The organism is Leifsonia sp. NPDC014704, from assembly GCF_043083605.1.
GTDB lineage: Bacteria > Actinomycetota > Actinomycetes > Actinomycetales > Microbacteriaceae > Leifsonia.
In genome coordinates, this window is sequence record NZ_JBIBYW010000004.1 from 1 (window position 1) to 55,555 (window position 55,555).

Genomic DNA, 55,555 nt, shown 5'->3' on the forward strand with positions numbered 1-55,555 from the left:
TGTGGAAAGTGTGAGGGTCAAGCGCCATTCGGCGGCGTTGCCGCCGTCGGTGGTGGTGACCTTCTGCACGTATCCGTCGCGTGCGAGCCGCTGGAGGGCGTCTGCGGCCGTGGTGCGGCCGAGCCCGACCATCAGGGCGAGGTCACGGATGGAGGCCGCTACGACCCGTTTTCCGGTCTGCAGGGTGAGGTAGGCCAGGGCGGTCAGGATGGAGCGCTCGGAGAGCGCGGCTTCTGTCCGTCCCCAGCGGCCGGGGGCGACGCGGAATCGCGTCAGGAGGTCGTCGACGTCTCGCACGATGGCGTCGAGCTCTGTTAGGTCGCGGGGCTCGCGTGCGGCCGGGAGCGGCCGTTGTACAGCCGCGTACTGCTGGGCCTTGGCCCATTGCCGTTCGAGCCGTTCGCGCGCCTCGGCGGGCGAACGGCGCCGGCGCGTGCCGCGGCCGGTGTTCTTGGTGCGATAGTGCTCCATCCCGGGGGCGGTCTTGGCGGCGTGCTCGACGTCGGCCTCGGACCACCCGGCGTTAGCGGCTGCCAGGAGGCACATGAACCCGGTCCAGGACGGGTTGCTGCCGCCGTCGATCGTGGCCATGTGGGCGGCGCCGGCGGCGGTGAGCTGCCGGTGCGCGCGGTGTGAGCGGTCGACGGGGCCGGATGGTGCGCTCTCAGCGGCTCTAAGAGCGGGTTTCCGCTCGTCGAGGACCGCTGCGAGGGCGAGAAGTTCGTCAGGAACGATCCTGCTGGCCGTAAGCGCGTCGAGGCTGCCTCGGATGATGGTCGACGAGGAGCCGTCGCGGTGGGGTGAAAGCGGCGGCCGGGCGGCGCCCTCGCGCACGTTCAGGAGCATGCCGTGGTCGAGGGTGCGATAGTTCGCGCGGGCGGCGCGGGCGAGTGACGCCACGACGCCGGCCGGAGCGCCGCCCGGTACGGCGATCCAGATGTGGCGGCCCCCGGTGCCGGAGGACTGACACAGCACATAGGCGATGGAGAGTTCGTCGAGGATAACGGCGAGGGCGTCGGCTTCGTCCACGGCGCGCTCCATGAGCTCGGCGTCGACGCCGTGCTTGTCCTTGCCGTCGAAGTCGAAACAGAGCAGCCGGAACAGGCCAGCATCGTCGGCCAGGCGGATGCACCACGGCGTTGCGGGTGCGCTCGGTCCGACGCGGTAGAAGCTGGGATAGCTGTTCTCGTCGAGGCGGCCGTAGGCGTCTCGCTTCATCACGCGCACGCGATCGCGCGGGCTGATTCGGCGGGTCAGCTCCCAAGCTGCATCAACATCGCCAGCAGACTGGCGCACGTTGAAGCCGGCCAAATCGTCGTATTTGGGACTATTTGTGCCTATCATGGTCTCACCTCCAGGTCCTGGATCTGGGCGTAACAAATCCCCCGGTCCTTCCGGGTCTTCTGAACATCACCTTGCGTCTGGTCCCTGGCCAAAGTTCTCAGACGCAAAGGCATCGGCTTTGGCCCGCCATCTCGATGGCGGGCCACCTTTGTTTAACCGGTTGCTATGGGGCGGCTCCTGAGGAGATAGGCGCGCTGGTTGCGCGGCCGTGAACCTCTGCGGGATGACAGAGGGAGTCTGGGGGCGACCGTGGAGGAGAGCCCGGAAAGGGGCGCGAGCGACAGGTGCCGACACGCCGAAGTGACACCACAATGTGTCGCCGTCGAGGCATGAGGGGTTACCATGTCGTCACTCCTAGTTCTTCCCGGTTCTAGGTAAAACAAAGCCCCGGGCTTGTCCCGGATCTTTCAAACAGCCCCTCATCGTCCCGGTCGCCAAACTAGTCAGATGAGCGGCATCAAGCTTCGGCCCGTCACCTAGGTGGCGGGCCATTTGATTTAAGCGGCTGGGATAGGCAGCTCCAGTCGCGTTCGATCGGCTTGAACAGGCGCCAGCTCCGGCATGCCCGCTTCGCGGGCAAGGATCGACGCGATGTAATCTCCGACGTACTGATAGCCGGCCGCGGCGGCCTGCTCTTCGATCTTTTCGCCGACGGGGACTGCAACTCGGGACATAAGAGCCTTGCGCTGTCCCTTGCTTGGACGACCGCCGGTAGCAGTGCGCTTGTTCATGTGCCGATTCAATCCAGTTTCTGTAACTGAAACAGTGAGGCGCGCCGGTATGGCGCGATCCGAAGTTGACATGTCGGGTCATTGGTAGTTGCGCTCCCGCAGCGATGCAGGGCCTGCTTCGACGTCGTGTGGAGACTTGACGCCGCAGAAGGTGCAGTAGTTGTTGCGGAGGGACTGCGGCTTGCTGCAGTGCCGGCAGGGAGAGTCTCCGATGATGCGCTGTGCGCTCTCGGGAGCGTCGTCGACGGTGCCGTCCGGGTTGAGGATCTGCACGAAGGCGTCGGGGTGGATGCCGAGTTGGTAGGTGCCGTCGACGTCGGCGACGGTCAGCCTCACGGGGCGGCCCACCTGCCGGCCGATCGCCGCGCAGCGGGCGATGATGCCGGCCCGCATGCGGGCGGTGTCGGCTGCGATCAGGGCGCGAGGTTCCGCTGATCGTGAGTTCACCGGATGCGTCGGCGCGCACGATCGCGCTCAGACGGGGTTGGGCGGGGATGAAGGTCGGCATCAGTAGTTCCTGTGGCAGGTGTCGTTGCAGAGGGACATGCCGAAGAGTTCGTAGAACTTCTCGGGGTCGACCCAGCCGGGCACGGCCGGGTCGAGGGGGAGTGTGGCGACTTGCGGGTTGATGTTGCCTACGACGTTGATGCGGAGGTCGAGGTGGCATCCGGTGGCCGGTGCTTCATCGCCCACGAGGGAGATCTCCTGGCCGGTTTGCACGGTGTCTCCGACTTTCACGAGTCGGTCGGACTGGTGGCTGTGCAGGTAGGAGATTGTGTAGCCGTCCGGGCTCTTGATCGAAAGGTAGAGGCGGTCGGAGAGAACGACGGTGCCGGGCTGGATTGCGTAGATGGGTTTGCCGCACGGGTTCGGCCAGTTCTGCAGGTCATCGGCTGGGTGGTAGCTGCTTGCCCCTTCGGTGGGCGAGTTGCGCGGGCCGAACTTGTCGGTCATGTTGAACGGCATATCCAGCGGCATTCCGAGGGCGCCGCTGCCGCATCCGGTGGCCGGGGCGGCGGTGACGCCGCTGAGTGCGGCGGCGACCTGTCCGGCGGCGTCCCAGTATTTGGCGTAGTAGTACGGGTCGGCGTTGACCTGCACCTTGTGCGCGGCGATGGTGGGCTCGAGCGTCTCCCAGTTGGGGACGTTCTTCAAGCGCTCGAAGAAGAGCGTCGCGGATTTGAAGGGGTCCATCCGGTCTGCGAGGCTGCCCCAGCTGTCGCGCTGCTGAAACAGACCGCGCGAGTCGGGTCCGGCCTGGTCGCCGTAGTTGAGCACCCGGAGGCCGGATTCGCCCATCGCGGTCATGACGCCGATCTGCTGGGCTTGGGCGCTGAGCCCGAGGGCTTCGGCGGCGTTCATGATGTAGGCGGCGTTCACGAGCTGATCGTGGCCGTAGCCGGCGACTGCGGCGGACGGGACCGTGTTCTCGTCGACCTTGACGCCGGCACCGGTGGGCCCGCACGCGGCTGCGGCGGCGTTGCTGCCGCCGAGGAGCAGGATGAAGCCGAACAGGAGTCCGACGAAGAGAACGGGGACGAGCAGTAACGCGAGCACCCCCTTGCCGCCTTGCTGCATGTGCCTACCTCCCCGGTGGCGTGATTCTGTCGACGAGCCAGGGGTCGGTCGGTGCCTTCCGGGTGAGCGAGACCGCGTAGGTACCGATATCGGTCGGGACGGTCACGACCAGCGCATAGAGGGTGGCTCCGTCGACGGCCGTCCCGCTGCCCGTGACGCGGTGGACCGGGACGTTCGATGGGTCGGTGCCCTCGTACGCGGCTGCGCCCTGCTGGGTCAGCATCGGGTACAGGGCGTTAATCCATGTCGTCGCGTCCAGCTGCGGCCGCGCGAAGGCCGTCATGAACTTCTCTGCAAGCTTCACGGCCGCCGCCTGGCTGCTGGAGTCGGCTGCAGCGGGAGTTGGGGCGTTCAGCCCGTCATCGAGCCCATCGGTGGGCGTCGAGCGCGGGGTCTTGGTCGTCCCATCGGGAAAGGTCGCGACCGGCGTTGAGACCGGTGACAGTTGCGGTGCACACCCGGTCAGCACGAGAGCCGCGAGGGCGACGCCGACAACGCCGGCGGCGCGCCTCACAGGCCCTCCGCTACTGCGGCCGCAGCGGCGAGCCACGCGCGGCGCGTGATCGGGTTGAGGGCGTCGTAACGGATCTTGCCGCTGTGTAGGGCCTCATCGAACGGGATGGTGACCACTCGGCGCGCGATCGCCGCGAAGCCGTTCGCGATCTGCTGCGCGTCGCCCTTGTCGGCGCTCTTCTCCGACTGGGAGACGATGACAACGGCGTTGTCGGCCAGGGCTGCGGAGCGTTCGTCCCGCTGTGCCAGACCGTCGAGCAGGAGCGCGCCGGCTTCCGCGTGCTCTCCGAGCGCCGTGGTGGCGATGACGAGCTGGTCGCTGCGGTCGATCATCTGCTGCCACCGCTCGGCGGATTCGTCGTTGCCGGAGTCGATGAAGATCAGCCGGAAGTATTTGCTGGCGACCTGGTGGAGCGCGTCGAACTCGACGCGGCTGATCCGCTGGTCAGCGGAGAGCGCCTGCGGGTTGGAGCGCAGTACGTCGTACTTGTCGCCGGTCTGGTGGTGCACGAAATGTGCCAGGTCCGATGACTGTGCTGCGGGGGAGAGCAGCCGCTCGGTTTGCGGGAGGAGGTTGTGCACGGTGGCCTCGTGCGGGCCTTGCTCGGTGCGCCAGCCCAGCGTGCCGCGTGTCTCGTTGTTGTCCCAGGCGAGCACGCCCGAGCCGCCGTAGCGGGCGAACACCGCGGACAGGAGCGCCGTTGTCGGGGTCTTGTTCGCCCCGCCCTTGCCGTTGACGATCGCGATCGTGCGCGGGCCGGGCCAATGCTGGCTCACGGCGTGCACGTCGCGGCGTTCGGCCAGTTCCGACTCGGAGGGTGCGATCTGGACGCCGACGCGGGCGAGCACACCGCGCCATCCCTGCGTGGCGGGCTGCTCGGGTTCCTCCTTCTCGAGGAAGGATGCGCGGGCCGCGCGCCGCTCGCTGATCGTCGCCTGCTGCGGCACGGAGGTCTGCCCAGATGCAGCTCGCGGCGCAGCGACCGCGGCAGGGGGCGGAGGTACGCGCTCGACGTCGTAGGCCGGCGGCACCTCCACCCGCTGCACGATGTCTTCTGCGGTCACCGGTAGCTCAGCAGGGATGAATTCTCCGGCCGCCTCCACACTGCCGTCCGGGGACACGATCAGCTGCCCTTGCCCCATCACGTCCTGCGTGATGAGCATCACCGGTCGGCCGTACATGCGGGCGCGGCCGGTGACTTGGGTGAGGATCTGTTCGCGGACGTGGGTGTCGTTGTTGCCGGCGACCTCGTGGTGAGTCCCCTCGATCACCAGTAGCCCGGTCGCGTCCGGGTTCACGATCGCCCGAATGGTGGGGTGGGAGGATTCCTGCTGAGCCATGTGGCCGCCTTCCTAGTCGTCGCTGTGGCCGGTGTAGCGCCGTAGCGCCCACTTCTTGAAGTCCGCGGTGAGGATTGTGTATCCGCGGCCCAAGTTCAGGGCTGGGAGCTTTTCTTCGGGGTCGGCTGAGCCGATTGCGGCACGGATGATGTGCTCGCTCACGTTGAACACTTTCGCGGCTTCGCTCACGCTGAGAGTCGTCGGGAGACCCTCGAAGAGATCGTCGAGCGCCCCCATGTCAACCGAAAACCATTGCATGTTGTGTAAGAATGCCACTATTTAAGTGAAATGGCATTATTTGCCATTGTTCGGGTCTATTTGCATTCATTCGGGGTAAGCTTCCTTCCGGGGGTTGAAGTAACCATGTTGACAGTATGTCGATAGTCGTCCCCCGTTCGGGTGATACTTGGCGGTAGACAAGATAGTCGACTCCGAGAAGGGGGATCTTCGGTGACGGACTCTCAACATCCGTGGCTTGCCGGACCGGCCGTGTCTCAACAGGCACCGCCCCCCGTCCGGGCTCGCCGCGAACTCCCACGCCCGGCCGCTCCTCAGCCGGGCGTTCCCGCGCCTGATCACGCTGACCGGCTTCCGCGGCGAGACGTCAACCGTCCCGCACCGCTGTGGTGGCTCGGCGTCCATGGCGGCGCGGGGGAGTCCACCCTGGCCAACCTGGTCGCGGGATCTCGCACCGCCGGCCATGCCTGGCCGATCGGCTACGACGGTGCGACGACGAACGTCGTCCTTGTAGCCCGGTCGAATGCATCGGGCCTCGCGGCCGCGCAGCGCGCCGCGATCGAGTGGGCATCCGGTGTGCTGCCCTCGGTGAACCTCCTCGGCCTCGTGATCGTCGCTGACGCGCCCGGCAAGCTGCCCAAGCCCCTGAGGGAGCTCGCACACCTGGTCTCCGGGGGAGTACCGCACACCTGGCACATCCCGTGGGTAGAGGCATGGCGGCTCGGAGAGACGCCCGACCTCGAGCACGCACCCAAAGACGTTCGGACGCTCATCTCCACGGTGAGCGCACTGACCAACGCGACCAGCGCCTAACCGGCCTGAACGAAAGGAAGCACAATGCACACCCTCCACACCGTTCTCGACACCGTGAACTCCTTCGTCCCGCTGGACGTTCCCGACCCCGGGAACGGCTCAGCCCCTCCTGGATCGGAGAAGTTCATCGCCGTCATGGGCTGGGTGAAGTGGCTCGCCCTCGGCGTCGTGATCATCGGCCTCATGATCATCGGCGCGAAGCTCGCGATCGAGAGCCGCCGCGGCGAGGGCGGAGCCCACCTCGGCTCACTCGGAATGGCGATGGCCGGCGTGATCGTCATCGCCGGCGCTGCCAGCCTCGTCGGCTTCCTCGTCAGCTGACCGAAGGGAACACACGCATGTCCGACAACCAGCCATCCGAGCCGAACCCCTTCACCACTCGGCGATTCATCGTCGCCGCGGTCATCGTCGGGGTCGTCTTGCTGTGCGCGGTCGTCCTCGTCGTTAGTTCAGTGATCGGCGGGCAGGCCAAGCCGAGTGCGAACTCATCAGGCGCTCCCACTAGCACCCCCACGCAGACGAGCGTGAGCGCGACCGATCGGAGCACCTGCGGGCTCCCCGGCTTCGAGAAGTCGGGGACCCTCACTCAAGCACCGAACAGCAAGTGGCAGCTGGTGGGAACCGTCGCCGCCCCCACGGACCCCAAGGGGGCGGGCCCCGGCAACGTGGAGTCCTCGGGATTCCGTAGCTGCTTTGCACACACCACGACCGGCGCTGTCTACGCCGCGGCCAACATCATCGCGATGGGCTCCGATTCAAGCCTTCGCCATGAAGTAAGCGACAAACTGGTTGTCCCCGGGCCCGGTCGTGACGCGGCCCTGGCCTCGGCCGGCAGCACGAGCGACACCACCGTCCGTTACCAGATCGCCGGCTTCCGCCTTCTGTCGTATGACGGTTCTCACGCGAAAGTGGATATCGCCGTCAACGCAGCGACGGGACAACTCGTCAGTTTCGTCGAAAGCCTCGAATGGAACGACGGCGACTGGAAGGTCGCCCTCGACAAGACCGGCAACATGCCGATCCCACCGTCTCCGCTGCAGAGCCTCGGCGGCTACATCCCGTGGTCGGGGGCCTAAATGGCTGGCTGCGACTGGCTTGACGTCGGGTGCCAACTCGGCGGGGTTGTTTCTAAGGCCACGAACGACAGCCTGCAGCAGCTCGTCAACAACGTGCTGGAGGGCGTCGGCAAGGCCTTCGCCGCACTTGGCTCGGTCTGGGTACTGGTCCCGACCCCGAACCTCACGGGGGGCGGATCTACCGCAGCCAATCACTCTGCGGAGGGCGCCGCAGGGGCGTCGGGATTCCTGACGATTCTGCAGTGGTCGGTGTGGATCTCGCTCGCGATCTGCGTTCTTTCACTGATCGCTGGAGGCGCACTCCTGGCGGTGAACCGCCGTCGGGGCGACGGTGAGCGGCATCTCGGGCGTCTGGGTGTGATCCTCGGCGCGGTGATACTCATTTCCGGAGCGTCCGCGATTGTCGCGGCACTTCTGCCTGGCATGGGGTCCTCGAACGCCTCTGATGCGGTCGGCTACATCCAGGACTCGCTTTGGTGGTACACAGGCGGCCTCGCAGTGCTCTCCGTCATCATCGCTGGTGCTCGGATGGCGTGGACGCAGCGGGCTCAGGCGGGCAAGGACCTGCTGCAGTCGCTCTTCACTCTGGTGGTGGTCTCAGCGGTCGGTCTGACAGGCATCGGTCTCGCGGTGGCGGCGGCTGACGGCTTCTCGACCTGGATCCTTGACGGGGCGACGGGCAAGGATTTTGGTCAGAACATCACTGCCATGATCGGCATCAGCTCGACAAGCGGAATCGGCCTCATCGCTCTCCTCATCGTCGGAATCGTCGCGACGTTCTTTACCTATATCCAGGTAATCTTGATGGTGATTCGCGGGGGCATGCTGGTGCTCCTAGCCGGGATCTTCCCCATATCCGCCGCGTTCACGAACACGGAGACGGGCCGGTCGTGGTTCAAGAAGTGCACCGGCTGGCTGATCGCGTTCATTCTCTATAAGCCCGCTGCGGCGATCGTGTACGCGGCCGCGTTCAAGCTAACCGGGGCTGACCTGTTCAAGGATGACGGCACCGGCCTGATCAAGATCCTCACTGGCCTCGCGCTGATGGCGATGGCACTGGTGGCACTGCCTGCGTTGATGCGTTTCGTCGCCCCGATGGTGTCACAGGTCGGCGGCGGAGGCGGCGCGGGCATGGCCCTCGCCGCAGGAGCGGGAGCGGGAGCCGCCGAGCTGGCTACCGGCGCGATCCGCAAAGCGAACACCGGCGGCGGCTCCGGCGGTGGCGGTGGCGGCACCCCGAATCCGAAAGCCACGGGTGCGTCCAACACGCCTGCTACCAAGCCTGCGCCCGCACCGACAGGCACAGCCTCGACCGGCACGGCCGCTACCGCGGGTAAAGCTGCGGGCGCCGGTGCCGGTTCCGGCGCTGCAGCGGCCGGTCCCGTGGGCATCGGCGTGATGGCCGCTCAGAAGGGCCTCGAAGGCGGACAGAAGGCGGTCGGTGCTATGCGCACCGCTGCAGCAGACGCGGCCGGTGACGGCGCGTCAGGAAGTAACTAGGAGCGAGCATGGCGAACACGCAATCGCAGGTCCGTACATACGGGAACTGGCGTCGTCCGACGACACCCGGCCTCCTGGGACTGGGGATGGTGGGAACGATCGTGCTCCTGGCGGGTCTGGTCGCGACAGTCATAACCGTCATGTTCGGCGGCCTCATCAACGGTGTGATCGTGTTCGCGATCATGGCCGGCTTCCTGCTCACCGTCGCGGTGAAGGACAAGCACGGTCAGAGCGCGCTCACGCGCACCACGAACCGCCTGAACTGGACGCGCGCCCGCTCGTCCGGCTCCAACCTGTACCGTTCGGGCCCTCTCGGGCGGACCGACTGGGGCACCGCTCAGCTGCCGGGCCTGGCGGCGCAGTCCCGGCTCAGCGAGTACACCGACTCCTACGGGCGACCGTTCGCGATGATCTATGTGCCCTCTGCCGGTGACTACACCGTCGTGATCGGCACGGAACCCGATGGTGCCGCGCTGGTCGATCAGGAACAGATCGACAGCTGGGTAGCCGACTGGGGGCACTGGCTGGCGAACCTGGGCGATGAGGCCGGCATCGTCGCGGCCGCCGTCACCATCGAGACCGCCCCCGACACCGGGCGGCGTCTGCGTGGTGAGGTCAATCTGAACATCGACCCGGAGGCACCCGCGTTCGCTCAGGCGATGCTCCGCGAGGTCGTCGCCAGCTACCCGTCCGGATCTGCCACGGTTCGGGCGTACGTGTCGATCACGTTCGCTGCGGCCACCCGCACGAATGGTCGACGGCGTGACGCCGACGAGATGGGCCGTGAACTCGCGGCACGCCTTCCCGGCCTGACTCAGGCGCTCTCAGCGACCGGTGCTGGTGCGGCCCGCCCTCTGGGCGCGCAGCAGTTGTGTGAGGTCATCCGGATCGCCTACGACCCGGAGATTGCCGAGCTGATCGACGATGCGCATCAGTCGGGCGAACCGTTCGAGCTGCGCTGGTCCGACGTCGGCCCTTCCGGAGCTCAGGCGAACTGGGACAGCTACCGGCACGACTCGGCGCTGTCGGTGACCTGGCAGATGACGGAGGCTCCCCGCGGGATTGTCCAGGCCAACATCCTTACCCGATTCCTGGCCCCGCACCGGGATATCGCGCGCAAGCGCGTGACCTGGCTGTACCGGCCGATCGACGTCGCCAGGGCTGCGGCGATCGTCCAGTCAGACCTTCGAGCGGCCAGCTTCAACATGACCTCCAGCGACCGGCCCACCGCCCGCGACGTGGTGGGAACCCGCGCCGCGATGGCCACCGCGGAAGAGGAAGCGAACGGCGCTGGCCTGGTGAACTTCGGCATGGTCGTCACCGCCACCGTGACCGACCCGACCCGAGCCGCTGACGCGAAAGCGGCGATTGAGAACCTGTCAGCAACGGCCCGTCTTCGTCTGCGGGTTGTGACAGGCGCTCAGGACTCCGCGTTTGCTGCGGCCCTCCCGCTGGGGATCGTTGTTCCCAAACACTTGAAACTGCCGGCCGAGCTGAGAGGGGCACTCTGATGACCAGCTGGTTCAAGAAGCTCTCCCGCTCGAGCAACCGCATCGAGCAGGCCGCTGCCCAAGCTGCAGCACCGTCTCCGGCAACGCCGCGGCGCGTTCCGGCGCGTGGCTACCCGGGACGCGGCCGCGGCGAGATGATGGTGCTCTCCGCCGCTCCCGAGTGGCGCGGCACCACCGTTCAGGTGTGCGGGCTCTGGCCGTTCGGTGTCGGTACCGGTGCGCCGATGATCGGTGTGCCGCTTGGCCGGCACCTGGTCAATCGGGGGACGGTTTGCTGCGACCCGATTTCGTGGTTCCAGCGCGCAAACCTGATCTCCAACCCGTCCGCGTTCGTGCTCGGCAAGCCGGGCTTGGGGAAGTCGACCATCGTTCGCCGGATGGCGACCGGCCTCGCCGGATACGGCGTCCAGCCGCTTGTACTGGGCGACTTGAAGCCGGACTACGTAGATCTGATCGAAGCCCTCGGCGGCCAGGTAATCCGCCTCGGCCGCGGCCGCGGCTTCTTGAACATCCTCGACCCGGGCGAGGCGAAGGAGGCGGCGCAACTGCTCCGCGACGCCGGCCAGGCCGAACGGGAGGCAGCCGCGGCGGAAGAAGCCGAGCTGGCGCAGTTGCGTTCGCTCGAGGTGCCGGAGGATCCCGACCGGGCGCAGCTGATCCGTGAGCGGATCGCCGCGCTTGTCGGCTCCGTCACGACCCGGGCCGAGCGGGCTAAGCGCGACGACGAACTGGCCGCGGAAGTGCTGCAGGATGCGCACGGCCGCCGCCTCACGATGGTGTCAGCGCTGCTGACGATCATGCGGAAATCGCCTCCGACCGATCGGGAAGAGACGATCGTCGATCGGGCGTTGAAGCTGCTCGACGAGCAGCATGAGGGCGTGCCGGTACTGAAGGATCTCCTCGATCTGATCCGTGAGGCGCCGCCGGAGCTGCGCGCCGTCGCGTTGGATCGCGGCGACCGCGCCCGGTACGACGCGATCACCGAGAATCTGGAAGCATCCCTCATCGGCCTCACCACCGGAGGCCGGTTGGGCGAGCTGTTCTCCAAGCAGACCTCCACGCCGATGCGTCGCGACCGACCCGTCGTCTACGACGTCTCCACCATCGACGACTCCGAGACGGACCTACAGGCCGCCGTGCTGCTGGCGTGCTGGTCGGCTGGGTTCGGCACGGTCAACGTGTCGAACGCTCTTGCGGATGCTGGCTTGGAGCCTCGCCGCCACTACTTCGTGATCCTCGACGAGCTGTGGCGGGCGCTCCGCGCAGGCCGCGGGATGGTCGACCGGGTGGACGCGCTCACTCGGCTGAACCGGCAGCGCGGCGTCGGCATGGCGATGATCTCCCACACGATGAGCGACCTCATGTCGCTTCCCACCGAAGAGGACCGGATGAAAGCGGCCGGCTTCGTCGAGCGCTCTGGCATGGTCATCTGCGGCGGCCTCCCGTCCAAGGAGATGCCGCTGTTGAACAGCGCCATCAGCATGTCCCGCGCCGAGCAAGAAATGCTCCAGGGCTGGCAGGACCCACCCGCGTGGGACCCGATCACCGGCCAGGAGGCCGACCCTCCCGGCCGCGGCAAGTTCCTGATCAAGGTCGGCGGTCGCCCGGGGATCCCGCTCACCGTGGAGCTCACGGACGCCGAGCTGCACATCAATGACACGAACAAGCTGTGGCATGCCGTCTCCCGGACCGGAACGGTCGGCCGCGCCGAGGTTCCGGCATGAGCCCCACGAACCGCATCAAGGAGCCCGCCTCCGGCGGCGACGGTGCCCTGGTCTGGGTGTTCGTCGGCATCGTCGTCGTCCTCGTCGGCGGTCTGTGGGTCGCCGTTACCCTCGGCTCCAAGCTCGACGGGGTAAACCCCGGCCTGCCTCGTAACCCGTTCACGGTGTTCTTCGGCACGCTGAAAGGCACCTACGTGTGGCCGCCATCTGCCACGTGGATCATCGTCGTTGCCGCGGCGATCGTCGTTGCCCTTGCGATCCTGATCATGGTCGCGATCGCCAAGCGGGCGCGGCGCCGTTCGCGCGTGGACCACGCGGCCGGACACATGGGCCGCGGCCGCGACCTGGCCGCGCTCTCGACCAAGGGCGCGAAGAGCACGGCGCAGCGGCTCGGAGTCGCTGGCTGGCTCGGTGTGCCGATCGGCATCACCGTCGCCGGCCGTAGGTGGCTCTACGGCTCCCCGGAGGACATGCACGTCGACGTGTGGGGCCCGCGGACCGGTAAGACGACCTCCCGCGCGATCCCTGCGATCCTCAGCGCCCCGGGCGCTGTCATCGTCACCTCCAACAAGCGTGACGTGCTCGACGCGACCCGCGACGTGCGGGCGCAGAAGGGCACGGTGTGGGCGTTCGATCCTCAGGGGATCGCCTTGGAAGCGCCGTCATGGTGGTGGAATCCGCTCTCCTACGTCACCGACGAGGAGCAGGCGGCGAAGCTCGCCAATCACTTCGCTTCCGGCTCGCGCGCGGGCGATGCCCGCGCGGATGCGTACTTCGACCCTGCCGGGCAGGATCTCCTTGCCGGGCTACTCCTAGCGGCCGCTCTCGACAATCTGCCGATCACTCAGGTGTTCACCTGGACCACCCGACCCAGCGACGAGAAAGCGATCGATATCCTGCGCGACCACGGCTACGACCAGGTGGCCGATGCCGTCGCCGGCTACGTATTCGCCGCTCCCGATCAGCGCTCCGGCGTATTCGGCACCGCGCAGCAGATGGCCTCCTGCTTGAAGAGTCGGAAGATCGCCGCCTGGGTCACCCCCACTGGCGGCAACATCGCCGGCGACCGGCGACCGCACTTCGAACCGCACGTGTTCGTGCGCAGCTCCGACACTCTCTACAGCCTCTCCAAGGAGGGCAAAGGCACCGCCGGCCCTCTCGTCACAGCGCTCACCGCCGCGACGATCGAGGCCGCCGAGCAGCTGGCCACCACGCAAGCCGGCGGCCGCCTCGCCACACCGATGCTCGGGGTGCTCGACGAAGCGGCCAACGTCTGCCGATGGGAGGCGTTGCCCGACCTGTACTCGCACTACGGCTCCCGCGGCATCGTCCTGATGACCATCCTGCAGTCCTGGTCCCAGGGCGTCGAAGTCTGGGGCCGCAACGGCATGCGCAAGCTCTGGTCCGCCTCGAACGTCAAGGTCTACGGCGGCGGCGTCGCCGAGACCGAGTTCCTGAGCGAAATGTCGCAGCTGATCGGTGACCACGACAAACGCACCGCCTCAGTAAGTGTGGGACGCGGGGGCCGGTCGACGTCGACCCAGGTGCGTCGCGAGCGCACGATGGACATTGCCGACCTAGCCGCGCTCCCGCGCGGCCGCGCCGTCGTGTTCGCCTCCGGCGCTCCGGCGACGCTGGTCGCGACGGTTCCTTGGATGCGCGGCGACCAAGCCAACGCGGTGCGCGCGTCGATCGCAGCCCACGACCCCGCCAACTCGAACCACGCCACGGCTGGTGCACAGGCGTGGCTCGACGCGACTGCGTCGCGAGAGGACTAGACGTGAGCTACGAGGACGAGATGCGCGACGACGAATTCGACGAGCAGGGCACGGCGGCCGACGAGATCACTGAAACGCCGGAAGCGATCTTGTTCTACGGCTCGGTCGACGAGTTCGTGCGTGAGTATCTGATCAAGGTTTACCGGCGCCCTGTTGGCGCTCAGGGTGGAATGAAATGGGCGGCGCGGTGGTGGGAGTATCCCGAAGCGTTGAGCCGTCTGGACGCGCTCTGGCGCGCCTGGGAACACCTGCGCCTCGACCCGGCAACTGGGATGAGCGTCTGGTGGCGCGACCACGCCGACCACCACATGCCTGCACTCCTCAGCCCAAACGGCCCCTTCGCTGCCTCCGACGATCAGAACAAACGCGGTGAGCCGCTGCCCTACACAGCTCCGCCGGAAGACCTGTTTCCCGACATGCGGTAGTACCGCAGGTAGTATCGGTCCGGATCCGCGGCCGACGCACTTGCCTGCCTAATATGCCGTAGCTCGGCGTTCCCGCGGGATTGGTAGTCTGTCTACGTTGTCGGCGCAGGAAGGATCGCGGGTATGATCAACGCCTCCTTTGCGCCACGGCTGCGGGCGATTGTGCTCATCGTGACAGCATTCTGCGCGCTGGTTTTTGGCCACAATCTTGACCTACAACATCAGCCGACTCTGTCCTATAGTCCCGCCCTCGCGGCTGCCTCTTCGAGCGTCGCGGTTGCAGCCTCTGACGAGGGCACAGGCAGCCACACGATCGCATGCGACGCGTTGTGTGTTGGCGGGGCGTCCGCGGTGGTCGGCTTGCTTGCATCGGTCGGTGCCCAAGCCTCAACAAGGGTGCATTCGCTCGTTCGTTTGAACCTGCTCCCCTCCGTTCAGCGCGCCATTCTACGTCGTCGTGAACCCTTCTCCGCTCCGGAACTTGGCATAGCTCGAATCTGATCGAGCCAGCTTTGCCGCCCGAGCGGCACTGCTCCATTGTTTCCGCGACGAAGTCAACACGAGCTTCGCGCATCTGATCGGATGTTGGGACTTTCTGAATGGACAACTACTGGGTGAATGCCCTGTGGTCGATGACCCCGACGGTTCTCGTCGGACTGATCTTTTGGCTGGTGTTGCGCGCGATCCTCCGAGCCGACCAGAAGGAGCGTGACGCCTACGCTCGCGCCGAGCGTGAAGAACGCGCACGGCGGGCGCAACAACTCGCAGTACCCGATGAGAGCAGGTCCGAAGAATGACGGTGAAACGACTTTCCTACTCACGGATGTTCCCCGCATTGGCTTCGCTTGCCGTCTTTGCGATCGGCGCGGCACTTGGGTTTGGGCTCCTTGCGGTCGGCGAAGACACCACAGTGTTCGACCCGGGACCTCTTGTCACCTACGGGCTTCCCGTGGCAAAGACCGTCGTCAATTTGACTGCCGCCGGAGCAGTCGGCGGGTTGGTCCTTACGTTGGTGGCTCTACCGGTGGGATCTGCGGCTTGGGAACGCAGCCTGGACGTCGCGTCTTGGTGTGCGATGGGCTGGACCGTTGCGAGTTTCGGGACCGCGACGTTGGCCTCACTGACTTTGACGGGACCGGTTCCGGTCCACATGCTCGGTCCGAGCTTGTTTCAATTTTTCACGGAAATCAGTAATGGTCAGGCATGGCTCGCAACGATTCTTGGCGCAGGGGTCCTGGCCGTGTTGTGCTTCGCGACACGCTCTCCTGGTGGGGTCGCCGCGGTAGCTGTTATCGGGTTTGCCACCCTCGTGCCATTGGCGCTTCAAGGCCACGCCGCAGGATCCGGCAGCCATGCGGCAGCCACCAGCGCTCTATGGCTGCACCTGAGTGCGGCAAGTGTCTGGGTCGGCGGCCTGGCGGTACTGGTCGTCGTCTTTTGTAGAGCTGATCGCGAAGACACGCTTCGGGCCTTGGGACGGTTTTCGGTGATTGCGCTGATCGCATTTGTCGTGGTCGGTCTGTCGGGGGTGATCAGTGCGGCTCTCCGGTTCGAACGGGTAGACCAGGTCTTCAGCACCATGTACGGCGCTCTTGTTCTCGTGAAGCTGTTCGCGATTGTCGCGTTGGGCTTAGCGGGCTTTGCGCAGCGGCGATGGATTCTGGGTCGGCTTCCGACGGCGAATGCAGGGTCATGGCGTGCTCTGCTGCTCGTGCTTCTGGTTTCCGAGTTCGCGTTGATGGGCATTGCAGCCGGGGCTGGATCTGTGCTTGCCCGGACACCGACTCCCCTCCCACCGGCCATCGCCGATTCGGCCGTTCAGCAGCTCACGGGCAACGTGCTGCCGGCGGTGCCGGCGGGATCCCGGTTGCTTGACACGTGGACGCTGGACCCGGCCGCTGTCGTGGCCGCCTGCTTGGGGATCGCGTTTTACGCACTTGGTGTGGTGCGTGCACGTCGGGAATTGAAGTGGTGGCCGGCCCGCCGCTCGGTGTTCTGGCTCGCTGGCTGGTTTGGCCTGGTCTACGTAATGTGCGGGGCGGCAGGCGTGTATTCGACGTTCAGTTTCACCGGGTTCGCCATCATGCAGATGACCGTCACGGTTCTTCTTCCGGTCCTGTTCGTGTTGGGTCGGCCGGTCCGTCTTGTCGAACTGACGGTGGAGTATCGGTCGGACGGCAGCCGTGGGTTGCGTGAGTGGCTACTCGCAGCCCGTGGCTCTCGTGTCGCTGCTTGGTGGCGGATCCCCGCGATCAGCGGTGGTGCGCTTCTCGCCGCGCTGACTCTGCTCTATCTCACACCGTGGTTGGCGTGGGCTGTTGAGGATCCGCTCGGTCGTGGCGTTACCGTCGCCGTGTTTCTCGTGCTGGGACTCGGGTTCTCGACGTCGCTGCGCGAAAGTGTTTCGCGAGGGGGGCGAAATGCTGCCCCAGGAGTTATTGCTCTCATCCTCGGCTTTGTCCTGGCCGCGGCCTGCGTGGGAGTGTTTGTTGCCTTCCAGCCTGGGGGAGTACTGCCCGGCTGGTATGGGGTGACAGTCTCGGCGTGGGGGCTTGATCCGATCGTGGATCAGTTGTCGGGTGCTGTCACGATCTGGGTCACCGCTATTCTCGCGGCCATTGCGCAGATCGCGCTTGTGAGCGTGGAGCTCGTCCGGGCGAGCAAGGATGTGTCCATTGACTCGGTGCCCTCATCGACGACCCAGCGGTGAGCAGGTTGTTCTGTTGCCGAGCCTGCCGCGAATGCGGAAGAACCGATCGGTCTCATCCCGCAGCCCCGAACGGCATGGCTGCTACTCCATCCCAGTTTCGCGACGCCGAATCGAAGGCATACATTTCGCGTCTGCAGTTGATCTATGAAGCCGACGTGCAGCGCTGGCCCGGGTAGGCGACTAGTTCCGGTTGGCCCTCTTGCGGACACGGACCGCGAAGATCGCTGTCAGAACTAGAGCGGTCGCGATCGTGGCAACAACGCTGACAATAGGCCAGTCCGGTCCCGGCGATACGGAGTTGTTCCCGGTTGCCGCGGCCGTGGAAGGTGTCGGGGCGGGCTCTGCCGTCAGTTTCGCGAGGGGGGTTGCAGTGAGCGTGGGCGTTGCTGCGAGTGGGCCGGCGTAGGCGAATTCGTATTGTCCCGAGATGGGATGGCCGTCGGCGGAGACGGTGCGCCATGCCACCTGGTATTGCCCCTTGGTGGAGGGGGTGACAGCTTTGGATAGGACTCGGTCATTGACCTGGACGTCACCCATGGAGACGTCCGTGCCTGAGGGGTCGATGACCTGGATGATCACCCCGGATTGGAGCCCACCGAGCGGCGCTTCGTTGAAGGTGAGGGCAATCGATGTCAGTTCGCTGCTGCTGGTCGAGTCCGCAGCTGGGTCGGCCGAAGCGAGAGCGTCATGCGCTAAAGCAGCGCTCGGTGTTGCCAACACAATCCCGGTGGCGGTTATGGCAGCTAACCCCATCGCCGCGAACCAGAGGGCTACCGTACCGGGTCGCGTGGACTGGATGGCGGGGGAAGTCATGTTGTTGCGCACTCCGGGTGGTCGATCAGTTGTGGGCGGTGTGTTCGTGTCGGACGTGGCTCGGCGGCTCGAACTGGAACGTTGAGTGCTCGATGCTCACGTCGAAGTGTTCGGCTACACAGTTCTGCAGCTTATCGAGCAGCTCCGGCAGACGACCGTTCTCGAACGTTTCTGGGTCGACGATGACGTGAGCGGTCAAGACCGGCAGGCCCGTCGCGATCTGCGACGCGTGAAGGTCATGAACTTCTTGAACCTCGGGCACGTCGAGAATGTGCTGTCGCACCTTGTCCAGGTCAAGCCCCGGAGGGGTGGACTCGAGCAGGACACTGGTGGTCTCCTTCAGCAGCTTGAATGCGCGGGGGAGGATGAGAACACCGATCAGCATGGCGGCTACCGCATCGGCGCCACCCCACCCGGTTGTCGCGATCAGGATCGCGGCCACGATCACCGCAACCGAGCCCAGTGCGTCGTTCATGACCTCAAGGAAGGCAGCACGGAGGTTGAAGTTCTCGGCACGGCTGGAGGACAACACGATTAGGGACGCGATGTTTCCGACAAGGCCGATGACGCCGAAGATGAGCAACGCGGTGGAGGGAATTTCTGGCGGCTCTAGCAGCCGCCGGACGCCCTCGACGATGACAAAGATGCCGACGGCCAGCAGCACAGCCGACTGGGCCGTGGCCGCGAGGACTTCCGCGCGGCGGTATCCCCAGGTGCGTTTGGCTGTCGCCGGGCGCGTGCTCAGGAACGAAGCCACCAACGCCATCGCTAAGCCTCCAGCGTCGGTGAGCATGTGACCCGCGTCCACAAGCAGGGCGAGCGAACCGGTCAGGATGGTGCCGAACACTTCTGCCAACAGAATCGTGAAGGTGATTCCGAACGCGATGCTGATGCGCACTCGGTGCCGTTTCGCGGATTCCCCGAAGGCCTCAATGGACGACGTGTGGTCGTGTCCGCTCATCTTCACCTCGTTCGCTGGTCGCGCCGGTGCGCGCTTCGCACTCACAATACATCATCACATTTACATGTTTGAATATTTACGGCAATCGATAAGCGTTATGAGAAGCATTCTCGGCTCGTCTGGTTGAATTGGAGCATGACGACCGAGATTGCCCTGGATGCTGCGGCCGCCGCCGCCCTCGCGGAAGTTCTGCAAGGGCTCGCCTCACCGACCCGATTACTGATCGTCGCACGGCTACGGCGCGGACCAATCGGGGTGACTGCGCTCGCTCAGGATCTCGGGCTCAGCCAGGCAACGGTGTCCAACCATCTCCGGGTTTTGCGTCACGCAAAGCTGGTCGACGGCAACCGTGATGGTCGGTCGGTGATCTATTCGCTGTACGACGACCACGTGGCGTCTTTCATTGATCAGGCGATCAGCCACCTCAGCCACACGCATCCGTGATTGGTTAGTCGCCGAAGAGTTCGCCCAGCCAGCCGCCGCGACGCTTGCTGTTGCCGTACTGCTGTTGGGAACCGTGGCCACCGCGCGAGCCGTGCCCGGATGAGTCGTGCCCGGCCCCGTGCTTGTCGTATCCGCCTTGGGGATAAGGCTGTTGTGGGAGTGGAACAGGGCCGTACGCTTCGGGCGCCTGACCGAGTGATCGGTCGATGATTTTGTCGAGTTCGCCGCGGTCGAGCCAGACTCCGCGGCAGTCGGGGCAATAGTCGATTTCGATGCCGGAACGATCGGCAAGTACCAGTGTTGCGCCGTCAACGGGGCATTTCATGATGCTGTCTCCTTCGGTTGGCGAGCGAGCGTAAGGAGGGTGTCTGGGAGACTGCTGATCGTGAGAACTTTCTCAGCCGACCACAGAACCGCCTGCTAACCTGCAGTGGAAACTGCGTCATATGGGGCGCTTACTCGGTGCCAGGAGGTGAAGGTGAACACGACAGCGGTTGCTTCGCGTCGTGACCTTCGTCGCTGGCTGATCGTCCTCGTGACCGTGTTGACCGCCGCCGTATCCCTGCTTCTCGCGCACACCTACGAATCGCAGCACAGCGGAGTCGGGTCCACCGTGAGCGCGACACCTGCCACAGCTGATCCGCAAGCCCCCGCGACTGCCCAACAGGACCTGATGCCACCTGCCGAGGACGGCACGCCGGGCGTCAGCCTCCTCGACGTGGGCTGCATCCTGGCTGTGCTCGTGGCGGCGGTCGCGATGGCAATCGGTGGCCCGGTTCTCTTGCGCACCTTTGCAGCACCCGGGCCCCGAGTATTTGCATTCCTGCGCGCTCTCGCGGCCCGCCCGACGGATGGGCCATCGTTGATTTCTTTGTCGGTCAGCCGGACGTAGGGGGCCGGTCTTCGGAGACCCGCGAGACACGGGTTGCCAGACACACCGCTTCCCCTCAACCCTCCCGATCGACCTGGACGCCCTCCGGCGCAGCCGATTCGACTGACCCCCCCCCTTTTCTCACATGCGCAAACACTCTCGGCGCGCGCTGACCCGGCGCGCATCCTACGTTCCCTCTACCCCCACCGCCGGAACCCGTCAGACCGCGCGTCCCGGCGGCGCACGCCGCACCGCGATCCTCGCGGAGCGGAACCGAACTTGGCGGACACCCCGACGGCGCCACGCTGCGACCAACTTCGGCCGCGTGCTGACGGCGGCTGCATTCGCTCTGTCCTTGTTCGTCGCGACCACGTTCCCGGCAAACGCTTTCGGCACTGACGTGGCGCAGATGACGTTCACCTCGACAAGAGCACCCGGATCACAAGAACTGACGTCCGCCGGCGCTGGAGTAGTCACCGTCGCTCGGGACACGGCGACCGCCACAAGCGAAGACGAGCTTCGGAAACAGGCTCAGCTTGACCCTGCCGGCGTGCGTGTTTCCAATTCCACCGGGCCCATCCAATGGCCATTCCCCGGCGACACCCCGATTAGCGATGACTTCGGCGCCCGATCGGCACCGTGTTCGGGGTGTTCGAGCAACCACAAGGGGCTCGATATGACACCGGGCGGCGGGACCCCGATCGGCGCGATCGCGGACGGGATAGTGCGCTCCGCCGAGGAGTCGGATGTCGGATTCGGAGTGAACGTTGTCGTCGACCACCGGGTGAACGGGGAACGATTTACCAGCCTGTACGCGCACATGCAGTTCGGTTCGCTCGCGGTAACGGCAGGGCAGCCCATCAAGGTCGGACAGCTGATTGGGCGGGTCGGCACCACGGGGGCGAGTACCGGCAACCATCTCCACTTGGAAATTTGGGGGCCCAACGACGAACCATTCGATCCCTTCTCGTGGCTCCGTGCCCGAGTCAAATGACCTGGAGAACCGACGTGCCTACTCGCCAGACGTCCGAGAAGATTCCCGGTGAACGTCGCCGTGTTTGGATCAACCTGATCGTGATCGGTCTGGTCATCGTCATCGGGTTGATCGTCGTCTTCGTCGCACGCGCCCAAAGCGCTGCCGAACAAGCCCGCGAACCGCAAATGGTCAGATCTGACAGCCATCGTCTGCAAGAGGCGCCAAACGCGAAAGTCACCATCGTCGAATTCCTTGACTTCGAGTGCGAAGCCTGCGGGGCGGCGTACCCATTCGTGGAACAACTGCGCAAGCAGTACAACGGCCGCGTCACCTTTATCACCCGGTACTTCCCAATCCCCAGCCACACCAACGCGATGAACGCCGCGCTGACCGCCGAAGCCGCTGCACGTCAGGGAAGATTCGAGCAGATGTACAACGAGCTGTTCCAAAGTCAGAAGACCTGGGCAGAGAAGCAGGACTCCCAGGCCCCGTATTTGCGAACCCTCGCCAAACGGATCGGGCTCGACATGGCCAAGTACGACCGCGACATCACTGACCCAGCCGTTCGGCAACGGGTCGAAAAGGACCAGAAGGACGGCACCGACCTTGGGGTCGCTGGCACCCCGACGTTCTTCCTCAACGGCAAGAAACTTGCCCTTACCTCAGGACAGGACTTCATCAACGCAATCGACTCGGCGCTGCGAAAATGAAAACTCGTACAGCACGGTTCGCCAGTACAGTCGTGGCTGGCCTGGCGCTCGGCGTGATGGTGTCGCTCCTGGCCGGGTGTGCCGTAGGAAGCGGAACCGATGAAGCGGCAAAGTCCGGTGCCGGCTACATTTCCGGCAACGGCACCATCACCGAATGGCCGCCCACCGCGCGCGGAAAACCTGCCACCTTCGTGGCGGAGAAGACGACCACTGGTGAGGCAATCCGCGCCGACACGTACCGAGGGCAAGTGCTCGTCCTCAACTTCTGGTACGCCGGCTGCCCGCCGTGTCGCGCCGAAGCCCGCGACCTCGAAGCAGTCCGTCAGACCTACTTCGGAAAAGGTGTCTCCTTCCTGGGCGTGAACCTCTACGACACAGCGGCGACGATCAACTCGTTCAACACGAAATACGGCGTCACCTACCCGTCACTCATGGACACAGATGGGGGAGTAATGCTCGACTTTGCTGGCAATTTCTCGCCCCGTTCGGTCCCCACCACCCTCGTACTCGACCCCCAAGGTCGAGTGGCCGCCCGAATCCTGGGCAGGATCGAGAGCCAGACCACGTTAGAAGCCCTGATCGAGGCGGCACAAGCTGGGCCCACCATCAGCGAGCTGGAACAACAGGTTACGGGTCGATCGCGATGAACGGGACCGTCTGGGCCGAGCTCACCCAATTCACACTGTGGGGCGCCCAGTTCGTACTGGCGGTCTGCTACGGCTACCTCGGCCTCAGCAGACTGTTCGCCCCAAACGAACGACTGCGGGATGGCGAACGAACCCCGTTGCCTGCACGCCTGCTCGGCGGTGCGGAATTGGTCGGTGCGATCGCGCTGATCTTCCCGGTGCTGTTCGAGACCGGGGAGGCGCTGGTGCCCATCGCCGCCGGCTGCCTGGCAGCGGCGACAATCCTGGATCTGACGTTTCGATGGCGGAGGCAACGAGCGTGGGTGGCCATCGGAACACTGCTGCTCGCGGCGGTATCCGTATTGATCGTCATCCTCCGGGCGGGCGTGGCACCCCGATGAGTCGCCCGGTGTTTGCTCGTGCGGCCAACCGTCCTCACCGCGACCACAAACCGCAGTCCTCGCCCAGCTGGGTTGCGGCCACGGTCGTCGCCACTCAAATCACCCTGGGGTGTATCGGGGTCCTTGCGGCAACGACCTGCGCGAGCTTGCTCGTAGTGCTAACACAGTCCGACAGTTTCACTAAGGTCTTTGTCGCCACAACTGCCGTACTCGTTCCTGCCCTCCTAGCAGGAACGATCGCGCTGTACCTTTCCGCGGTATTGGGTTTTATTACCGCCCGGTTGCTGATTCGTCTGGCGCGCCAGACCCGGGCGGATGAACGTGCGTTCATCCGCCGCGCAAGACACCAGTTGCGTACTCCACTGACCGGGCTCAACACGCGGCTCCAACTGCTCGAGCGTGCCGACGGGATGGGCGCGGTAGTGGCAGAACTCCGGCACGACACTGACCTTCTGATTGAAGCGGTGGACGAAGTCCTCCGTGATAGCGACCCCCGACCGCCCCGCACTCACTTCAAACCCTGATGGAGAAACTCACATGACTTTGAGACCACGACACCACCGTCTGACGTCAGCCCTCGCCTTGTCCCTCGCCGCTGGGATCGCCCTCTCTGGGTGCTCGGTCGGCAACGTTGTCAGGCAACAGGCGGCCACGGCTGCTTGCTCGCTTATCACCCCAGTCATCGACCAGGTCACTACCGACGTGCAGGACGCGGTGGGCACCAGCGGCGTCGACCCGGCACAAGCTGTGGCGAAGCTGAAAGCAGCGCGGACTGTGTTGCAGGGCATCAGTACCCAGGTCACCGAAGGTGCCCAGCTAGGCGACGTGCAGGCCGCCGTAAGCACGCTGGACAAACTCATTCCGCTGGTCGAGTCCGCGGCTACAGGCTCTGCGGATACTGCCGCAATCGCGAAGTTGCAGAAGCAGCTCACCGCCGAGATCACCACACTGACGAAGGTGTGCTGACCCGTGAACACACAGACCAGCATGCAATCCTCGATCCCTCTGCCCAAGCACGATTCGCCGCCGATGACGAGCCGGTGGCGGATGGCACGATGGGCGATGATCGTGTTCATAGCGGCCATCTCGATCGATCAGGCGTCGAAATTGTGGGCGCTGGACACCCTGGCCTACGGCGCAACCGTGCCGCTGTTCCTGCCGACCCTTTCCTTGCGTTTAGCGTTGAATCCCGGGGTTGCGTTCAGCTTGGGCGCCTCGTCCGGACCCCTGCTCGCCGCGGGAATCTTCGTCCTCCTGGTCGCACTCACCGGATGGGTCACCTGGAAGATCCGCCGCCACGACCGGCTGCTCGGAGTGATTCTGCTTTCTGTGGTAGCGGCTGGCGGCTGGGGTAACATGATCGACCGGATCTTCCGCGCCCAGAACGGCTTGCTCTCCGGCCATGTTGTGGATTTCATCGCCGTCGACTGGTTCGCGGTGTTCAATCTCGCCGACGTACTTGCAGTCGGCGGGATCGGCGTCTGGATCCTGACCACTCTTCTCGAGCGGCCTGCCGACCGCGCCATCGCGACCCATGGATAAGAGCGCCACCTTCACCTGCTGGGCGCGGCACACCCGTCAGACAGTCACCCACCGATGGGCGTGATTTTCCCCGAGATTGTTTTCAGCGGTCAGTTACTTCTGGCCATTCCGGTCGCCGTGCTCGCCGGGTTGATCTCCTTTGCATCACCGTGCGTGCTGCCCCTTGTTCCCGGGTACCTCGCCTACGTTGGTGGCGTCTCCACCGCCGACCGCACCCATCGGAGCCGACGCACCGTGCTCGGCGTCAGCCTCTTCGTGCTGGGATTCGCGGCCGTGTTCGTCGCCTATGGTGCCCTGTTCGGCGCGTTGGGGGCCTGGCTGACCCGATGGCAGGATCTCCTCATCCGGGTCCTGGGTGTCGTGGTCATCCTGATGGGCTTCATTTTCACCGGCGTGTTCCGTCGCTTCCAACAAACGTGGAAACTTCCGATTCGTCCCCTCACCGGTCTTGGCGGGGCACCGGTCCTCGGTGTCGTGTTTGGTTTGGGTTGGACTCCCTGTATGGGTCCAACTCTCGCTGCAGTGCTCTCGCTCAGTTTGTCCAGCGAGTCGGCGCTGCGGGGGGCCGTCCTGACCGGGTTCTACGCGCTCGGGCTCGGGATTCCCTTCGTATTGGTGGCGCTCGGTTTGGGGTGGATCTCAACCGGGGTCGGGTTTCTGCGTCGACACGTTCGCGCGATCAACGTGGCCGGCGGTGTGGCAATGATCGGCATTGGGGGGCTGATGGTCACCGGAATGTGGACGGCCATCATCTACCAGTTGCAGTTCCTCATCGGGGGCGTTCAGCTGCCGGTCTAACCTGACGAATTTCGGCACGGTGCTGCGTGTCAAAGACCGTGGGTTCTGTCATGGTTGAAGCCCGCAGCCGGTCAGTAGGAATGGGGGGAGGTTCAATGGTCAACACTGTGGGTGCGGTCGGACAAGCGGCCATGTTAGTGGCGATCCCGGTCGCTGCCGCGATCGTTGGTTCGATCGTTGCAGTCGTGCGGCCGCCCGGTCCTAAGCTGACTAGCGCCATCCAGCATTTCGCCGCCGGTGTCGTTCTTTCAGCGCTAGCTGGTGAAGTGTTGCCAGACCTGCGGACCGAGGGAAACCTACCGTGGGCGATCGCCGGGTTTGTGGTCGGAACAGCGGTTATGCTCGCCCTCGGATCCCTTAGCCGCACAATCGAACGCAAGCAATCCGCCGGACCCACTCTGCCGGTGGCGTTCCTGATCGTGATCGGAATCGATCTGCTTCTGGACGGACTGCTGGTCGGGCTGGGGTCCAGCCTCGGTGCTAGGCAAGGACTCATCCTCACCATCGCGCTCACGATTGAAATCCTCTTTATCGGCCTCTCGGTCACGATTGCGCTCACCCAAACCGGCCTCAGCAAGATACGGGCCGTCGTGATAACGGCCGGCCTCGGACTGACAACTGCGGTCGGTGCGATTGGAGGGGCTGCGATCCTAGGCGGGGCAACCCGGGCAGTCCTAGCGTTCGTCCTCGCGTTCGGAGCCTCAGCGCTCCTCTACCTTGTCGTCGAGGAGCTCCTCACCGAAGCGCACGAGCAGGCTGAGACGGTCGGACTGGCCGCAATGTTCTTCCTCGGCTTCCTGACGATCTACATTCTCGCCGCCATTTAACCTTCCTAGCGCTGGGCACAATGGTCGCCTGTTAGTTCACCTGTCGGTTCGCGGGTCCGTGACCCACGGGAAGGCTGCCGACCGACGTCGGGCGGCGGCGAGGACGCCGACGATCGTGAACATCCAGATAGTCCAGAGCCGATGGAGAACGCGGCTCCGGGGTTGTTGACAAACGACAGAGACAGCAAGCCCCCGATCAGCGAGACGCGGCCGCCGGGCTGCAGCTGGGCCGTCACGAGTACCCGTGTGCCCCTGGTCGAAGATCAGGGCACAGCCTAGCGACGGCAACGGCGATGCCAAAGGCATGCGGACGCGTCCTGCTCCTCCGGACGGGAGACAACTCATCGAGCGCGTACACAGCTTCCACGGTGCGCTGCCCGATGCCCAGCGGTCACGAGGTTGCCTTCCGGGTGCGCGCCGCACGGAGGCCGTTGAGGATCACGATGACCTCCGCCATCTCGTGGACCAGGACGACGGCGGCGAGCCCGAGGACGCCGAACAGCGCCAGCGGGAGCAGGGCGGTGATGATCAGCAAGGACAGGATGATGTTTTGGTTGATGATGCGGCGTCCGCGGCGGGCGTGGTCGAACGCGCGCGGGATGAGCCGCAGATCATGCCCGGTGAAGGCGACATCGGCTGACTCGATCGCGGCGTCGGAGCCGGTCGCTCCCATCGCGATGCCGATATCGGCGGCGGCGAGAGCGGGGGCGTCGTTGATGCCGTCGCCGATCATCGCGACCGATCCTGCCTGGGACAGCTCGCCGATCGCCGCGGCCTTGTCCTCGGGGCGGAGCTCTGCGCGCACGTCGCCGATACCGGCTTGCGCGGCGAGAGCGCGCGCGGTGCGGGCGTTGTCGCCGGTCAGCATGGTCACGCCGGCACCCTGGGCCGCGAGGGTGCGCACGACCTCCGGTATCTCGGGGCGCAGCTCGTCTCGGACGCCGATCGCGGCGACCGATGTCCCGTCACAGTGCACGATCACGACGGTCATACCCTGCTCCTCTAGGCTCGTGACCTGGCTCCCGAGGCTCTCGGCGTTGATCCAGCGGGGGCTGCCAACGGTGATCCGTGCGCCGTCGACGGTGCCTTCGATGCCGTGCCCGGCCTGCTCGGTCACATCGAGGGCCGCAGGGACACCGGGGGCGGCTGCGGTGATCGCAGCGGCGAGCGGATGGGTGCTGTGCTGCTCCAGCGCAGCCGCCCACTCCAACGCCTGGCGTTCGGTGACGCCGTCGGCCGTGAGGACCGCCGTAACGGCCGGCTGGTTGCGGGTGAGGGTGCCGGTCTTGTCGACGGCGACGTACCGGATCGTCCCGAAACGTTCGAAGGCTGCGCCGGATTTGATGATCACGCCAAATTTGCTGGCCGCGCCGATCGCGGCGACGACCGTGAGCGGTACTGAGATCGCCAGGGCACACGGCGACGCGGCGACGAGCACGACCAGAGCCCGGGTGATCCATAGCTCCGGGTGACCGAGCAGGGAGCCGATCAGCGCGACCAGGGCCGCGAGGATCAGCACGCCGGGGACCAGGGGGCGGGCGATCCGGTCCGCGAGACGCGCGCGGTCGCCCTTCTCGGCCTGGGCCTGCTCGACCAGCTCCACGATCGTGGTCAGCGAGTTGTCTGTCCCCGCCGCAGAGACCTGAACTTCGAGCGCCCCGGCGGTGTTGATCGCACCGGCGGAGACCGCGTCTCCGGGTTCGACCTCGACCGGGATCGACTCGCCGGTGATCGCGGAGGTGTCCAGGCTGGAACGGCCCGAGCGGACGATCCCGTCGGTCGCGATCCGCTCCCCGGGGCGGACAAGCATAATCTGGCCGACGGTGAGGTCCTTCGCCGCGATCTCGACCGAGGCCCCGTCGCGTCGCACCGTCGCCGTCTCCGGGACGAGCTTCAACAGTGCGCGCAGGCCGCCGCGGGCGCGGTCCATCGCCTTGTCTTCGAGTGCTTCGGCGATCGAGTACAGGAACGCTAGCGCAGCCGCTTCCTCGACGTAACCGAGGATCACTGCGCCGACCGCGCTGATCGTCATCAGCAGACCAATGCCGAGCTTGCCCTTGAACAGCTTCCGGATCGCCCCAGGGGTGAATGTCGACGCGCCGAGCAGTAGGCCTGCCCAGAACAACACCAGAGCTGTGAGTTCCGCGCCGGACCACTCGCAGATCAGCCCGGCGATGAATGCGATACCGGAGAAGACCGGGGCCAGGATCTCGCGATCCTTCCACCACGCCCGGCCTTGGTCCTCGTCATCGTCGATGTCGACCGCATCCACCTGAGACCCCGACACGGCGCTCACGCGCTCTCCCCAGTTCCGCAGCAACCCGACACCGTACACAAAACGTCCATGCACGGTGCGTTCTCGTCCACCGCCAGCGTCACATCCACAAGGGTCGTGAGCGCCGCAGCCAAATGCGGGTCTGCGATCTCGTACCGGGTCTGCCTGCCTTCGGGTTCGGCGACTACGATCCCGCAATCGCGCAAGCAGCTCAAATGGTTCGAGACATTGGAACGGGTCAGCCCCAGCTCGCGCGAAAGCACGGCCGGGTAGCTCGGGCCATTGAGCAGAGACATCAGAATCCGGGATCGCGTCGGATCCGCCATGGCCCGGCCCAACCGGTTCATCACGTCGAGGCGCGAGGCAATAGTCAGCATGCGATGACTATACAGTGAATGATGACCTATTTTCGAAGCGGGAGGCCGCAATGGGGGTCGACTCGATTTTCGCGGCTACCGTTGTCGTGGTCACCATCGTTGGGTTTGGCCAGTGAGCTTCGAGAGCTCGGGCTCGCTATCGATCGGAGTGGCCGCTCCCGGCTTCGGTCGTCCCGGATACCGATCACCCTCCAGCAGCTGCTCCGCATGTTAAACATTGATGATTCGCGGCCGATTGCTCGTCAGATCTAGCTACTGATTCATATCCTCGCCGCAGTCATCAGACTGCTCTAGTCCTCTCGGCTGTTGCGCATTCCCGATCCGAAACCCCCAGGCAGGGCGCTGAGACGGTCGTAGGGTGAGCATCATGGGTTCGCGTACCGAAATCATCACTGAGGAATCGGTCTATGGCACCGTCCTCGTCAGCGGTCTCGTCGTCGCCTCGGGAACCCAACAGGCAAGCGCCTGGACTACGTTCTCAACTGTCGCCGCAACCGTCGTGATCTTTTGGGGGCTCACGTCTACGCCGGCACCGTTGCGGGTCACGGGGTCGCCGAGGGGGACAAAACGACACTGGGAACCGCGTTGCGGCAGTCACTGCGCCGCTCGGTCGGGTTCCTCATTTCTGCCGTGCCGCCGTTGATCGTACTGCTCTTAGGGGCGCTTCGTATCGTGCCCGACCAGGCCGCCCTCTGGGCTGCGCTCTGGCTCGGGGTGGTCATCCTCGGAGTGCTCGGCTACTCAGCGTTCGCTTTGCGACGCAGCAGCTGGCCGATCCGCATTTTCGGCTGCTTGGGGACCGCAGCGTTCGGTGTCGTCATGATCGTGCTTAAGGCGGTCATCCACTAGTACCGCCCAACACCCGGCCTACTCGCATCTGACGGAACACACGGTACCTGACTGGATAACGGGGTGTATCGCATCCCTGTCAGCTTGCTGTTTCACCGGTATAGCGGCGCGCCCGACGACTGCGCGTGGGGCAGGGTTCGAATCGTCCGAACCTCGCAGAGCGACTTTGATCAGGAGCGACGACGTTCGATCAGCACTGTGTCTCTCCACTTGCCGGCCCAAGGTCCATAGGGCATAAGGGCGATGCGTTCCCGGGTGCCGATGCGCCGAAACCCCGCCCGGTCATGGAGAGCGAGACTTGCAGCGTTCTCCGGAAAGATGCTCGACTGGATTGTCCAGATATCAGCAGCGTCGCACGCGTCGATGAGCGAGGCGAGGAGTGCGCGGCCTACGCCTTTTCCCTGCGCCGCACCAGCGACATAGACGGAGTGCTCGACGACGCCGCGATAGACCGGCCGTGCGGATGTGGGAGAGACGGCAGCCCACCCCAGAACGGTGGGGCTGTTGTCGACGGCGACGAGGCGAGCGACGGCGAGCTTGCTGGCGTCGAAGTTCTCCCAGCTCGGAGGCTGGGCCTCGAACGTGGCGTTGCCGGTGGCGATGCCTTCACGGTAGATGGTCTCGACTGCTGGCCAATCAGCGTGAGCAAGGGGCCGGATCGTGATCAGGGTCATGGTGTCCAGGTCCTAGGTTGCGCGGGCGATGAGGAGCGGGATGAGTGCGACGCCGGCCGTTGCCAACACCATCATCGAATACGAGCCGAGGCCGGCGGCGATGGTGGGCCCCAGTGCAGGTGAGAGGGCCGTCAGGATGGTGATGGGCGCTGCAAATACGCCGTTGATCGAGCCGTAATTGCGGGTGCCCCACCGGTCTGCCACCGCGGATGCCTGAACGAGGGTATGTGCGCCACGTACTGCACCGGTGGCGATCGCCACGACAATCAGCAACCACAGCGGACCGGGAACGAGCGCGAGTGCGGCCAGGAGGAGCGCCGAGCTGGCGGCGATGACTGCGATCGGAACCCACGGGCTGTGACCGTGTGGCGTGACGAAGAACAGGAGTCGGCCGATGACTTGCCCGGCCCCGACGAGTCCGAGCGTGATGGCGGCCGCCCCATAGCTGATTCCTTTTTCGGTGAGGAGGGGGATCAGGGAGAGCGTGACGGTGTAGAGGCTGGCGGTGAGCAGCCCCATCGCGACTACCAGAAACCAGAATCGGCGGGTGCGGATCACAGTGGAGACGGTGCGCTCCGCGGCCTTCTCATTGATGGGCTGCAGCGGCCAGGAGCGTTCGACGGTGAACCAGTGCAACGGCAGTGTGACGACCAGCAGCACCCCCGCGAGGATCAGCAACGTCGTCTGCCAGTTCCAGACTGCCAGCAGAGCCGCGGTGATCGGGGCGAACACGGTCGAGGCCAGTCCGCCGGCGAGGGTCAGGACGGTGAGTGCGCGTTGCCGTGTATCGCTGTAACGCCGAGTGATGACGGCGAACGCAGCTTGATATAGCACCGCCGACTGGGCAACTCCGACGACCAGCCACGCGGTAAAGAACCACAGCAGACCCGGTGCGAACGCTGCAGCGACGAGGCCGCCGGTTCCCACGACGGCGCCAAGCGACATGACCAGTCGCGGATTCGACCCATCGATCAGTCGACCGACGACGATTCCGGATACGGCAGAGATGACGAGCCCCGCCGAAATAGCGCCGGTCACCGCCGGCAGGCTCCACCCGGTGTCGTGCGCGATGACAGGTGCGGCCACGATGGGGGCGTAGTAGAGGATGCCCCAGCTGACGACTTGTCCGATCGAGAGCGCCGCGAGGCTCCAACCCGATCGCACGATGCTGGCAGCATCGGTCTGAGGGCCGGAACTTGTCATCAGGCGTCCTGGGAGACGGTGAGCCGACCTTCCGCGCTGGCGACCCGGATGGCAGGGAAGAACGCCTTGACCGCGACGAGCCCGACGACCCCGCCGAGGAGCTGGGCCGCGATGTAGCCGAGCGATGAGCTCGGTGCGATGCCGGCGAAGGTGTCTGTGAACATGCGTCCCACCGTGATCGCTGGATTTGCAAAGCTAGCCGAGCTGGTGAAGAAGTAGGCGGCACCGATGTAGGCGCCGACCGCGGGCGCGGCCAGCTGCGCGCGTCCCGTCCGGGCCAGAGCGAAGATCACCAGCACCAGGCCCGCTGTGGCGACAATCTCGGCCAGGAAGTGGGCCGGGGTGAGGCGGTCGGTGGTGCTCCATTGGACGGCGGCCTTCGCGAACATCAGGTTGGCGAGGATCGCCCCAGCGATGCAGCCGACGACTTGTGCGGGGACGTACCGGGCGACGTCATCCCAGCGCCGGTAGCCCAGAGCGGCATCCACTGCGGAGACGATCGGGTTGAAGTGTGCGCCGCTGACGGTAGCGAAAACGAGGATCAGGACGGTGAGGCCAAACGCTGTGGCGATCGCGTTCTCCAGCAGCTGCAGACCGGTGTCCGTGGGGGAGAGCTGCTGGGCAGCGATACCGGAGCCGACGACCAGTGCGGTGAGCATGGCGCTGCCGACGAACTCGCCGGCGACGCGACGGAGGGCGCTCACGCGGTGGTCAGCAGCTGCGACACGCGGTCGAGCGCTCCGGGAACCAGCTTGTAGTACGCCCACGTGCCCCGCTTGGACCGGGTGAGGTAGCCGGCGTCCATCAGGATCTTCAGATGGTGCGACACGGTGGGCTGGCTGAGGCCGATCGGGTCGGTGAGGTCGCAGACGCAGGCTTCCTCGCCCTCGGACGCCGCGACGATCGAGATGAGCCGCAGCCGGGTCGGGTCGGACAGTGCCTTGAAGGCGACGGCCATCGACTCGGCGTCTTGCAGGCTCAGCGTCTCCTTGGTCAGGGGAGTGCAGCAGGAGCCTGCCACGCTGATGGGCAGCAGTTCGACGTTCGTCATGAACGTCACTCTAACTGAATATTGACAAACTTCGATAGATGCATCAAGCTCTGCGTATCGACAAACTTCGATGTACCGGAGGAAGCATGACTCTCATCGACCTGACCGCCCCCGTGGTGCGCAGCAGCCGTCTCGACAACCTGCCGGTGGCGATCATCGGCGCCGGACCGATCGGCCTGGCCGCCGCTGCGAATCTTGTGGAGCGCGGGATCGACTTCGTCATCTACGAAGCCGGCGAGAACGTCGCTGGCAGCGTCGACCAATGGGCGCACATCCGGTTCTTCTCCCCGTGGCGTCACGCCATCGACCCGGCCTCGCGCCGACTGCTCGAGGCAACCGGATGGACGGCTCCTGATCCGAAGGTGCTGCCGACCGGCGCTGACCTGATCGAGAGCTACCTGCGCCCGCTGTCCCAGTTGCCGGCGATTGCCTCGCGTATTCGTACTGGGGTGACGGTCTCGGCGGTGAGCCGGGAGGGCATGGACCGCACACGCACGGCCAACCGTGCCGATACCCCGTTCCTGCTTCGCCTGAGGGATGCGTCAGGTGTGGTCGAGGAAGTCACCGCTCGCGCGGTGATCGATGCCTCGGGCACCTATCTGAGCCCTAACAGCCTGGCCTCCACGGGTCTCGAACCGCTCGGCTTGTGCGAGGTCGCTGACCGGGTGACGCACGCGCTGCCGGACGTGCTGGGGCGTGAGCGCGCCCGGTTCGCCGGCAAGCACACCACCGTCGTGGGAGCCGGGCACTCCGCCGCGAACACGCTTTTGAACCTCGCCGCACTGGCCCGCGAGGAACCCGGGACGCGGATCACGTGGCTGATCCGTAACGCCAGCGCCGTGCGCGTTACGACGTCCGAGGACGATGAGCTGGCCGCCCGCGCCGCGATCGGCTCTCGAGTCGAGCGGCTGCTCGCCGCTGGCATTGTCGAGCAACTCGACCGATTCGAGATCGTCCGCCTCGCGCCTGCCGGCGACGGCGTGCGTCTGATCGGCCACCGCGCCGGTGAGCTGGTCGAGCACGAGACCGACGTCGTGGTGAATGCGACCGGTTTCCGCCCGAACCTGGACATGCTGCGCGAGGTCCGGCTGGAAGTGGACGAGATCGTGGAGGCGCCCAAGCGTCTGGCGCCGCTGATCGACCCGAACCTGCACAGCTGCGGAACGGTCGCCCCGCACGGGTTCGCCGAGCTGCAGCAGCCGGAGCCGAACTTCTTCCTTGCGGGCATGAAGTCCTACGGCCGTGCCCCGACCTTCCTGCTCGCCACCGGCTATGAGCAGGTGCGCTCGATCACCGCCTGGATCGCGGGCGATGTCGCCGCTGCAACCAACGTCGAGCTGGTGCTACCGGCTACTGGCGTCTGCTCGAGCGGTCCGGCGGCTGCCGGCGGATCGTGCTGCTCTTAGCCGAACCGGACACGGCGCCGCATAGACTCGCGTCTATGGGTGCTGTGCCATCGGGCGGCGAGACGCTGCGGAGCCTGAAGCGAATCAGCGATCCCACGCGCGCCCGCATCTTGTCCCTCATCCTGGACAGCGCCGACGGCCGTGCATCGGTCACCCGGTTGGCAGACGCTCTGGGGCTGCGCCAGCCAACCGTGTCGCATCACTTGAAAGTGCTGCACGAGGACGGTCTGGTGCGGCGGTCGCCGGAGGGTCGACAGGTCTGGTACTCGATCGAGCCCGACAAAATCGACCGCGTCTCCGAACTCATCGGAGAGCCCGCGCCCGCGCAGGCTGACGACGTGCTGGACCGGATCAGCAGCGACCTCAGCGCCCGCTTCGCCGGCGTCTTCGCGCCCGAGACAGTTGACCGCTACGTCCGGGAGAGCCACCAGCTGCTCGCGAACGATGCGCACATCACCAGGCAGCTGACCTCGCTGACGTCCCGGTTCGCGGCCGACCGGCTTGACGCGCTCGCGCGCGAGCAAGGCGTCTCCACGCGGACGCCGGAAGTCTTGTTCGTCTGTGTGCAGAACGCCGGTCGGTCGCAAATCGCGGCTGCGATCCTTAAGCATCTGGCGGGCGATCGTGTGCGGGTGCGCACTGCCGGCTCAGAGCCGGCGGATGCGGTGCGGCCCACGGTTGTCACGGCGCTGGACGAGATCGGTGTCTCTCTGGCGGGGGAGTATCCGAAGCCGCTGACCGATGAGGTGGTGCGTGCTGCGGATGTGGTGATCACGATGGGCTGCGGTGATGCCTGCCCCATCTACCCGGGCCGTCGCTACCTCGACTGGGAACTCGATGACCCGGCCGGCCTCCCGCTCGCCCGCGTGCGCGAGATCCGCGACGACATCGAAGCCCGTGTTCGGGACCTCCTCGACACGCTCTGATGTGAACGCAGGCTGAACTTTCCCGCCTACCCGTTCCCTTAACCATAGATGCGCGTCTATGCTTTTCGTAGACCCACGAAAGCGAGGAACACCATGTCCGAGAAACCCACCGTCCTGTTCGTCTGCGTCCACAACGCCGGCCGTTCCCAGATGGCCGCCGGCTTCATGAAGGAGCTGTCCGGGGGAGCGGTCGACGTGCTCTCCGCCGGCTCCGAGCCGAAGGACCAGATCAACCCCATCGCCATCCAAGTCATGGCCGAAGAGGGCATCGACATCGCCAACGAAGTCCCGAAGATCCTCACCACCGACGCCGTGAAGGAATCGGATGTGGTGATCACGATGGGCTGCGGCGACACCTGCCCGATCTTCCCCGGCAAGCGCTACGAGGACTGGGAGCTCACCGACCCGGCCGGCCGTCCCGTCGACGAAGTTCGCCCGATCCGCGACGAGATCAAGCAGCGAGTGCAGAACCTGCTCGCTGAGATCCTTCCCGCCAAGGTCTGAACCATGACCCTCGACGTGGACGATCGCCGCGGCCTCCCCGGGCTCAGCTACCCGGAGGAGTACCTGCGGCGTCTGGCAGATGAGCTAACCGAGAAGTTCACCGGCATCTTCAACCGCGAGACGGTGGAGCGCTACGTGCTCGAGTCCTACACGGCACTCCTGCGTACCGCCAGCGTGAAAGCGCACCTGGCCACCCGCACCATCCACTTCGCCACCGAACGCCTCACCGCGCTCGCCCAGGCCAAGGGAGCGCTCAACGTCGGCGTGCCGGAGGTGCTGTTCGTGTGCGAGCAGAACGCCGGCCGCTCCCAGATGGCCGCCGTGCTCACCGAACACCTCTCCGGCGGCCGCGTCCACGTCCGATCCGCCGGCTCCGCCCCCGCGGACCAACTGAACCCCGCCGTGGTCGAGGCCATGAGCGAGATCGGGTTGGACCTCAGCCGCGAGTTCCCCAAGCCCCTCACCGACGACGTGGTGCAAGCCGCCGACGTCGTGGTGACGATGGGCTGCGGCGACGCCTGCCCGATCTACCCGGGCAAGCGCTACCAGGACTGGGAACTCACCGACCCCGCCGACCTGCCCATCGACCAGGTACGGCAGATCCGCGACACCATCACCGAGCACGTCCGCGCGCTCCTGACCAGCCTGGAAGCAGCCCCCGCATGAGCATCGAGAACGTCGTCGTCATCGGCTCCGGCCCCGCCGGATACACCGCCGCCAACTACCTCGCCCGCGCGGGTCTCGCACCGATCGTGCTGACCAGCTCCGTCGAGATCGGCGGCGCCCTGGTCAACACCACCGAGGTCGAGAACTTCCCCGGCTTCGTCGACGGCATCCAGGGCCCTGACCTGATGGACAAGCTGCGCCAGCAGGCCGAGAAGTTCGGGGCCCGCCTCGTCTACGACGACGCCACCGCCCTCGACCTCACCGGTGACGTCAAGACCATCACCACCGGCAGTGGCACCGTCTACCAGGCACACGCGGTCGTCCTCGCAATGGGCTCCGCCTACCGCAAACTCGGCGTCGACGGCGAAGAGCGACTTTCCGGCTACGGAGTGTCTTGGTGCGCTGTGTGCGACGGGGCGTTCTTCCGCAACCAGAACATCGCCGTCGCTGGCGGCGGAGACTCCGCCGTTGAAGAGGCGATGTTCCTGACCCGGTTCGCGGACTCGGTCACCCTCATCCACCGCCGCGACCAGCTTCGGGCCTCCAAGATCATGCAGGACCGCGCACTCGCGAACCCGAAGATCACGATGCGGTGGAACACTCAGATCGTCGAAGCCCACGGAGAGGACAAGCTCAGCCGGCTCAGCCTCCGCGACACCATCACCGGCGAGGACGGCGTCCTCGACGCGACCGGGCTGTTCATCGCTATCGGCCATGACCCGCGCAGCGCTCTCGTAGCGGGACAGGTTGATCTCGACCCGGACGGCTACGTGAAGGTCCAGCACCCCACCACCGAGACCAACCTGCCCGGCGTGTTCGCCTGCGGCGACCTCGTGGACCGCCGCTACCGGCAAGCCATCACTGCCGCCGGCACCGGCTGCTCCGCCGCCCTGGACGCCGAGCACTATCTGGCGGCACAAGGCCTAGGAACGCACACCGGGGCGGGTACTTCCGTCGCGGTGTCTGCCTAGGTGGCGGCGGTCGTCAGCCGCTTTCGTCTGAGAACCGCGCGAACCATCAGGGGCACGCCGACCACACTGGGAAGCACCCAGAACGTCCAGACTGGTAGCAGCTGCCAGACCGGCAAATGCGGACCGTTGTCTACGTAGAAGGCGGTCAGCATGGCGATGTACGAGACACCCATCGCCAGAATGTGCGGGACATCGCCTGGCCGGTGAAGGCGGCGGAAGATGAACCCATAGAGCCCTCCCACCACGCTGATGCCGCCAGCAAGGACGAGCGGCAGATCGGCCGGCCAGCGGAACCCGGCGAGAACGCAGGCAGTAGCAAAGACCACCAGAAGTGCCCCGAGATACCAGCGCCCAACACGGGGATGCCGTCCTGGACCCTTATGGGCGAGCATCGCAACAATCCCAGTAACGATCGCGACCAGCGCCGCCGCCACATGCACACTCAGGAAGGTCAAGAAGACCGCAGTCGTCGAGGCAACATCTAAACCTAAGAACGGTTCAAACTCGACCATGCTGCCCTCGCCTCAGCTCTAATCGCAACGATACGCGGCCAGGCAGCCAGCCGGCCCTGCAGGTCACTGTTGCGGACAGCGCAGGTCTTTCAAGGTTTGGACCTGCGCAACATAGGCAAGCTCCTCCACACATGCATTAGGTCAGTGCCCACTGTATAGTCATCGGATGCTGACTATTGCTTCCCGACTCGACGTAATGAACCGGCTAGGCCGTGCAATGGCAGATCCGACACGATCGCGGATCCTGATGACGTTGCTGGATGGCCCAAACTACCCCGCCCTCCTCGCCCGGCAACTGGAACTGACCCGCTCGAACGTGTCGAATCACCTCACCTGCCTCCGCGACTGCGGCATCATTGTGGCCGAGCCCGAAGGCCGTCAAACCCGATACGAACTCGCAGACCCGCACCTGGCGAAAGCATTGACCGCTTTGGTGGATGTAACGCTGGCGGTGGACGAAAACGCCCTATGCATGGACGAGACCTGCACCGTCCCCGGCTGCTGTGGGGGAGCGGTTCGATGACCGCGGCCGGCACCCTCAGTCAGGAACGGCGGGAACGTCTGCATCGTCGGGTGCGGTTCATCGTCGCCTTCACGATCAGCTACAACGTCATCGAGGCCATCGTCGCCGTGTGGGCTGGCACCGTGGCCGGGTCGGCCGCCTTGATCGGGTTCGGGCTGGACTCGGTGATCGAGGTCCTTTCGGCCCTCGCGATCACCTGGCAGTTCACAAGGAAAGACCCCGAGCGGTGGGAGAAGGCGACCGTGCGGGCGATCGGGATCGCGTTCTTCGCTCTCGCTGCGTACGTCCTGATCGATTCAGTACTGAGCTTGACGGGCGTTCAGGAGGTTGATCACAGCCCCGTTGGCATCGCGCTGACCGCGCTGAGCCTGATCATTATGCCGGTGCTTGCCTGGTTCGAGGTTCGCACCGGACGAGAGCTCGACTCCAAGAGCGTGCAGGCCGACGCGAAGCAGCTCATCCTGTGCATTTACCTTTCTGGGACTGTGTTCATCGGTCTGGTCCTCAACAGCCTGTTCAGCTGGTGGTGGGCCGATTCGGTGGCGGCACTGGTTGTGGCGGTTCTGGCGATCCGGGAAGGGATCGAAGCATGGCGGGGCGATATCGAATCGCCCTTCGACGTCCTCTCAGACATGGGTGAAGAGTAGACACGTCGCGTTGCCCGGCAGGGGCAGAAAGAGAAGATGTGTATGCAGATCGAGGTTCTCCACATCGATGAATGTCCGAACTGGGAAGCGGCGGGCGACCGGGTCAAGGAGGCGCTCGCCCAACTCGGGAAGACCGCGACAGTCGAGTTCCGACTGCTCAGCACGCCCGAAGAGGCTGCCCGAGTTCCGTTTGCTGGATCGCCGACCATCACTGCTGACGGCGAAGATCTCTTCCCCAGCGACGGAGGCACCCCGGATCTCGCCTGCCGGATCTACTTCACCCCGGACGGCGTTGCCGGCCTACCCACCGTCGAACAGCTGAGCCAGGCGATCGGCCACCATGAGCGCTGAGGAGACGGTGGTCTGTTCCTGCTGTGGCCGCGAGCGATTACGACGCAACGTGCACATGCTCGACGGTGGCGCCGCATACATCTGTCGACGCTGCGGACTCTGGGTCGCACTGCGATGGCGTCGAGATAAGACGTAGCCAGACCCAGCCCCGCTGGTCAGGGCATCAAGAGGACGTATGGAAGCAGGGGTACGGGAGCGCGAAAACCGCGCAGCCAACGTGCAGGAGACGCGCAATCTGACATAACGTACATTATCGGAAGGTGAATGTAGGTATGTCTAGCAAAGTATAGGCCTTTCCTATACTTCAACATACTTCGCTAGGCTTGGAGTCATGGATCCAGTTCGAAATCCCTACCAACCCGGCGCAGGACGTAAGCCTGCAGCGCTTGTCGGTCGCGACGATACTTTGCAGGACTGGCACAACGACCTACAGCGCGCTGAAGGCGGCCGTTCCATCCAGCCCACAGTTCTGTATGGACTTCGGGGCGTTGGAAAGACCGTGCTGCTCTCAGAACTCCGACGCAACGCGAGCCGACGCGAATGGATCGTCGCGCAGGTTGAGGGAGGCGGAGACAAAGGCGTGCGTGAACTCATCGGCGAAGCGCTCTACGCGCCGCTGGCGGACCTTGCCCGTCCGAGCGCCGGTCGACGACTCCTAAAAGCGCTCAAGACGGCAATCAGCTTCAAGGCTTCGTATGACACGAACGGAGTTTGGACGTTCGGGTTGGATCTCACGGAGGTCAGCGGTGGTGGTGCCAACACGGGCGTTCTCGAGACGGACCTACGCAAGCTAATTTCTGACCTTGCCGGCGCAGCTCAGGAAGAGAATGTTGGTCTGGCGATCCTGATTGACGAGGCTCAGGACCTCGACCAGCAGGAACTCACCACACTCTGCGTGATAGCGCACGCGGCCGCTCAGGACGATTGGCCTGTTGCTTTCGCATTCGCAGGGCTTCCTAGCCTTCCGCGGATTCTGGCCGAGGCGCGCTCATACGCCGAACGATTTCGGTACGTAAACGTGCGCGAGCTCACTGAGGGTTCAGCCGCGGAGGCTTTGACGATTCCGGCGGCTTCCGAGCACGCCCGATGGGATGACGATGCTATCGATGTTGTGATTGAAGCGTCTGGCCGATATCCGTATTTCCTTCAGCAGTTCGGCCAGGACTCATGGAATGCGGCATCCGGACCTGTTATCTCCGCTCAGGACGCGCTCCTGGGCGTCGCCCGAGGCAATTTGCAGCTCGATACCGGGTTCTTCCGCGTGCGCTGGGATCGTGCTACTCGCGGCGAGCAAGACTATCTCCGGGCGATGGCTGAGGACGGAGACGAAGGCAGCCAGTCGGGAGAAGTCGCAGCGCGACTGGGCCGTTCTGGAGCCAGTCTCGGCCCTGTCCGCGCGAACCTGATCAACAAGGGCCTTGTATACGCTCCCGAGCACGGCGTGGTCGCGTTCACAGTGCCGGGTATGGCTGCATTCGTCCTGCGCCAACAGAAAGCCTAGGGCGCGTAGAGGGTGCGGAATTGGCCGAGCAGGTCATCCTAGCGCCCGTCGAAAAGGCCGGAGTCCGTGGCGTATACCACAGCGTCCACGCCCACATGTCTGGCTCGAACCCAACCCGCCACACCAGCCCGGGGGTGGCCCGTGATTTCAAGATCCGGCACGCTCATCCGACGTATGCGAATGACTTCGCAGCAGCGATAAACATCGCCAGCAACAGCCAGCGGCTCACGTTCGCGAAGCGGTCGCGCCGGCGCCTGATCACCCAGCGAGGGGTTCATTCCCTTAAACCAGGACTGCACGGTGGTCGCGTCGTACCGCTCACGCAACAGCGCAGCCGCATGGTAGGGGTGCCGCAGCCGATCACGATCGGCTTCCCAGGGCTCACCCAAGGCATCGGCCCAGGCGGTCACCGAGCGGGCGGGCGGACTTCACCCCACCGATATACGCCACGAGGCGCACACCGAGGATGTCGCGCAACCGCGTCGCGAGATCAGCAAATGGAAGATGTAACAACTCACATTCCGGGGCACGCTCCCTGCCGCAGGACCCTCCTCGACGGCCGAGCTCACCAACGGCGTGTTGTTGGACCACTGCCGCCAGCCGGGGGTTAGCGTCGGGAGCCAGCGATCGAGCACGTTCGACGCCCAAAATCAGATTCCAACTGTTCGGAAGCGAAATGCGACCTCCTCTCGGCTCAACGCCTACCCGCAGGCCCTCTTGGTCACGGGTGGGGGTGATCCTTGTGGTCGTGGCGGTTCTCACCGCCTGGAATGGGGTCGCAGTCCCTCAAGCGTTCGCTGACAACTATCCATCGTGGGGCGACGTACAGGCCGCTCGGTCCGGTGAGGCTGCCAAGCAGGCCCAGGTCACTGCGATCTCCGCGCTGATTGCAGGGCTCAAAACACAAGCGAAAGCGGCCGAGGATGCCGCCGCCGCCCGGGAAAAGGACAACGAGGCGGCCCAGTTCGCCCTGACCGCCGGCCAGAACAAGTCGGACTTGCTAGCCGCCGAGGCTGCGCGACTGAAAGAGAAGTCCGAGACCTCACACCGGCAGTCGGCAGCGGTGATGGCAAAGTTGGCCCGCACGGGAAACCAGAACCTCACCGGGACCCTGCTGCTCAGCAAGTCGACCGACGCAGCCGGACTGCTATATCGACTGAGCAGCCTGGGAAAACTCACTTCAACGATCAACGGCCTGTACTCGCAAGCGGCTCAGGACAGCAACAATGCCAAAGCAGCCAGCGACCAGGCTGCCGCGGCAAAGGATGCCCTTGCTGCCCTTGCTACCGCGGCGAAGGCAGCGCTTGCAAAGGCCGTGCAGGCGCAAAGAGAGATGATCGCCGCCCTGTCGGCACAGACTGCCCACGAGAATGAACTCCAGGCCCAGCTGGCGTCGCTCACGAGCGCGACAGCGGTGACGGAACAGCAGTATCAAGCCGGAGTTGCGGCGCGCGCGGCTGCCGCAGCCGCAGCAGCAGCCGCCGCCGCCGCAGCCGCTCGTGCCGCGGGTCCCAGCGCGCCAGTAGCCACCGATGCGCGCGCGCTCGCCCAAGAGCTAATGGGATACGTCTCTGCCGGACAGCTATCCGGTTCCTACCCCGACCACATTATGGAGATCCAGTGGATCGCGGACGGCCGCTCGGTGCCAAACTGCGGGATCGACACCCAGATTCTCCAAGTAATGGTGATTGCTCTGCACACCTTTTCAAGCGTCGGCGTCAGCGACATCAACCGTCGCTGTACAGGCCAAATCGAAGGCGCCGGAATCAATTCACAGCACTACGCCGGAGGTGGCGGCCATGCGGTGGACTTCTACAGCCTGGGTGGCCGCTCCGCGACCGGCGCCGACGGCAACTCCTTGGCCCTGATCCGGGTCCTCGACCCGAGGATGCCATACGGTTCGGGCCTAGGTCAGAGCACCTGCCGACGAAACGCAGGAAACGAGCCCTCCCTGCACAACTTCCAAGACTTCGACGACACCTGCAACCACCTCCACATCAACGATCCGATGTAGCTCCGCGCAACCCGCTGCCAGGACGACCAGCACCAGCTCGGACGCCGGAATGTGACAATTCGGTAACGAACACATACCATTACGGGGTATTCCGATCTGCTCCCCCGGCGAAAGGCACTGTGTGACACGCTCGAGCACACTTGCTGGTTCATCATCGACCCCCCACCTCGCGCCGGCACACAATGGCGGTCCACCGCATCGGCGAGAGCGCGGAGCCGACCGGGGAAGTCCAGGGCAGGCGTTCTCGTCCCGCCGCGAGAGGCATACTTTCGAGCGCTCATCCGGGCCTGGAGCCCGTGTCGCTTCCATTTCGCAGACAGCTCTCACGGGTGGGGATAGGTCTGACGGGCTCCAGAGGCCCGCGCCAACGAACGACACATTCGGGGGAGACCCGCCTGACCGAGAGAAGGCGCTGGCTGCCCTTGATGCCCTTTCCGCCCAACACTTCCGGGAACTGAGAAGGCCACCACTCCTACAGACCAAAGCGGCCGATCATAGATCGGAAGCCGACCGGTCCAGCGCTAGCAGAACCCGGAGGGGATGGTCGGCGAAGGCCATCGTGATCCTGGCCGCGAGTGGCCTTGTTGGTACCACTGCGCTGCCGGCGTATGCCTCGATGGCGGATGGCTCGTCCGGACCGTCCCGCGCCAGCGTTGCAGTACAGACCCTCACTGGTAGCGGGGAAGCGGTGTCAACGGCGAGCCGAGAGGGCTTCTCGATTACCGAGAACAGCGCGAAACTCGATTCAACGGTCGAGTCGACAGTGTCGCCAACGGTGCAGCGGTTGGCGCAATCTCTTATGGTTGCTGTCGGCCAGGGCCGCTTGACCGGCTACGCCCCGGACCACATTCCGGAGATCCGAAACCTTGCGGAGGGTCGCGCCGTTCCCGGTTGCGGCGTCGACTACCGGGTACTGCAAACGATCGAGGTGGCGTTGGCGAACTTCGCCACGGTTGGCGTCAGTGACATCAACAGGCAGTGCACCGGCCAAATCGAGGGTGCCGGTAGTGCGTCATCACACTATGCCAACGGGGGAGGCCACGCGGTTGACTTCTATCTCCTGAACGGTCACCCACTTACCGGTGGCGACCCGGAATCGTTGAAGCTCATCCGCGCGCTCGACCCCGTAATGCCACCAACCACGAACCTCGGTCAGGTGGGATGCCGCAGCGCCATTAGCGTGACCAACTTCCTCCCGTTCGACGATACGTGCGATCACCTGCACATTGACTTCCGCCAAGCGCAAGGAACCACTCTCACGATTTAGACCCGACCGTACGAGGCGAGGCGAGGCCTATTTGCCTGCCTCGCCCTCAACCCCATTCGCTAAGATGCGGTGCTAATACCCGCCACCTCTAGGACACTGCCGACATGACGACCACGTACGATCACGACCCGAGCCGGGCGGCTCGTGCGCGTGCGCGCCGGGTTGTCGTGACAATGTTGTCGTTGCTGGCATTGGCGCTCGGTATGTTCGTGATGACATCGATGAGCACGGCCCACGCACACGATTCCGTGGCAGCTTCTTCGGCAGGCACGCATTCGGGCGGCCACCAGTTTGAAGTCCACCCTGTGGCGGGGCCGCTTGCGGGCGTGGGGTCTGAGCAGGCCGCCTTGTCGAGCACACCGGCACAGCAGTGCGACAGCGTTTGCGAACTCGGCTGCGCACTTGCCGGCGCTGCCTGTGTCCTTGTGGTGATTGCGGTGGCGGTCTCGCTATTGGCGATCCATCGAGGGCTGGCGTTGCTCGACGTAGCCCAACGGGGCGCGCCTGTTGTGCTGTTCTCAGCCGCCCGTACCTTGGTTCAGGCCCCCTCCCTGCTCGCGCTTTCGATCAGCCGTACCTAAACCGGCTCCCAACAGCGCAACAGCGCCTCGGCGCTAATCGCGCAGCGCCTCGCGCAGCGAACAGCGACCATTCGCAGACATCTGCGCCCTCTTGGTTTCTGGCCGCCTGTGATGACCGCCCATCGACCGATGCCTACCGCATCCGTCACCGAACCGATCCCTTATCTGGTCTCATAAGCGCAGCTTTTCACCTGTATTCCAGACCGTCCTAAACACCGAGCCGACCCGTCTCTCGTCCTCGCGTGTTGACCCGTCGGAGCCCCATTCACGATGCACACACATACTTCCTCTCTGACTTCGAGCGCTAATGTTTCGTCGGCAGCCCAGTACGGATCCCGTCGCGCCCGACACAATGCCGAGCGACGACCGCCCACCGCAACTTCAGCGACCTCTCGCCGGCAAGTGACACCTCGCAAGAGGTGGGCGCCATTGGCGGCCCTATCGCTAGCGGGGACCCTGTTCGGAACGTACGCGCTTCCGGCCTACGCGATCGTGCCCGGCGAGACACAGCAAGTGGCGACCGCCCGGCCCGGTGACCTGCAGACGATGACCACGGTGTCCGCGCAGTCGGCTGTTGTCACGCGCGATGTCGTGTCGGTTAGCGCGCCCCCACCAAAGCCGGTGCCTGTCACGAAACTGAAAGCCGCCGGGTTCACGTCGACCGCCAACACCTTCACGAACAATCCGGCGTCGCCAATTCAATGGCCGTTCGATGTCGGCGTACCGATCAGTGACGGGTTCGGATATCGAGTCTCTCCGTGCTCAGGCTGCTCCTCCTACCACGAGGGAATTGACATGAACCCCGGGGCCGCAACGCCGATCCAGGCGATCGCAGACGGGGTCGTCAGGGAGGTCGGGAACCCAGCGGGCAGCCTCGGCGTCTACGCGATCATTGACCATCAAATCGATGGGCAGACCGTCAGCAGCCTCTACGCGCACATGGCCTACGGCTCCCTGAACCTCAGCGTCGGAGAAACGGTCAAAGTCCGCCAACTAGTCGGCCTCGTCGGAAGCACCGGCGCAAGCACCGGCGCCCACCTCCACCTCGGCATCTCCGTCAACGGAACCCCTGTCGATCCATACGCGTGGCTCACGCAGAGAGTGAAGTAACCATGCGAACACACCGGATAACACGCTCATGGACCGTCGCTGCCACCGCCGCCCTCGCCGCCGTGGCGCTCAGTGGGTGCACCGCAGCCGGCGCGGCCACCGCAACGATGAACGACCTCGGCCACGTACACGGGCTGGACTCCACCGGAGGCCGCATCTTCGCCGCCACCCACCAGGGTGTGTGGGCGCTCGATGCTGCGCAACTCAATGATGGCTTCGCATCGGAAAAGACCGCCCGGGTCGGAGACGGAACCCAGGACACAATGGGATTCACTGTTGCCCGTTCCGGGGTCATGTTCGCCTCGGGGCATCCGGACCCTGCCAATAACGCGCACCAGGACCCAGCCAATCTCGGACTGATCGAAAGCACCGACGCCGCTCGAACTTGGTCGACCGTTTCGCTCGCCGGTCAAACCGACTTCCACGACATCACCACCGCCACCACCGGTGATGCCCAGGTGCGTGTCTACGGATACGATGCGGCCCGCCAAATTGTCCGGATTAGCGATGACAGCGGCCGGAACTGGCACGACGGTGCCACCGTCGCCCTCCGCAAGCTTTCGGTCAACCAGAATGCGCCGGACACCGTCCTTGCCACCACGCAGACAGGCGTGCAGATCAGTCGCGACGCCGGTGCAACGTTCGCGCCCCTACCTGGCACCCCTGCGCTCTTTCTGCTTTCGCCGATCGACTCCACGGCGGGAAGCTTCGTCGGCGTCGACACGGACAAGAAGATCTGGACCTCCGTCGACGACGCTGCGACGTGGACCCCGAAGGGGACCTTCCAGTCACTTCCCGGGTCACTGGCAACGGTGAAGGGCTCCTCCAAGCTGTGGATTCTCGGCACCGATAGCCGCGGGATCGTGGCAACACCGGATGACGGCATCACTTGGACGGTACTCGTCGGAGGCACCCCTTGACTAGAACGCGGGATCACTTGTGAACGGCTCAGCTCGGCGAGGACGGCTGTGGCGGCGTCCGCTGCTGGGGCTGCTGGTGGCGTCGGTCGTCACCAGTGCGCTCATCACCGCCGGCCCGGCGCAGGCGGTCAGCTATCCTTCCTGGCCAGACGTTGAAGCGGCACGCTCGAGTGAAGCGTCGAAGAAGGCAGAAATCGACCGGATCAACGGACTGCTGAGCACTCTCGATACGAGCGTGCGCAGGTCGCGGGAGGCCGCCGTCCAACGCGGAGTGGAGTACGAGAAAGCGCAATCGAAACTCGATTTCGCAACCTACCGGGCGAACACATTGCGCGGTCAGGCGGGGGAAGCCCGAGGCCGAGCCGATGTGTCACGTGCGCGGGTCGGCAGGCTGGTTGCCCAACTGGCACGGTTCGGCAACGCAGACCCCACCACCCAGCTGCTTGTAAACGGGGAACGGGCAGACGCGTTGCTCTTCCAGCTCGGCACAATGAGCAAACTCAGCCAGAACTCCAACAAGGCTTTCGCCGCCGCCAGCACCGACGCGAACACGGCCAAGGCACTGACCGACCAGGCGACCGTCGCCCAAGCAGCGCTTGCCGACCTCAACCGGGAAGCCGAGAAGGCGCTCCAGAACGCAGTCGCGGATGCGACCGCCGCCCAAACCCAGTTGGTTGAACAGCAACAGGTGCAAGGAACCCTCCAAGCCCAACTCTCGGTGCTGGTTGAAAACCGGAAAGCGACCGAAGCCGACTTCAGCAAGGGCGAAGCAATACGGCGGCAGCAGCAGGCCGCCGCCGCCGCCGCCGCCGCAGCAGCGGCAGCGGCAGCGGCAGCAGCAGCAGGCGGGGCAGGATCATCTGCCGACGGTGGACAACTCAGCGGACAAGGGTGGACAAAACCTGTCACCGGCTGGATCAGCGACCGGTTCGGACCGCGCCCGAACAGACCGACGGCTAGCTCAGGTGCATTCCACTATGGCACCGACCTCGCAGCCGGCTGCGGCACCCCGATCTACGCCGCCACCGCGGGCCGTGTCGTCTACGCAGGCTGGCTGGGAACGTACGGAAACTGGGTTCTCCTCGACCACGGATCCGATGTGATGACCGGATACGCCCACATTCGAGAGGGCGGCGTCCTGGTCAACGTCGGCCAGACCGTGCAGGCCGGACAGAACATCGCCCAGGTCGGAACCACCGGCGCATCCTCTGGCTGCCACCTGCACTTCGAGGTGCGTGTCGGTGGCAACCGCGTCGACCCGCAACCCTTCATGGGCGCGAGAGGAGTCACCCTTGGCTAGGATCAGCGCTCGAGCCAGAAGGATCCGGACTGCGATCCTCGCTGCGGCAGCCGCCGTCACGCTCGCCGTGACCATTTCCGGATGCAGCAGCAACGATGCTCTCGCGCAGCAATTCAAAGACGGCTCCGGCAAGAACTTTGTGGCCGGCGACGGCACCATCACCGAAATCCAACCCAAGAACCGGACCGCAGCGGTCCGGTTCGCCGGAAAGCTGGAAGACGGAAACGTGGTCTCCTCCGCCGCCTACGCCGGCAAAGTGCTGGTCCTCAACTTCTGGTACGCCGGCTGTGCCCCTTGCCGGGCGGAGGCGCCTGATCTGGAAAAGAATAACAGCAAGTTCAGCGGTCGCGGAGTCGAGTTCCTGGGTGTGAATGTGCGCGATCAGGCCGACACGGCGCTCGCTTTCGCACGCACCTACGGCATCACCTATCCGTCCGTCCTGGACGCTTCGGACGGTGCCATGCAGCTCGCGTTCAGCGGGGTGGTGGCCCCGAACGCGGTACCCACCACGTTGGTCGTCGACAGGCAAGGGCGGGTCGCAGCCCGTGTACTCGGGCAGCTTCCCGACGCGTCCGTACTCACCGCACTGATCAGCAGGGTCCTCAGCGAGCAAGGACCTTAACAGCGAACCCCGCCGTCATCGACGGCCGGATGAGCCCACAATTCCCTCTTGAGTGAAAGACAGATCATGCTCCACCGGTTCAGTATCCCCAGCCCCGACCCCGCGTTCGCGCAATTCCAGATCGGCCCGCTCACGATCCACACCTACGCCCTCTGCATCCTCGCCGGGATCGTCGCAGCAACACTCATCACCTCCAACCGGCTGTCCACCCGCGGCGCCGAACGTGGCGTTGTCCTCGACATCATTCTCTGGGCGGTCCCGCTCGGAATCGTCGGCGCACGGTTCTACCACGTGTTCACCCACACCGGCGACTACTTCTATCCAGGCGCGAACCTGTGGAACATATTCGCCATCTGGGATGGCGGCAACGCCCTCTACGGGTCGCTACTCGGCGGCGCGGTCGGCGCCTACATCGGCTGCCGCCGCACCGGGATCCGGTTCTGGTCATTCGCCGATGCCCTCGCTCCCGCCCTGCTTGTCGCGCAAGCGTTGGGACGGTTCGGGAACTATTTCAACCACGAACTCTTTGGCCTTCCCACCACCTTGCCATGGGGGTTGCAAATCGAAGCCAGCAATCCGAAGTTCCCGGCCGGCCTGCCCGCCGCCACCCTCTTTCACCCACTGTTTCTGTACGAGATCATCTGGAACCTGATCGGCGTCGGAATCATCCTGCTCCTAGAGCGTCGCGTCGCCCTGCGCTGGGGGAAAGCGTTCGCCCTCTACCTGATCTGGTACGGACTCGGCCGCAGCTGGTTGGAAGCCATCCGGATCGACCCCACCAGTGATGGGTTCTTGAGCATCCCGGCCAACGTCTGGGCGTCCTTCGCCGCCGTCGCACTCGGCATCGTGCTCTTCGTCGTCCAAACCAAACGTCATCCGGAACCAGAATCGTCACCATATCGCGACGGCCGCGAACCAACGCAGGGGTCCGACGAGGGCGAACGGATTCAAACCGAAAGCACAACCTCCTCTCGGGGTGGCCGCGATGACAACCACAACTAGCCGCAAATCGTCGTGTCGAAGGGTCAGTCATGTCGCGACCGCTTGACCACATCGACACGCCACCCCAGCGCACCCCTGGCGGATCCGACTACAACCAGCCGCGACTGACTCTGACCGGTTGGCTGCGTTGGATGTGGCGGCAGCTGACCAGCATGCGCGTCGCCCTGTTCCTGTTGCTGCTTCTCGCTCTCGCGGCCGTCCCGGGGTCGCTGGTGCCACAACGCAGCTCGGATCCCAACGGAGTCGTCCAATACTTCAAGGACAACCCGTCACTGGCACCAATCCTCGACAAGCTGCAAGCATTCGACGCATACACCTCATTCTGGTTCTCCAGCATCTACCTGCTGCTGTTCATCTCGCTGATCGGCTGCGTCCTGCCACGCACGGTTCATCACCTTCGAGCCTTGCGCGCCGCCCCACCGAAAACGCCCGCCCGGCTGTCCCGGATGAGCGGCTACCGTGCCGTTCAGATCCCCACCGACCTGCGTGATGCGACGGGTGTACCGGTCACCGTTCCGGCAGCCGTTGAGACCGCAAAGGACCTGCTGCGCAAACGCGGCTACCGGGTCGCGCTTTACGAAGGAAGACGAACACCGGACGGGTTCGAGATGTCGGTCAGCGCCGAGCGCGGCTACCTCCGGGAGGCCGGAAACCTTCTCTTTCACATTGCGCTGGTGGGAGTCCTGGTGGCCGTCGGTGTCGGTGGCGGGTTCGGGTTCAATGGCAACCGAGTCGTCGTGGAGGGCCAGTCGATGATCAACACTCTCGCCGCCTACGACTCCTTCAACCCGGGCCGGTTCTTCAACAGCAACAGGCTCACCCCGTATTCCCTCACTCTCGACAAACTCGCCGTCACCTACGAAACCGAAAACAAGAGCGCCCGCGGATTGCCAACCGACTACACCGCGACGGTCACCACGCAACAGCAAGGGTCACCGGTCAAGGACAAGGCGACGATCAAAGTAAACGAACCACTCAACATCGGCGGCACCGACGTCTACCTGCTCGGCAACGGTTACGCACCCCGGATCACCGTCCGCGACCCGGCTGGCCGCGCCGTGTTCAGCGACCTCGTGCCCTTCCTCCCACAGGATGCCAATCTCACCTCGCTCGGTGTGGTGAAAGTCCCCGACGGGTTGGGAAAGCAGGTCGGACTGATCGGGTTCTTTTACCCCACCAAGGCGACCTCGAGCACTGGCGCGTTCTTCTCCGCTTACCCGGACCTGAAAGATCCAGTCCTCACCCTGAATGCCTACGCCGGGGACCTCGGCCTCAATACCGGGCAACCCAAATCGGTGTATGCGCTCAACACGTCCACCCTTACCCAACTCACTGGCGGGAAAACCGGGGTCCAATCCCTGGAGCTCAAACCCGACCAAACACAGCAGCTACCCGGCGGGCTGGGCTCGGTGACCTTCGACGGCGTCTCCCGGTTCGCCTCCTTCGAAGTTCACCACGACCCCGCCCAAGGCTGGGTGCTGCTGTTCGCCATCGGCGCGCTCGGCGGCCTCTTCACTTCCCTCTTCGTCCCGCGACGACGGTTGTGGGTGAAGGTCATCGGACGCGCCGGCGACCCACTCCGCGTCGAGTATGCCGGCCTTGCCCGTGGTGACGACCCCCAATTGGAGGCAACCGTCGCTGCCCTCACTGCGGCCCACTCCGCCACGCTCCGTGACGTGGCGAGCGGGTCACCGGAGAACACCGATCCGAAGGAACCCTCATGACTCAATCCCTGTCGCAACTCTCTGTCCTGCTCCTCATCTGTGCGATGGCCGTTTATGCTGCCGCGTTCATCGCGTTCGCGATCGATCTGGCACGCCGTGGAGCTCAGGTAACCGCCACCGTGCCAAGCGCAGTCGCACGACGAACCCAGACAGCTGCGGCTACCACCAGTGACAGCCGTCCCATCGGCGGCGTGACCGCGACCCTCACCCGGCTCAGCGGCCGCCTCGAGAACGGACCGACGCAGAGGGGTTCCACCCCAAGAAGTCTCCAGGTCGGCTATATCCTCACGATCAACGGGTTCGTACTCCATCTCGGCGCTGACATCCTCCGTGGGATCGCCGCCAGCCGGGTGCCCTGGGCGAACATGTACGAATTTTCGATGACCGGCACCCTGATCATCGTCGGTGTGTTCCTGTTGGTGACCCTCCGATATGACCTCCGCTTTCTCGGCTCGTTCGTCACCGGGCTGGTGCTCGTGCTGCTGGGCATTTCAAGCATGCGCTACTACGTCGAGGTTGCCCCGCTCCCGCCGGCCCTGCAGTCGTACTGGCTCGTCATCCACGTGATGGTGGCCATCATCGCTACCGGATTTTTCGCTCTGGGATTCGCCCTGTCAGGGGTGCAGCTCGTGCAATCGCGAAGGGAACACCAAATCGCCGAGGGCGCACCAGCGCCAATGCACTTCCTCAGCACTCTGCCGAACGCGTCAACGCTCGAGAACCTCGCTTACCGAGTCAACATCGTCGGCTTTCTCCTCTGGACCTTCACTCTCATCGCCGGATCGATCTGGGCGGAAAAAGCCTGGGGTCGGTACTGGGGCTGGGACACCAAAGAAGTGTGGACCTTCATCATCTGGGTGACCTACGCCGGCTACATCCACGCCCGAGCCACCCGCGGCTGGCGCGGCTCGCGGTCGGCCTGGTTAGCCATCATCGGCTTCTGCGCCGTGATGTTCAACTTCGGCATCGTGAATGTCTTCTTCAAGGGCCTGCACTCCTACAGCGGTCTTTGACCCCAGTCCCATTTCCCAACGACACTCCCCACCCGAAAGGCACATCATGGTACGAAAGAACAAGGAGGAGCCGCCCCGCCGGCGCTCCACCCACGAAGACGTCAAACCCACCCCGGAACAACTCCGCGCCCGCTACCTCCGCAAACGCCGATTCCTGCGCATCGGCCAAGGCCTCATGGCAATCGGTCTGATCGTCGGTCTGCAGCATTGGCTCGCCCACCTCGGCGTTTTTGGCGCCCAGCCGCCTGGCTGGGTCGACCTCGCCGCCGGCTACCCGCTGGCCGCCGTTCTGCTCGTCGGCGGCGCCATCACGGCCGGCCAAAAGTGAACCTCCCGGCGCGGACACCAATGCGGGCGGAACGGTAATGGGAAACGGTTTCGCTGCGATCGCTGCTAACGGCGGCCTACTGCTGGCCATTCCAGTGGCCGTGCTTGCCGGATTGGTATCCTTCGCCTCTCCCTGCGTTCTACCGCTCGTCCCCGGCTACCTGGCCTACGTTGGCGGCGTCTCTGGGCCAGATGCCCGCAAAGGCCGCCGACGGACGGTTACCGGTGTGGCACTATTCGTGCTCGGCTTCGCAATCGTCTTCATCGCCTACGGAGCCCTCTTCGGTGCGTTCGGATCGTGGATGATCCGCTGGCAGGACCTCATCACCCGCATCCTCGGCCTCCTGGTGATCGTGATGGGTCTCGCCTTCATCGGCACGTTCTCGATCTTCCAACGCACCCTCAAATTGCCGATCCGGCCAGCAACCGGCCTCACCGGCGCACCCCTCCTCGGACTGGTCTTCGGGTTGGGCTGGACACCCTGCATGGGCCCGACCCTCGCCGCGGTTCTCTCCCTCAGCCTCTCCAGCCAATCCGCGCTGCGCGGTGCGGTTTTGACCGGCTTCTACGCACTCGGGCTGGGCATCCCCTTCATACTGCTCGCGCTCGGATTCGCATGGATGGCCGGAACCATCGGCTTCCTCCGACGCCACATTCGCACGATCAACATCGCCGGCGGAACACTCCTAATCCTGATCGGTGTCCTGATGGTCACCGGCGTCTGGTCCGCCTGGATCTACAGCCTTCAGGCGCTGATCGGCGGCGTCACCCTGCCGATCTAGCCACAAATCCATCAGCCAACCAAAGGAAGCGTCAAACACACGAGGAACCTATGGAACCCCATACCGCGCGGAAACCCTCAGACCACCGGCCGGTCCGCCTCCACCTGGTCTACACGAGCGTCTGGTCGGTCGCGAAAGTGTCCCTCCTCGCCGGGCTGATCTTGGCGGTCGTGACAGCCGTGTCCGGCCTCATTCTGTGGACAGTATTGGACCAGAGTGGCGTGCTTAATCAGCTGGATTCCATCCTGTCCGGCCCCGCCCCAGCCGACGCCGCGAGCACAGCCAGTGTGAAGAAGATCGTCAACCCTGGCACCGTCATACTCATGTCATCCGCGCTCGGTCTTCTCGGAGCCATCTTCACCATGGTTGTCGGCGCAATCGTTGCGCTCCTGTACAACGTCAGCGCACGATTCACCGGTGGTCTCTTCGTCGGTTTCCAACGCGATTGACCGGAGCCTCTCCCAATCACCACTAGACGGCGCACCGGTTGGTTAGGCACGGCGGGGTTTCGATCGTCACATGTGCATTGCGAAAACCCTGACAAAGGACCCCACCAACGCGAGGAAGACCCCGCACGCTGCGGTGATGAGGAGTGTCCGGTGTTTGCGGAAGTTGGGGGAGAGGGCCGGCTCTGATGGGGCTCCCGTCTCCCACCAGGGCTGGTCGCGTTCTTCGTCCTGCACTTCTTTGCCTGCTTCGGTCTTCTATGGGGTGACGTCGATGACCATGGTGAGGCCGCCGGCGCCGTCCTGCTCGACGTTGTTGTTCGTCGTGTGGTGATTGATGTGGCAATGGATCAGCCATTTGCCGGGCGCACGGGCCTTCCACAGTACGTCGTAGCGTTGCCCGGGGCCAACGTTGACGGTATCGGCCTGGAACCGGGCCGACGGGGCGAGCGTGACCCCGTCCCGGGCGACCACTTCGAACGGTCCACCGTGGATGTGCATTGGGTGGATATCGACCGAGTTCGTTCCGATGAACCGAACTTTGAGCGTCTGTCCAACGTTCATCCGAATCGTCTCCGTCGCCGGATAGGCCTTCCCGTTAATCGTGAAGTAGTTCGCCAGAACGCCCTCCATCGGCATGGCCGGCCAGGTCAGCCCATTCCGGCTCAGCCATTCGCCAAGCTGGATGGTGTAGTCCACATCCGCGCGAACCGCGTCGGACGAATTCGCTGGCGCGATGATCAATGCCCCATAGAGCCCCAGCGACTCCTGTCGGTCGGCGTGGTCGTGCGAGTGGTAGAAGAACGTGCCAGCCTGCTTGACCGTGAATTCGTAAGTGAAGGCTGTGCCGGGATCGATGGGATGCTGGGTGATCTGGGCAGGTCCGTCCATGTTGTTGGGGATGTCGAGGCCGTGCCAATGCACCGTTGTCGATTCTGGCAGCTTGTTGGTGACATTGATGCGCACGCGATCGCCTTGCACCATGTTCAGCCGCGGGCCGGGAACCTGCCCGTTGTAGGCGTACGCGTCCACCCAGAGGCCTGGGAGGATCTGCCACTTAATGAGCGATGCAGTGAGGTCGAACTCTTTCACCCCGCCGACCATGTGCGCCTCGAGCGGTCGGTCACCGCGCGCGTCAGCCGTTGCTGTCTCGGTCACGTCCCGGGGGTCGACTGCTGCCATGTCGCGCATTGCCGCGCCCGGAGTGTCGCGGGTCATGATCATCCCGGGCGGCATGATCGCCCCACCGACGTCCTGAGCGCTCAGCGACATGTTCACCGCGTTCGACGGTGCGGAGATCCCCGCAACCAAGGCGATCACGCCAACGAAGGCGACTGCCGCCACCTGTGGCCGAGTTGGTTGGCGCGCCCCGCGCTCGCCTCTACCCGCCATACCCGGCATGGCCTTCTGGTCGTGACTACGGTCCCCATCATTGTGCGTGCCGGCGTGGCGTGTGGTCATCAGACCGTGCTTCAACCCCTTGTAGACCAGCCACACGTTTGCCGGATACGCGAACGCAAAACCTGCGGCGACGCCCACCGACATCACTCCCCAGAACAGAAGCTCGGTTGGTTCCATCGCCCGCATATCCGTACCCATCATCAGCAGCGTCATCACGGGCGCCATCCCCGCCATCATGAAGTTCATGCTGATGAATTCCGGCAGGAACGTGCTCCGCACGTTCTGCAGATACGTCCCACCCATCAGGCTCTTCATGAAAAGGGACTGGAAGATCAGCAGCCCAAACGCGAACCCAGCCAG

The 55,555-nt window shown here is 64.8% G+C and carries 62 protein-coding genes and 1 pseudogene (1 of these 63 cut by a window edge); 45 read left to right on the forward strand and 18 right to left on the reverse strand.

The genetic code is table 11. The features are described from left to right. From ACF1AJ_RS19735 to ACF1AJ_RS19765, 7 genes and pseudogenes are all read right to left on the reverse strand, one after another. Window positions 1-1,218 (reverse strand): annotated as a pseudogene (locus ACF1AJ_RS19735) (hypothetical protein); the annotation flags it as partial. Between the two features lie 623 nt (window positions 1,219-1,841). After that, window positions 1,842-2,075 (reverse strand): hypothetical protein, encoded by a 234-nt coding sequence (locus tag ACF1AJ_RS19740; RefSeq protein WP_143465936.1) that lies wholly within the window; start codon window positions 2,073-2,075, stop codon window positions 1,842-1,844. A 78-nt stretch (window positions 2,076-2,153) separates the two neighbouring features. Beyond that, a complete protein-coding gene (locus ACF1AJ_RS19745; RefSeq protein WP_391508824.1) occupies window positions 2,154-2,522 on the reverse strand; it encodes a hypothetical protein in 369 nt (122 codons plus the stop codon). Between the two features lie 60 nt (window positions 2,523-2,582). Continuing rightward, window positions 2,583-3,632, reverse strand: coding sequence for a M23 family metallopeptidase (locus ACF1AJ_RS19750; protein ID WP_391508825.1), 1,050 nt, complete (start codon window positions 3,630-3,632; stop codon window positions 2,583-2,585). 25 nt (window positions 3,633-3,657) lie between these two features. Continuing rightward, on the reverse strand, window positions 3,658-4,167 hold the full coding sequence (locus tag ACF1AJ_RS19755; protein ID WP_121264445.1) for a hypothetical protein: 510 nt from the start codon (window positions 4,165-4,167) through the stop codon (window positions 3,658-3,660). Further along, on the reverse strand, window positions 4,164-5,507 hold the full coding sequence (locus tag ACF1AJ_RS19760; protein ID WP_121264442.1) for an ATPase: 1,344 nt from the start codon (window positions 5,505-5,507) through the stop codon (window positions 4,164-4,166). The genes ACF1AJ_RS19755 and ACF1AJ_RS19760 overlap by 4 nt, the downstream gene beginning before the upstream one ends. A 12-nt stretch (window positions 5,508-5,519) precedes the next feature. Beyond that, entirely contained in the window at window positions 5,520-5,783 is a 264-nt protein-coding gene (locus tag ACF1AJ_RS19765) for a helix-turn-helix domain-containing protein (protein WP_121264438.1), read from the reverse strand. 213 nt (window positions 5,784-5,996) lie between these two features. Between ACF1AJ_RS19765 and ACF1AJ_RS19770 the strand changes: the two genes are divergently transcribed. From ACF1AJ_RS19770 to ACF1AJ_RS19820, 11 genes are all read left to right on the forward strand, one after another. Next, window positions 5,997-6,557: a DUF6668 family protein gene (locus tag ACF1AJ_RS19770; RefSeq protein WP_391508826.1), complete on the forward strand. Its 561-nt coding sequence runs from the start codon at window positions 5,997-5,999 to the stop codon at window positions 6,555-6,557. 24 nt (window positions 6,558-6,581) lie between these two features. Further along, window positions 6,582-6,878, forward strand: a complete 297-nt coding sequence (locus ACF1AJ_RS19775; RefSeq protein WP_121264432.1) for a hypothetical protein — start codon at window positions 6,582-6,584, stop codon at window positions 6,876-6,878. A gap of 17 nt (window positions 6,879-6,895) precedes the next feature. Then, on the forward strand, window positions 6,896-7,633 hold the full coding sequence (locus tag ACF1AJ_RS19780; protein WP_121264429.1) for a hypothetical protein: 738 nt from the start codon (window positions 6,896-6,898) through the stop codon (window positions 7,631-7,633). After that, the gene (locus ACF1AJ_RS19785; protein WP_121264426.1) at window positions 7,634-9,133 is read left to right on the forward strand and encodes a hypothetical protein; all 1,500 of its coding nucleotides are present in this window, start codon (window positions 7,634-7,636) and stop codon (window positions 9,131-9,133) included. Window positions 9,134-9,141: 8 nt separating this feature from the next. After that, entirely contained in the window at window positions 9,142-10,644 is a 1,503-nt protein-coding gene (locus ACF1AJ_RS19790) for an SCO6880 family protein (protein ID WP_183080107.1), read from the forward strand. Beyond that, a complete protein-coding gene (locus ACF1AJ_RS19795) occupies window positions 10,644-12,368 on the forward strand; it encodes an ATP/GTP-binding protein (RefSeq protein WP_220700280.1) in 1,725 nt (574 codons plus the stop codon). Before ACF1AJ_RS19790 ends, ACF1AJ_RS19795 begins: the two co-directional genes overlap by 1 nt. Next, complete coding sequence (locus tag ACF1AJ_RS19800; RefSeq protein WP_121264424.1) at window positions 12,365-14,146, forward strand: TraM recognition domain-containing protein; 1,782 nt, start codon at window positions 12,365-12,367, stop codon at window positions 14,144-14,146. The genes ACF1AJ_RS19795 and ACF1AJ_RS19800 overlap by 4 nt, the downstream gene beginning before the upstream one ends. A 2-nt stretch (window positions 14,147-14,148) precedes the next feature. After that, window positions 14,149-14,571: a DUF4913 domain-containing protein gene (locus ACF1AJ_RS19805; protein ID WP_391508827.1), complete on the forward strand. Its 423-nt coding sequence runs from the start codon at window positions 14,149-14,151 to the stop codon at window positions 14,569-14,571. 123 nt (window positions 14,572-14,694) lie between these two features. After that, on the forward strand, window positions 14,695-15,072 hold the full coding sequence (locus ACF1AJ_RS19810) for a hypothetical protein (protein ID WP_147440231.1): 378 nt from the start codon (window positions 14,695-14,697) through the stop codon (window positions 15,070-15,072). A gap of 98 nt (window positions 15,073-15,170) precedes the next feature. Further along, the gene (locus ACF1AJ_RS19815; RefSeq protein WP_121264421.1) at window positions 15,171-15,368 is read left to right on the forward strand and encodes a hypothetical protein; all 198 of its coding nucleotides are present in this window, start codon (window positions 15,171-15,173) and stop codon (window positions 15,366-15,368) included. A gap of 2 nt (window positions 15,369-15,370) precedes the next feature. Further along, the gene (locus tag ACF1AJ_RS19820) at window positions 15,371-17,281 is read left to right on the forward strand and encodes a bifunctional copper resistance protein CopD/cytochrome c oxidase assembly protein (protein ID WP_183080106.1); all 1,911 of its coding nucleotides are present in this window, start codon (window positions 15,371-15,373) and stop codon (window positions 17,279-17,281) included. A 180-nt stretch (window positions 17,282-17,461) separates the two neighbouring features. Here ACF1AJ_RS19820 and ACF1AJ_RS19825 read toward each other — a convergent pair whose 3' ends face one another. Further along, on the reverse strand, window positions 17,462-18,106 hold the full coding sequence (locus ACF1AJ_RS19825; protein ID WP_147440230.1) for a copper resistance CopC family protein: 645 nt from the start codon (window positions 18,104-18,106) through the stop codon (window positions 17,462-17,464). Between the two features lie 13 nt (window positions 18,107-18,119). Further along, window positions 18,120-19,055: a cation diffusion facilitator family transporter gene (locus ACF1AJ_RS19830; protein ID WP_121264412.1), complete on the reverse strand. Its 936-nt coding sequence runs from the start codon at window positions 19,053-19,055 to the stop codon at window positions 18,120-18,122. 135 nt (window positions 19,056-19,190) lie between these two features. On the opposite strand from ACF1AJ_RS19830, the gene ACF1AJ_RS19835 reads away from it, so the two are divergent. Continuing rightward, entirely contained in the window at window positions 19,191-19,499 is a 309-nt protein-coding gene (locus tag ACF1AJ_RS19835) for a metalloregulator ArsR/SmtB family transcription factor (protein ID WP_121264407.1), read from the forward strand. A gap of 4 nt (window positions 19,500-19,503) precedes the next feature. On the opposite strand, the gene ACF1AJ_RS19840 is transcribed toward ACF1AJ_RS19835, so the two are convergent. Next, window positions 19,504-19,824: a zf-TFIIB domain-containing protein gene (locus ACF1AJ_RS19840; protein ID WP_121264404.1), complete on the reverse strand. Its 321-nt coding sequence runs from the start codon at window positions 19,822-19,824 to the stop codon at window positions 19,504-19,506. A gap of 153 nt (window positions 19,825-19,977) precedes the next feature. Between ACF1AJ_RS19840 and ACF1AJ_RS19845 the strand changes: the two genes are divergently transcribed. The 10 genes from ACF1AJ_RS19845 (at window position 19,978) to ACF1AJ_RS19890 (ending at window position 26,250) form a co-directional block, all read left to right on the forward strand. Further along, complete coding sequence (locus ACF1AJ_RS19845) at window positions 19,978-20,391, forward strand: hypothetical protein (RefSeq protein WP_391508828.1); 414 nt, start codon at window positions 19,978-19,980, stop codon at window positions 20,389-20,391. 334 nt (window positions 20,392-20,725) lie between these two features. After that, a complete protein-coding gene (locus tag ACF1AJ_RS19850; protein WP_183080105.1) occupies window positions 20,726-21,364 on the forward strand; it encodes a M23 family metallopeptidase in 639 nt (212 codons plus the stop codon). Beyond that, window positions 21,361-22,056, forward strand: coding sequence for a DsbA family protein (locus ACF1AJ_RS19855; protein ID WP_391508829.1), 696 nt, complete (start codon window positions 21,361-21,363; stop codon window positions 22,054-22,056). Before ACF1AJ_RS19850 ends, ACF1AJ_RS19855 begins: the two co-directional genes overlap by 4 nt. A 32-nt stretch (window positions 22,057-22,088) precedes the next feature. After that, window positions 22,089-22,703, forward strand: coding sequence for a TlpA family protein disulfide reductase (locus tag ACF1AJ_RS19860; RefSeq protein ID WP_391508830.1), 615 nt, complete (start codon window positions 22,089-22,091; stop codon window positions 22,701-22,703). Continuing rightward, complete coding sequence (locus ACF1AJ_RS19865; protein WP_121264592.1) at window positions 22,700-23,083, forward strand: DoxX family protein; 384 nt, start codon at window positions 22,700-22,702, stop codon at window positions 23,081-23,083. The genes ACF1AJ_RS19860 and ACF1AJ_RS19865 overlap by 4 nt, the downstream gene beginning before the upstream one ends. Before the next feature lie 155 nt (window positions 23,084-23,238). Beyond that, complete coding sequence (locus tag ACF1AJ_RS19870) at window positions 23,239-23,607, forward strand: histidine kinase dimerization/phospho-acceptor domain-containing protein (RefSeq protein WP_147440241.1); 369 nt, start codon at window positions 23,239-23,241, stop codon at window positions 23,605-23,607. Between the two features lie 178 nt (window positions 23,608-23,785). Next, window positions 23,786-24,049 (forward strand): hypothetical protein, encoded by a 264-nt coding sequence (locus tag ACF1AJ_RS19875; protein ID WP_147440240.1) that lies wholly within the window; start codon window positions 23,786-23,788, stop codon window positions 24,047-24,049. Window positions 24,050-24,052: 3 nt separating this feature from the next. Further along, a complete protein-coding gene (lspA, locus tag ACF1AJ_RS19880) occupies window positions 24,053-24,625 on the forward strand; it encodes a signal peptidase II (protein WP_147440239.1) in 573 nt (190 codons plus the stop codon). 54 nt (window positions 24,626-24,679) lie between these two features. Then, window positions 24,680-25,423, forward strand: coding sequence for a cytochrome c biogenesis protein CcdA (locus ACF1AJ_RS19885; RefSeq protein ID WP_121264582.1), 744 nt, complete (start codon window positions 24,680-24,682; stop codon window positions 25,421-25,423). A 95-nt stretch (window positions 25,424-25,518) separates the two neighbouring features. Then, complete coding sequence (locus tag ACF1AJ_RS19890) at window positions 25,519-26,250, forward strand: ZIP family metal transporter (RefSeq protein WP_121264579.1); 732 nt, start codon at window positions 25,519-25,521, stop codon at window positions 26,248-26,250. 391 nt (window positions 26,251-26,641) lie between these two features. Here ACF1AJ_RS19890 and ACF1AJ_RS19895 read toward each other — a convergent pair whose 3' ends face one another. Beyond that, window positions 26,642-28,546 (reverse strand): heavy metal translocating P-type ATPase, encoded by a 1,905-nt coding sequence (locus ACF1AJ_RS19895; RefSeq protein ID WP_391508831.1) that lies wholly within the window; start codon window positions 28,544-28,546, stop codon window positions 26,642-26,644. Further along, entirely contained in the window at window positions 28,543-28,902 is a 360-nt protein-coding gene (locus ACF1AJ_RS19900; protein ID WP_121264573.1) for a metalloregulator ArsR/SmtB family transcription factor, read from the reverse strand. The genes ACF1AJ_RS19895 and ACF1AJ_RS19900 overlap by 4 nt, the downstream gene beginning before the upstream one ends. A gap of 672 nt (window positions 28,903-29,574) precedes the next feature. Here ACF1AJ_RS19900 and ACF1AJ_RS19905 point away from each other — a divergent pair. Further along, complete coding sequence (locus ACF1AJ_RS19905) at window positions 29,575-29,751, forward strand: hypothetical protein (protein ID WP_391508832.1); 177 nt, start codon at window positions 29,575-29,577, stop codon at window positions 29,749-29,751. A gap of 170 nt (window positions 29,752-29,921) precedes the next feature. Here the strand turns inward: ACF1AJ_RS19905 and ACF1AJ_RS19910 are convergent, their stop codons facing one another. The 4 genes from ACF1AJ_RS19910 to ACF1AJ_RS19925 are packed head-to-tail and all read right to left on the reverse strand — an operon-like array spanning window position 29,922 to window position 32,679. Then, on the reverse strand, window positions 29,922-30,425 hold the full coding sequence (locus ACF1AJ_RS19910) for a GNAT family N-acetyltransferase (protein ID WP_121264567.1): 504 nt from the start codon (window positions 30,423-30,425) through the stop codon (window positions 29,922-29,924). 12 nt (window positions 30,426-30,437) lie between these two features. Further along, a complete protein-coding gene (locus ACF1AJ_RS19915) occupies window positions 30,438-31,628 on the reverse strand; it encodes an MFS transporter (protein ID WP_121264564.1) in 1,191 nt (396 codons plus the stop codon). Beyond that, window positions 31,628-32,332 (reverse strand): MIP/aquaporin family protein, encoded by a 705-nt coding sequence (locus ACF1AJ_RS19920; RefSeq protein WP_121264561.1) that lies wholly within the window; start codon window positions 32,330-32,332, stop codon window positions 31,628-31,630. Before ACF1AJ_RS19920 ends, ACF1AJ_RS19915 begins: the two co-directional genes overlap by 1 nt. After that, window positions 32,329-32,679 (reverse strand): metalloregulator ArsR/SmtB family transcription factor, encoded by a 351-nt coding sequence (locus ACF1AJ_RS19925; protein ID WP_121264618.1) that lies wholly within the window; start codon window positions 32,677-32,679, stop codon window positions 32,329-32,331. Before ACF1AJ_RS19925 ends, ACF1AJ_RS19920 begins: the two co-directional genes overlap by 4 nt. Before the next feature lie 86 nt (window positions 32,680-32,765). Between ACF1AJ_RS19925 and ACF1AJ_RS19930 the strand changes: the two genes are divergently transcribed. The 5 genes from ACF1AJ_RS19930 (at window position 32,766) to trxB (ending at window position 37,152) form a co-directional block, all read left to right on the forward strand. Then, the gene (locus tag ACF1AJ_RS19930; protein ID WP_121264557.1) at window positions 32,766-34,085 is read left to right on the forward strand and encodes an NAD(P)-binding domain-containing protein; all 1,320 of its coding nucleotides are present in this window, start codon (window positions 32,766-32,768) and stop codon (window positions 34,083-34,085) included. Between the two features lie 35 nt (window positions 34,086-34,120). Beyond that, a complete protein-coding gene (locus ACF1AJ_RS19935) occupies window positions 34,121-35,011 on the forward strand; it encodes a metalloregulator ArsR/SmtB family transcription factor (protein WP_121264554.1) in 891 nt (296 codons plus the stop codon). Between the two features lie 93 nt (window positions 35,012-35,104). Further along, on the forward strand, window positions 35,105-35,515 hold the full coding sequence (locus ACF1AJ_RS19940) for an arsenate reductase ArsC (protein WP_121264551.1): 411 nt from the start codon (window positions 35,105-35,107) through the stop codon (window positions 35,513-35,515). Between the two features lie 3 nt (window positions 35,516-35,518). Continuing rightward, on the forward strand, window positions 35,519-36,181 hold the full coding sequence (locus tag ACF1AJ_RS19945) for an arsenate reductase ArsC (protein ID WP_121264548.1): 663 nt from the start codon (window positions 35,519-35,521) through the stop codon (window positions 36,179-36,181). Next, window positions 36,178-37,152, forward strand: a complete 975-nt coding sequence (gene trxB, locus ACF1AJ_RS19950) for a thioredoxin-disulfide reductase (RefSeq protein ID WP_121264545.1) — start codon at window positions 36,178-36,180, stop codon at window positions 37,150-37,152. Before ACF1AJ_RS19945 ends, trxB begins: the two co-directional genes overlap by 4 nt. Here trxB and ACF1AJ_RS19955 read toward each other — a convergent pair. Next, a complete protein-coding gene (locus ACF1AJ_RS19955) occupies window positions 37,149-37,664 on the reverse strand; it encodes a hypothetical protein (protein ID WP_220700281.1) in 516 nt (171 codons plus the stop codon). The genes trxB and ACF1AJ_RS19955 overlap by 4 nt on opposite strands. Window positions 37,665-37,830: 166 nt before the next feature. Between ACF1AJ_RS19955 and ACF1AJ_RS19960 the strand changes: the two genes are divergently transcribed. From ACF1AJ_RS19960 to ACF1AJ_RS20040, 17 genes are all read left to right on the forward strand, one after another. Next, window positions 37,831-38,187: a metalloregulator ArsR/SmtB family transcription factor gene (locus tag ACF1AJ_RS19960; protein ID WP_121264543.1), complete on the forward strand. Its 357-nt coding sequence runs from the start codon at window positions 37,831-37,833 to the stop codon at window positions 38,185-38,187. Continuing rightward, on the forward strand, window positions 38,184-38,834 hold the full coding sequence (locus ACF1AJ_RS19965) for a cation transporter (protein ID WP_121264541.1): 651 nt from the start codon (window positions 38,184-38,186) through the stop codon (window positions 38,832-38,834). Before ACF1AJ_RS19960 ends, ACF1AJ_RS19965 begins: the two co-directional genes overlap by 4 nt. Before the next feature lie 42 nt (window positions 38,835-38,876). Further along, complete coding sequence (locus ACF1AJ_RS19970) at window positions 38,877-39,185, forward strand: thioredoxin family protein (protein ID WP_121264539.1); 309 nt, start codon at window positions 38,877-38,879, stop codon at window positions 39,183-39,185. Window positions 39,186-39,516: 331 nt separating this feature from the next. Then, complete coding sequence (locus ACF1AJ_RS19975; RefSeq protein WP_085370070.1) at window positions 39,517-40,686, forward strand: ATP-binding protein; 1,170 nt, start codon at window positions 39,517-39,519, stop codon at window positions 40,684-40,686. A 748-nt stretch (window positions 40,687-41,434) separates the two neighbouring features. Then, window positions 41,435-42,700, forward strand: coding sequence for a hypothetical protein (locus ACF1AJ_RS19980; RefSeq protein WP_179150818.1), 1,266 nt, complete (start codon window positions 41,435-41,437; stop codon window positions 42,698-42,700). Window positions 42,701-43,259: 559 nt separating this feature from the next. Next, a complete protein-coding gene (locus tag ACF1AJ_RS19985) occupies window positions 43,260-43,967 on the forward strand; it encodes a hypothetical protein (RefSeq protein WP_147440238.1) in 708 nt (235 codons plus the stop codon). 104 nt (window positions 43,968-44,071) lie between these two features. After that, window positions 44,072-44,548, forward strand: a complete 477-nt coding sequence (locus ACF1AJ_RS19990; protein WP_085370073.1) for a hypothetical protein — start codon at window positions 44,072-44,074, stop codon at window positions 44,546-44,548. A 513-nt stretch (window positions 44,549-45,061) separates the two neighbouring features. Continuing rightward, the gene (locus ACF1AJ_RS19995; protein WP_256922025.1) at window positions 45,062-45,658 is read left to right on the forward strand and encodes a M23 family metallopeptidase; all 597 of its coding nucleotides are present in this window, start codon (window positions 45,062-45,064) and stop codon (window positions 45,656-45,658) included. Window positions 45,659-45,660: 2 nt separating this feature from the next. After that, window positions 45,661-46,578 carry a F510_1955 family glycosylhydrolase gene (locus ACF1AJ_RS20000; RefSeq protein WP_085370075.1) on the forward strand — a complete coding sequence of 306 codons (918 nt, stop codon included), beginning with the start codon at window positions 45,661-45,663 and terminating at the stop codon, window positions 46,576-46,578. Between the two features lie 19 nt (window positions 46,579-46,597). After that, window positions 46,598-47,878: a peptidoglycan DD-metalloendopeptidase family protein gene (locus tag ACF1AJ_RS20005; RefSeq protein ID WP_147440237.1), complete on the forward strand. Its 1,281-nt coding sequence runs from the start codon at window positions 46,598-46,600 to the stop codon at window positions 47,876-47,878. Further along, window positions 47,871-48,500: a TlpA disulfide reductase family protein gene (locus ACF1AJ_RS20010; RefSeq protein ID WP_306293898.1), complete on the forward strand. Its 630-nt coding sequence runs from the start codon at window positions 47,871-47,873 to the stop codon at window positions 48,498-48,500. The genes ACF1AJ_RS20005 and ACF1AJ_RS20010 overlap by 8 nt, the downstream gene beginning before the upstream one ends. A 66-nt stretch (window positions 48,501-48,566) precedes the next feature. Then, window positions 48,567-49,502 carry a prolipoprotein diacylglyceryl transferase gene (lgt, locus tag ACF1AJ_RS20015; RefSeq protein ID WP_085370077.1) on the forward strand — a complete coding sequence of 312 codons (936 nt, stop codon included), beginning with the start codon at window positions 48,567-48,569 and terminating at the stop codon, window positions 49,500-49,502. Window positions 49,503-49,531: 29 nt separating this feature from the next. After that, a complete protein-coding gene (locus ACF1AJ_RS20020; protein WP_085370078.1) occupies window positions 49,532-51,226 on the forward strand; it encodes a cytochrome c biogenesis protein ResB in 1,695 nt (564 codons plus the stop codon). Continuing rightward, window positions 51,223-52,239 carry a c-type cytochrome biogenesis protein CcsB gene (gene ccsB, locus ACF1AJ_RS20025; RefSeq protein WP_085370079.1) on the forward strand — a complete coding sequence of 339 codons (1,017 nt, stop codon included), beginning with the start codon at window positions 51,223-51,225 and terminating at the stop codon, window positions 52,237-52,239. Before ACF1AJ_RS20020 ends, ccsB begins: the two co-directional genes overlap by 4 nt. Window positions 52,240-52,285: 46 nt before the next feature. After that, window positions 52,286-52,567 carry a hypothetical protein gene (locus ACF1AJ_RS20030; protein ID WP_085370080.1) on the forward strand — a complete coding sequence of 94 codons (282 nt, stop codon included), beginning with the start codon at window positions 52,286-52,288 and terminating at the stop codon, window positions 52,565-52,567. Window positions 52,568-52,604: 37 nt separating this feature from the next. Then, entirely contained in the window at window positions 52,605-53,348 is a 744-nt protein-coding gene (locus ACF1AJ_RS20035; RefSeq protein WP_085370081.1) for a cytochrome c biogenesis CcdA family protein, read from the forward strand. 50 nt (window positions 53,349-53,398) lie between these two features. Then, on the forward strand, window positions 53,399-53,797 hold the full coding sequence (locus tag ACF1AJ_RS20040) for a DUF3566 domain-containing protein (protein ID WP_085370082.1): 399 nt from the start codon (window positions 53,399-53,401) through the stop codon (window positions 53,795-53,797). 255 nt (window positions 53,798-54,052) lie between these two features. Here the strand turns inward: ACF1AJ_RS20040 and ACF1AJ_RS20045 are convergent, their stop codons facing one another. Further along, window positions 54,053-55,555 carry the 3' portion of a DUF4396 domain-containing protein gene (locus ACF1AJ_RS20045; protein WP_085370083.1) on the reverse strand. Its footprint extends 351 nt past the window's final position, so 1,503 of the gene's 1,854 nt are visible here — the last part of the coding sequence; its start codon lies off the right edge, out of view; its stop codon occupies window positions 54,053-54,055.

What these genes read in the sequence shown, in the direction of transcription:
- ACF1AJ_RS19740 (WP_143465936.1), bottom strand. Translation starts at nt 2,075, where the DNA reads ATGAACAAGCGCACTGCTACCGGCGGTCGTCCAAGCAAGGGACAGCGC.
- ACF1AJ_RS19760 (WP_121264442.1), bottom strand. Translation starts at nt 5,507, where the DNA reads ATGGCTCAGCAGGAATCCTCCCACCCCACCATTCGGGCGATCGTGAAC.
- ACF1AJ_RS19775 (WP_121264432.1), top strand. Translation starts at nt 6,582, where the DNA reads ATGCACACCCTCCACACCGTTCTCGACACCGTGAACTCCTTCGTCCCG.
- ACF1AJ_RS19780 (WP_121264429.1), top strand. Translation starts at nt 6,896, where the DNA reads ATGTCCGACAACCAGCCATCCGAGCCGAACCCCTTCACCACTCGGCGA.
- ACF1AJ_RS19785 (WP_121264426.1), top strand. Translation starts at nt 7,634, where the DNA reads ATGGCTGGCTGCGACTGGCTTGACGTCGGGTGCCAACTCGGCGGGGTT.
- ACF1AJ_RS19790 (WP_183080107.1), top strand. Translation starts at nt 9,142, where the DNA reads ATGGCGAACACGCAATCGCAGGTCCGTACATACGGGAACTGGCGTCGT.
- ACF1AJ_RS19795 (WP_220700280.1), top strand. Translation starts at nt 10,644, where the DNA reads ATGACCAGCTGGTTCAAGAAGCTCTCCCGCTCGAGCAACCGCATCGAG.
- ACF1AJ_RS19800 (WP_121264424.1), top strand. Translation starts at nt 12,365, where the DNA reads ATGAGCCCCACGAACCGCATCAAGGAGCCCGCCTCCGGCGGCGACGGT.
- ACF1AJ_RS19810 (WP_147440231.1), top strand. Translation starts at nt 14,695, where the DNA reads ATGATCAACGCCTCCTTTGCGCCACGGCTGCGGGCGATTGTGCTCATC.
- ACF1AJ_RS19815 (WP_121264421.1), top strand. Translation starts at nt 15,171, where the DNA reads ATGGACAACTACTGGGTGAATGCCCTGTGGTCGATGACCCCGACGGTT.
- ACF1AJ_RS19830 (WP_121264412.1), bottom strand. Translation starts at nt 19,055, where the DNA reads ATGAGCGGACACGACCACACGTCGTCCATTGAGGCCTTCGGGGAATCC.
- ACF1AJ_RS19835 (WP_121264407.1), top strand. Translation starts at nt 19,191, where the DNA reads ATGACGACCGAGATTGCCCTGGATGCTGCGGCCGCCGCCGCCCTCGCG.
- ACF1AJ_RS19840 (WP_121264404.1), bottom strand. Translation starts at nt 19,824, where the DNA reads ATGAAATGCCCCGTTGACGGCGCAACACTGGTACTTGCCGATCGTTCC.
- ACF1AJ_RS19855 (WP_391508829.1), top strand. Translation starts at nt 21,361, where the DNA reads ATGACCTGGAGAACCGACGTGCCTACTCGCCAGACGTCCGAGAAGATT.
- ACF1AJ_RS19865 (WP_121264592.1), top strand. Translation starts at nt 22,700, where the DNA reads ATGAACGGGACCGTCTGGGCCGAGCTCACCCAATTCACACTGTGGGGC.
- ACF1AJ_RS19885 (WP_121264582.1), top strand. Translation starts at nt 24,680, where the DNA reads ATGGGCGTGATTTTCCCCGAGATTGTTTTCAGCGGTCAGTTACTTCTG.
- ACF1AJ_RS19890 (WP_121264579.1), top strand. Translation starts at nt 25,519, where the DNA reads ATGGTCAACACTGTGGGTGCGGTCGGACAAGCGGCCATGTTAGTGGCG.
- ACF1AJ_RS19900 (WP_121264573.1), bottom strand. Translation starts at nt 28,902, where the DNA reads ATGCTGACTATTGCCTCGCGCCTCGACGTGATGAACCGGTTGGGCCGG.
- ACF1AJ_RS19910 (WP_121264567.1), bottom strand. Translation starts at nt 30,425, where the DNA reads ATGACCCTGATCACGATCCGGCCCCTTGCTCACGCTGATTGGCCAGCA.
- ACF1AJ_RS19915 (WP_121264564.1), bottom strand. Translation starts at nt 31,628, where the DNA reads ATGACAAGTTCCGGCCCTCAGACCGATGCTGCCAGCATCGTGCGATCG.
- ACF1AJ_RS19925 (WP_121264618.1), bottom strand. Translation starts at nt 32,679, where the DNA reads ATGACGAACGTCGAACTGCTGCCCATCAGCGTGGCAGGCTCCTGCTGC.
- ACF1AJ_RS19930 (WP_121264557.1), top strand. Translation starts at nt 32,766, where the DNA reads ATGACTCTCATCGACCTGACCGCCCCCGTGGTGCGCAGCAGCCGTCTC.
- ACF1AJ_RS19935 (WP_121264554.1), top strand. Translation starts at nt 34,121, where the DNA reads ATGGGTGCTGTGCCATCGGGCGGCGAGACGCTGCGGAGCCTGAAGCGA.
- ACF1AJ_RS19940 (WP_121264551.1), top strand. Translation starts at nt 35,105, where the DNA reads ATGTCCGAGAAACCCACCGTCCTGTTCGTCTGCGTCCACAACGCCGGC.
- ACF1AJ_RS19945 (WP_121264548.1), top strand. Translation starts at nt 35,519, where the DNA reads ATGACCCTCGACGTGGACGATCGCCGCGGCCTCCCCGGGCTCAGCTAC.
- trxB (WP_121264545.1), top strand. Translation starts at nt 36,178, where the DNA reads ATGAGCATCGAGAACGTCGTCGTCATCGGCTCCGGCCCCGCCGGATAC.
- ACF1AJ_RS19955 (WP_220700281.1), bottom strand. Translation starts at nt 37,664, where the DNA reads ATGGTCGAGTTTGAACCGTTCTTAGGTTTAGATGTTGCCTCGACGACT.
- ACF1AJ_RS19960 (WP_121264543.1), top strand. Translation starts at nt 37,831, where the DNA reads ATGCTGACTATTGCTTCCCGACTCGACGTAATGAACCGGCTAGGCCGT.
- ACF1AJ_RS19965 (WP_121264541.1), top strand. Translation starts at nt 38,184, where the DNA reads ATGACCGCGGCCGGCACCCTCAGTCAGGAACGGCGGGAACGTCTGCAT.
- ACF1AJ_RS19970 (WP_121264539.1), top strand. Translation starts at nt 38,877, where the DNA reads ATGCAGATCGAGGTTCTCCACATCGATGAATGTCCGAACTGGGAAGCG.
- ACF1AJ_RS19975 (WP_085370070.1), top strand. Translation starts at nt 39,517, where the DNA reads ATGGATCCAGTTCGAAATCCCTACCAACCCGGCGCAGGACGTAAGCCT.
- ACF1AJ_RS19990 (WP_085370073.1), top strand. Translation starts at nt 44,072, where the DNA reads ATGACGACCACGTACGATCACGACCCGAGCCGGGCGGCTCGTGCGCGT.
- ACF1AJ_RS20000 (WP_085370075.1), top strand. Translation starts at nt 45,661, where the DNA reads ATGCGAACACACCGGATAACACGCTCATGGACCGTCGCTGCCACCGCC.
- lgt (WP_085370077.1), top strand. Translation starts at nt 48,567, where the DNA reads ATGCTCCACCGGTTCAGTATCCCCAGCCCCGACCCCGCGTTCGCGCAA.
- ACF1AJ_RS20020 (WP_085370078.1), top strand. Translation starts at nt 49,532, where the DNA reads ATGTCGCGACCGCTTGACCACATCGACACGCCACCCCAGCGCACCCCT.
- ccsB (WP_085370079.1), top strand. Translation starts at nt 51,223, where the DNA reads ATGACTCAATCCCTGTCGCAACTCTCTGTCCTGCTCCTCATCTGTGCG.
- ACF1AJ_RS20030 (WP_085370080.1), top strand. Translation starts at nt 52,286, where the DNA reads ATGGTACGAAAGAACAAGGAGGAGCCGCCCCGCCGGCGCTCCACCCAC.
- ACF1AJ_RS20035 (WP_085370081.1), top strand. Translation starts at nt 52,605, where the DNA reads ATGGGAAACGGTTTCGCTGCGATCGCTGCTAACGGCGGCCTACTGCTG.
- ACF1AJ_RS20040 (WP_085370082.1), top strand. Translation starts at nt 53,399, where the DNA reads ATGGAACCCCATACCGCGCGGAAACCCTCAGACCACCGGCCGGTCCGC.